This is a genomic window from Micromonospora fulviviridis, from assembly GCF_014648395.1.
Taxonomy (GTDB): Bacteria; Actinomycetota; Actinomycetes; order Mycobacteriales; family Micromonosporaceae; genus Micromonospora; species Micromonospora fulviviridis.
Genome location: NZ_BMRA01000002.1, coordinates 453,451 through 510,642 on the forward strand (window position 1 = coordinate 453,451; position 57,192 = coordinate 510,642).

Sequence of the window (57,192 nt, forward strand, 5' to 3'; positions counted from 1 at the left end):
AGGCCGGTGAGCGGGTCGGTGTGCGCCAGCTCGCGGAAGTGCGCCTCCCGCTCGGCCAGCCGGCCGGCGTAGCCGCGGACGTCGTTGAGGGCCAGGTACTGCCGGGCCACCAGGGCGAAGCCCTCGACGCTGCCCGCCGCGATGCCGAACACGTCGAACCGGCCGCCCTGCAGGAGGTGGTACATGGCGGAGGCGGCCATCGCGAACATCGGCACGAAGGCGTACTCGCCGTCGCGGCGGATCAGGTCGACGTCGACCCGCGGCAGGTCGACCCGGTGCGCGGCCAGGGCGGTGGCCAGCAGGCCGGCGGCGATCACCGCGGCGCCGGCGAACGCCAGCCCCGGACCGGCCTGGCAGAGCCCGGCCGACAGGCCCAGGCCGCCGCAGGTCACCCCGGTCGCGCCGGCGCCCAGCAGGACCAGCCGGCCGCGCGGCGGCGCCGCCCGCAAGACCATGATCACGGTCAGCCCGGCGGTCAGCGCCGCGCTCACCGTGGCCAGCAGGATGGGCAGGCAGGCGACCGGGGTCGCGGCGCCGAGCAGCCGGGTCGGCGGGCTGAACAGCGCCCAGCCGACGAACCAGAGCGCCCCCGCCATGATCAGGCCGTCCAGCAGCAGCCGGGCGGTGGCTGCCCGGGCCGCGGCGGTGCCGGGCAGCCGGAGCAGGGCGACGCCGAGGCCGAGCCCGGCGAGCGTGGTGCCGAACGAGACGAGGGTGGCCCAGCCGGTCCGCTGCCCCTGCCGGTGCGCCCAGTGGTCGCCGGCGGCCAGTGTGCCGGCCAGCCCGAGGAGCAGGCTGAGCAGGGCGACCCCGGCGGCGGCCGCGAGCAGCACGTGGGCCTGCCGGTGCGGTCCGCCCCGGCGGCGCGCCGACGCGGCGAGCAGGGCGGCGGCACCGGCCGCGGCGAGCCCGCTCAGCACCGCGACGGTGACCATGCCCGGGGACGACTGCACGACCTCAACTGTGCCGGATCGGCGCCCCCCGTGGGGCACCGGGTGTGCAACTGTTGGGACACGGCGCGCGTGCCCGGGGGCCGGCGGGACGGCGGTGTCAGACTGGTAGGCATGCCTGAGCTGCGGTCGAGGACCTCCACCCACGGTCGGACGATGGCCGGCGCCCGCGCCCTGTGGCGGGCCACCGGGATGACCGACGACGACTTCGGCAAGCCGATCGTCGCCATCGCGAACAGTTTCACCCAGTTCGTCCCCGGCCACGTACACCTCAAGGACCTCGGCGGCCTGGTCGCCGAGGCGGTGGCCGAGGCCGGCGGGGTGGGTCGGGAGTTCAACACCATCGCGGTGGACGACGGCATCGCCATGGGCCACGGCGGCATGCTCTACTCGCTGCCCAGCCGGGAGCTGATCGCCGACGCGGTCGAATACATGGTCAACGCGCACTGCGCGGACGTCCTGGTCTGCATCTCCAACTGCGACAAGATCACCCCCGGCATGCTGCTCGCCGCGCTGCGGCTCAACATCCCGACCGTCTTCGTCTCCGGCGGCCCCATGGAGGCCGGCAAGACGGTGGCGATCGAGGGCGTCGTCCACTCGAAGATCGACCTGATCGACGCCATGATCGCCTCGTCGAACGAGGCGGTCACCGAGGACCAGCTCGGCGAGATCGAGCGCTCCGCCTGCCCGACCTGCGGATCCTGCTCCGGCATGTTCACGGCCAACTCGATGAACTGCCTCACCGAGGCGATCGGCCTGGCGCTGCCCGGCAACGGCTCGACGCTGGCCACCCACGCCGCGCGCCGGTCGCTCTTCGTCGAGGCCGGCCGCACCGCCGTGGAGATCGCCAAGCGCTGGTACGACGGCGACGACGCGTCCGTGCTGCCCCGGTCGATCGCCAGCCGGGCCGCCTTCGAGAACGCCGTCGCGCTCGACGTGGCCATGGGTGGCTCCACCAACACGGTGCTGCACCTGCTGGCCGCCGCCCGCGAGGCGGAGCTGGACTTCGGGGTGGCCGACATCGACGCCATCTCCCGGCGGGTGCCCTGCCTGGCAAAGGTCGCGCCGAACTCGCCGCAGTACCACATGGAGGACGTGCACCGGGCCGGCGGCATCCCGGCCATCCTCGGCGAACTGGACCGCGCCGGCCTGCTCCACCGGGACGTGCACGCGGTGCACTCGCCGAGCCTGGCGCAGTGGCTCGCCGACTGGGACGTGCGCGGCGGCGCCGCCAGGCCGGAGGCGGTCGAGCTGTTCCACGCCGCCCCGGGCGGGGTGCGCACCACCGAGCCGTTCTCCACCACCAACCGCTGGTCGTCGCTGGACACCGACGCGGCCGGGGGCTGCATCCGGGACCGAAAGCACGCGTACAGCGCGGACGGCGGGCTGGCCATCCTGCACGGCAACCTGGCGCCGGACGGCTGCGTGGTGAAGACCGCCGGGGTGCCCGAGGAGTGCCTGACGTTCCGCGGGCCGGCCAAGGTCTACGAGTCGCAGGACGACGCGGTGGCGGCGATCCTGGCCAAGCAGGTCGTCGCCGGGGACGTGGTGGTGATCCGGTACGAGGGCCCGAAGGGCGGCCCCGGCATGCAGGAGATGCTCTACCCCACCTCGTTCCTCAAGGGTCGCGGGCTGGGCCGCTCCTGCGCGCTGCTCACCGACGGCCGGTTCTCCGGCGGCACCTCCGGCCTGTCCATCGGGCACGTCTCCCCCGAGGCGGCCTCGGGCGGGCTGATCGCGCTGGTGCGGGAGGGCGACGAGATCGTCATCGACATCCCGGCCCGGTCGATCCGGCTCGACGTGCCCGACGACGTGCTCCAGGCGCGGCGGGTGGCCGAGGAGAAGCGCGACCGCCCGTACACCCCGACCGACCGGGTCCGGCCGGTGTCGGCGGCGCTGCGCGCGTACGCCTCGATGGCCACCTCGGCCAGCGACGGCGCGTACCGCCGGGTCCCGGAGTAACCGCCCCCACCGGTCTCCACGCCGCCGGTAGGGTCCGGCGGCGTGGAGACGACGGTGAGCTACGCGCGACTGATCCGACCGGCCATCGACCGGGTGTACGTGGGAGCCCGCTGGGCGGCCCGGGCCCGGATGGAGGAGTTCTACGCCGCGCGTGGCGTCGACCTCGGCTATGAGAACAGCTTCTTCTCCGGCGTGCTGGCCCGGCCGATGCCCGCCGAGGCGCTCGCCGACGGCCTGGCCTACACCGACGGCGACATGAGCCGGGAGCTGGCCCAGGGCGTGACCACGGTGGACGCCGACGGCACCTGGCACCTCACCGAGCTGGGCCGGGAGCTGGCCCTCTACGCGCAGCGGGCCACCGCCGAGGCCGCCGAGGAGCGGTGGTCGGCGATGCCGGGGATGCTGCCCGGCCTGACCATCGTTCCCCGGCTGGCCGACCTCGTGGGCCGGGTGCTGGCGCACGGGCAGGCCACCGGCGGGCCGGCGTTCCGGGCCATGTCCCCGCCGTACGAGCCGGACGACGCCTCGCCGGCGCTGCTGCTGGTCACCCGGCTCGGCTCGCTGCGCCACCACCGCGCGGACGCGCACCGGGCGGCGTGGCGGGCCGCCGGGCTGACCGCCGCCGGGATCCGGGCGCTGCCGGACGGGCCGGAACGCGCGGCCGTCGAGGCGGAGACCGACCGGCGGGACGAGCCCGCGTACGCGGTGCTCAGCGACGCCGAGCGCTGGGAGCTGCTGGCCGGCCTGGCCGCGCTGCCGGGCTAGGCGCCCAACGCGATGGCGCGGGCGTGGCGGATGGCGGCCGGGGTGTCCGGGAAGATCAAGCCCTCCCGGCGCAGCTCCGCCGCCACGCCCAGCGTGCTGAGTACCTGGTCGTGACCCGGCGTGATGCCGGAGAGCAGCACGGCGATCCCCCGCCCGCGCAGCCGGTCGACCGCGTCGCCGAGCACCTGCGCGCCGGTCGCGTCGATCGTGGACACCCGGGACATCCGCAGGATGACCACGCGGACGTCGGCCACCTCGGCCAGTTCCAGCAGGAAGGTGTGCGCGGCGGCGAAGAAGAGCGGCCCGTCCAGCCGGTACGCGACGATGTGCTCGGCCAGCAGCGCGTGCTCCTCGGCGCTGTGCTCGCCCGGGTCGAGGGGCACCTGTTCCAGCCGGGCGCTGCGGGCCACCGCGCGCAGCGCGAGCACGACGGCCACGCCCAGCCCGACCGCCACCGCGGTGACGAGGTCCCACATCACGGTGACCGCGAAGGTGAGAACCAGCACCACGGCGTCGGCCCGGGTGGCCCGGAGCATCGCCCGCAGCGAACCGGCCTCGACCATCCGTACGGTGGTGGCGAGCAGCACCCCGGCCAGCGCGGCGAGCGGGATGCGGCCGACGAGCGGGGCGGCGGCCAGCACGATGGCGGCGAGGGCGACGGCGTGGGTGAGCGCCGCGAGCTTCGACGAGGCGCCGGCCCGCACGTTCACGGCGGTGCGGGCGATGGCGGCGGTGGCCGGGATGCCGCCGAAGACCGGGGCGGCCAGGTTGGCCAGGCCCTGCCCGAAGAGTTCCCGGTCCGGGTCGTGCCGTTCGCCGACGGTCATCCCGTCCGCCACGGTCGCCGAGAGCAGGCTCTCCAGGGCGGCGAGCGCGGCCACCGCGAGCGCGCTGGGCAGCAGCACGCCGAACGCGCTGGGGTCGAGGAAGTCCAGCGAGGGGGCGGGCAGCCCCTGCGGCAGGGCGCCGATGCGGACCAGGTCGACCGGGGCCAGTTCGGCGAGGAGCGTGGCGGCGGCCACCCCGAGCAGGGAGAACGGCAGGCCGGGCCGCCATCGGGCGCCGAGCAGCATGAGCGCGGCCACCCCGAGCGCGACGGCGACGGCCACCGGCCGGGGGTGGGCGGCGAACCGCACGACCGCGTCGGCGGCCACCGCCCAGACCTTCTCGCCGTGGGCGTCGGTGACGCCGAGCGCCGCCGGCACCTGTTGCAGGGCGATGACCACGGCGATGCCGGCGGTGAAGCCCTCGATCACGGGGGTGGGCAGGTAGCGGACGTAGCGGCCGAGGCGGGCCAGGGCGAGGGCGAGCAGGATCAGGCCGGCCAGGGCGCCGACCATGAGCACGCCCCGGGCGCCGAAGCGCTGCACCACCGGCACGAGCACCACGGTCATCGCGCCGGTGGGGCCGGAGACCTGGAGGTTGGAGCCGCCGAAGACCGCGGCGACGGCACCGGCGACCACGGCGGTGACCAGGCCGGCCTGCGCGCCGAGCCCGGAGGTGACGCCGAAGGCGAGCGCCAGGGGCAGCGCCACCACGGCCACGGTGAGCCCGGCGAGCAGGTCGCGGCGGGGCGAGCGGCGGACCGCCGCCCAGTCGGAGCGGCCCGGTAGCAGCCCGGACAGCCGGGTCCGGAGCAGCCGCCCGGTCCGCCGCGGGCCGCCGCCGGGAACGCCGGGGCGGGACGGGCCGTCGAGGGCCGAGGAGGCCGGGGCCGCCGCGTTCACCGCTGGCCTTCCCCGGCGCGCAGCTCGTCGAGGAGGGCGTCGCGGTCGGTGAGGACCGCGCCGAGGATCCGCCGGCCGGCGGCGAGCAGGTCGGCCACGTCGGGGGTGCTGAGCGAGTACACGACCAGCGGGCCGTCCCGGTGCGAGGTGACCATGCCGGCCCGCCGCAGGACGGCGAGCTGCTGCGAGAGGTTGGACGGCTCGACGTCGATGGCGGCGAGCAGGTCGCGGACCGGCTTCGGCCCGTCCTGGAGCAGTTCGAGCACCCGGATCCGGACGGGGTGCCCGAGGGTGCGGAACAGCTCCGCCTTGGCCTGGTACAGCGGCACCGACATGACGACTCCTCCCCGAGAACCCTGAAGACTTTAGCACTTGCGAAAATCTTCAACTCGGTGCGGAGCCGGAACGGCGAGATCTTGGACAGTTGCCGTTCCGGACGAACGACAACTGTCCAAGATCTGCGAGGCGGCGCTACTGCGCGCGGAGGTTGTCCAGCGCGTGGGTGCCGGGGCTCACCCAGATGAGGACTCCGCGGACGTCGGTCAGGGCCGAGGCGTCGCAGGACATCTGGTTGAGCAGATCCACCTCGACCGTGGTGGTGGTGCCCAGCCCGGCCAGGGCCAGCAGCACGCCGGCCAGCCGCCGTCTCACACCGCACCTCCGCACAGGTCGTTGACGCAGCGCAGCACCGGGCGGGCGGTCAGCGCCGCCGGGTCGAGCGGGCCGTCCGCCGTGACGGTGAAGGTGGCCGACTCTCCCGGCAGCAGCGTGACCAGCGCCTCGTCGACCTGCGCCGCCGGATCCAGCCGGTCGGGCTGGAGGGTCAGGTCGCGCAGCACCGTCCGCGCGGTCACCCGGACCCGCTGGCCGCCGCCCGCCGGCTCGACCGTCGCGTCCAGCTCCGCGGCCGGCCACTCGACCTCCCGGTCGGTGGCGAAGAACCACAGCGCCCGCTCCGCGGTCTCGCCGGCCTCCGCGACCAGCAGCTCCCGCCGGGCCTCCTCCGGCCGCGCCAGCTCCGCCGGCAGCGCCAGCACCACCGAGGAGTACGCGGGGACGTCGAGGTCCACCGAGGTCTTCGCCCTCGGCTCCCCGGTGAGGGTGAGCCGGGTGACCGTGGCCGGCGCGCGCCACGCCTCGGCGGTCTCGTTCACCGCCACCAGCGCCAGGCCGCCGTCCCGCGGCTGCACGGTGAGCAGCCGGTCGGCGTACGCCCGGCGCAGCGAGTACCAGAGCGGCTTGCGCCGGCCGTCGCCGTCGACCGCCGCCCACGAGGTCACCGGCCAGCAGTCGTTGAGCTGCCAGACGATGGTGCCCATGCAGACCGGCCGGTGCGAGCGGAAGTGCTCGACGCCGAGCTGGATGGCGCGGGCCTGGTTGAGCTGGGTGAGGTAGTGCCAGTCGTCGAAGTCGGCGGGCGCCGGCAGGTGGGCGTCGAGGCCGCGCTGGAGCTTGCGGTCCCCGTCGATCGCCTTCTGGTGGTGCGCCATCCCGGGCGAGTCGTGGGCGAGCGGCTCGTCGGAGAGGGCCCGGCGCAGGGTCGCGTACGCCGGGGGCGCCTGGTAGCCGAACTCGGCGACGAAGCGGGGCACGTACTCCCGGTACTTCGTGTAGTCGTCGGTGTTCCACACGTCCCAGATGTGCGTGGTGCCGTGGGCCGGGTCGTTCGGGTGAACGTCCTCGCTGCCCGACCAGGGGCTGCCCGGCCAGTACGGCCGGGTCGGGTCCAGCTCGGCGACGATCGCGGGCAGCAGGTCCAGGTAGTAGCCGCGCCCCCAGGTGCGGCCGGCCAGGGGCTCCTGCCAGTCCCAGTCGTGCCAGCCCCAGATGTTCTCGTTGTTGCCGGTCCAGAGCACCAGCGAGGGATGGCTCGCGAGCCGGACGACCTGCTCCCGCGCCTCCGCCTCGACCTCGGTGCGGAAGGGCTCCTCCTCCGGGTACGCGGCGCAGGCGAAGAGGAAGTCCTGCTGCACCAGCAGCCCGAGTTCGTCGGCCAGCTCGTAGAAGTCCTCCGACTCGTACCGGCCGCCGCCCCAGATCCGCAGCAGGTTGACGTTCGCGCCGACCGCCTGCGCGAAGCGGCCGGCCAGGCGGGCCCGGGTGACCCGGTTCGGGAAGGCGTCGTCGGGGATCCAGTTGACCCCCTTGACGAAGACCGGCACCCCGTTGACGTGCAGGGTGAACGCGGAGCCGTGCGCGTCGGGGGCGGTGTCCAGGCGTACCGAGCGGAAGCCGATGCGGCGGGACCAGGCGTCCAGCGTCCGGCCGTCCGCGGCGCGCAGGGTCACGTCGAGGTCGTGCAGGGGCTGGTCGCCGTACCCGACGGGCCACCAGAGCGCCGGGTCGCGGACGGTGAGGGTCGCCACGGCGCGGCGCTCCCCCGCCGGGACGGCGACCTCGACGGCGGCGCCCGCGACGGTGGCGTGCACGGTGAGCGGCTCGTCGCCCGCCCGCTCGACCTCGACGTGCAGCTCCACCCGGCCGGTGCCGTCCTCGACGGTGACCAGCGGCCGGACGGTCGCGAGCCGGGCCGTGGACCAGGCGTGCAGCCCGATTTCCTGCCAGATGCCGGCGGTGACCACGGTCGGTCCCCAGTCCCAGCCGAAGTTGCAGGCGGTCTTGCGGATGAAGTTGAACGGCTCCGGGTACGCGTTCGGCCGGTCGCCGAGCCGGTCCCGGTGCGCCTCGGCGTAGCGGTACGGCGAGTCGAAGCGCACGGTCAGGGTGTTGGCGCCCGGCCGGAGCAGCGGGCCGGCGGCGAAGCGGTAGCCGCGGTGCTGGTTCTCGGTGCGGCCGACCTCGGCGCCGTTGAGGGTGACCGTGGCGACCGTGTCCAGGCCGGCGCAGACCAGGTCGACCCGCTCGTCGCCGCTCGGGCGCCAGTCGAAGGTGGTCTCGTAGACCCAGTCCGTGCGGCCGATCCAGCCGAGGCCGTTCTCGTTGTCGTCGAGGTACGGGTCGGGAATGAGGCCGGCCGCCAGCAGGTCGGTGTGCACGCAGCCGGGGACGGTCGCCGGCACCGCCCGACCGGCGACCTCCGGCGGCACCTGCGGACCGGGCACGGCCCGCAGCAGCCAACCCTCGTGCAGCGTCTGACGGCTCACGACTTCACCGCGCCTTCCATGATTCCGCGGACGATCTGACGTCCACCGATGAACAGCATGACCAGCAGGGGGACGGTCGCGATGAACGCGCCGGCCAGCACCCGCCGGTAGATCACGTAGTTGCCGCTGGCCAGGTCGGAGATCGCGACCATCGAGGTCGGGAAGTCGGTGCCGCTCAGCGTGATGAGCGGCCACTGGAAGTCGTTCCAGGTGGCCACGAAGGTGAGCAGCCCGAGCACGGCCAGGGCCGGGCGGATCGCCGGCAGCACGATGTTGGCGTACACCCGCATGGTGGTGGCGCCGTCCATCCGGGCCGACTCGACCAGCTCGTCGGGGACGGTGTTGACGATGAACTGCCGCATGTAGAACACGCCGAACGCGGTGACCAGCCCGGGGGCGATGACCGCGAGCAGGGTGCCGTTCCAGCCGAGCTTGCCCATCACGATGTAGAGCGCCACGATGCCGAGCTGGTTGGGCACGGTCAGCGTGAGCACCACGAAGAGCATCAGCGCGTTGCTGCCCTTGAACCGCAGCTTGGCGAAGGCGAACCCGGCCAGCGAGCAGAAGAACAGCACCGAGGCGGTCACCACGGTGGCCACGATGACGCTGTTGACCAGCGAGGCGGCGAAGTAGACGTCCTGGAGGGAGAAGACCTCGTCGACGTTGGTCATGAACCGGTCGCCGGGAACGATCGCCGGGGGCAGCTTCGCGAGGGCCTCGTCGTCGCTGGTCGCGATGACGAACATCCAGTAGAGCGGGAACGCGGCGAACAGCATGGTCAGCGCGAGGAACAGGTAGGTCCAGAGCCCGGCCTGGGTCTCCTGCGGGGCCCGGCCCATCAGCCGCGGCCGGCGGCGCGCCGGAGCGGGGCGCGGGGGCGCGACGGCGCTCATTTGCGACCTCCGGACAGTCGGTTCGTCACCAGGTAGTTGACGCCGGCGACGATCAGGATGATCAGGAAGAGGGCCCAGGACATGGCCGCGGCGTAGCCGAGGTTGAGGTCCTTCCAGCCGACCTTGTAGATGAGCTGGGCGATGGTCTGCCACTCGCCGTTCGGCCCGCCGGTGGCGGCCTGGGCGTTCGGGTCGAAGAGCATCGGCTCGGTGAAGAGCTGGAGGCCGCCGATGGTGGAGAGGATGACGGTGAAGAGCACCACCGGCTGGATCATCGGCACGGTGATCCGCCAGAGCTGCTTCCACGGCCCGGCGCCGTCGATCGCCGCCGCCTCGTAGACGTCGCGCGGGATGGACTGCATCGCGGCCAGATAGAGCAGCGCGTTGTAGCCGATCCACTTCCAGTTGACCATCGTGGCGATGGCGATCCACGAGTGCAGCTTGTCGGCCCGCCAGTCGATCGGGTCGTCCGCGCCGCCGAGGCCGAACAGGCCGAGCACCCAGTTGGCCATGCCGAAGTCGCGGGAGAAGAAGACGCTGAACACCATCGTCGAGGCGACGATCGGGGTCACGTACGGCAGCAGCACACCGACCCGCCACCAGGTCTGCGCCCGCAGCTTGCGGTTGAGCAGCGAGGCGACCACGAGCGCGAGCAGCAGCTGGGGCACCGAGGAGAGCAGGAAGATGCCGAAGGTGTTGTAGAGGGCGTTCCAGAAGTCCTCGTCGCCGAAGAGCCGGCTGAAGTTCTCGACGCCCGCCCAGTAGGGCAGCGTCGGGTCGTCGAGCCGGTAGTTGCGCAGCGACACCACGGCGTTGAAGAGCAGCGGGAAGAGCCCGAACACGACGAAGAGCAGGAAGAACGGCGCGATCATGAGGTACGGCATGTAGCGCATGTCGAAGCGGTACAGCCGGTTGCGCCAGGTCAGCCGCCGGTCGTCGCCACCGGAGCGACCGCGCTCCGGCGCGGCTCGGCGGCTCGACGACGCGGGCGCGGCACGGGTGGTGGACATCGGATCACTCCAGGGCCGAGGTGGGTGAGGAGGTGCGGCGGTGACGGGGCCGGCCGTGGCCCGCCCCGTCACCGGTGTCCGGTCAGGACTTGGCGGCCTTGTCGGCCTCCTTGACCGCCTCGCCCCAGGCGGCGTCCGGCTTCAGGCTCTTGTTCTCGACCCGCCGGATCACGTTCTCCACGGCGACCCGGGTGGGGCCGTTCTTCTTGCCCAGGTACTGCGGGGTGAGGCCCTGCGCCATCTTGGGGAAGATCTGGCCGACCGGGGCGTTGTTGAAGAACGGGTTCTTGAAGTCGGCGATGGCCGAGTCGGCGTAGAGCGCCGGCTGCGAGGGCAGGTTGCCGACCTTCTTGAAGATCTCGATCTGCTGCTCCGGCGCGACCAGCCACTCCAGCAGCTTGTACGCCTCGTCGACGTGCTTGCCCTGCTTGGGGATGGTCAGGAACGAGCCGCCCCAGTTGCCGCCGCCACCGGGCACCGCGGCGATGTCCCACTTGCCCTGGGTGCCGGGGGCGGTGTCCTTGATGTGGCCGAGCATCCACGCCGGGCAGGCCAGCACGGCGAAGGCACCGCTCGTGAAGCCCTTGTCCCAGTCGGCCTGGAAGCTGACCAGGTTGGCCGAGAGCCCGGCCTGGACGGCCTTGACGGTGTAGTCGAAGGCGACCTTCGGGCCGCCGTCCATCTGGAGCTGCTCCTGGTCGTTGTAGAAGCCGACCTGCTGCTGACCGAGGATCGGGTTGAACAGGTTGGTGCCGGCGTCGATGAACTTCTTGTTGGTCTTGGCGGTGTACTGCTGGCCGACCTCGATGAACTTGTCCCAGTCGGGCCAGAGCGCGGAGACCTGGTCCCGCTCGGTGGGCAGGCCGGCGGCCTTGAACAGGTCGGTCCGGTAGCACATGGCCAGGCCGCCGACGTCGGTGCCGAGGCCGATCTGGGTCTTGCCGTCGGCGGAGAGCGACTGCTTCCACTTCCAGGGCAGGTACTTGCTCTCGTAGGAGCCGGCGCCCTTGTCCAGCAGGTTGACGAACTTGTCGGACTGGCTGCGGAACTGGACCATGAAGCCCTCGTCGATCGCCGCGATGTCCGGCGCCCCGTTGCCGGCGACGAGCTTCTTCTGCAGGTCCTCGTGCTGGGCGTTGTACTCGCCCGAGTTCAGCTGGATCTTGATGTTCGGGTGGTCGGCCTCGTACCGGGCCTTGAGGTCCTGGAGGCCGAAGTCGCCCCAGAAATTGATCTTCAGAGTGATCTGACCGTCGGCCGCGTCGGAGCCGCCGGTGGTGCTCTTGCCGCTGCAGGCGGCGACCATGACCAGGCTGACGGCACCCACGGCGACCGCCCGGGCCCAGTGCGTCCAGGACCGTTTCATGTCATCCTCCGCGCCAAATGGGAACGCTCCCGACATCGAGAGACGTTGACTGAACCGGATAAGTGAGCACACCGTACGAGGGACACCCTGGACTGTCAACGGCCGGTTAACAGCGAGCCCGTCCCGTAACTCTCCCGATGCCTTGGGAGCGCGCTCATGCGTGGTTGAGCGCTCTCCGGAGCACGAATGTGAGGCAGGGGCTGGCGGCGAGGGGTGGGTCGGGTCGTACGCTTAACCGCGCAAGTGACCGGCCGCCCGGTTCCGTCCCGGGCCGCGCCGCGCCGACCGCGCGGCAGCTCCCTTGCAGTAGCGTGACAGCCGCCGGCCACCCCCCGGTTGTCGAAGGTGGCCCCGCGCGGGCCGGACGAGTGGAGGAGCGCGCCCGTGAAGCGGCCGACCATCGCCGACGTCGCCCGGCGGGCCGGGGTCTCCAAGGGCGCGGTGTCGTACGCGCTGAACGGGCAGCCCGGCGTGTCCGAGGCGACCCGCCAGCGGATCCTGGCGATCGCCGCCGAGATCGGGTTCAGCCCGAGCAGCGCCGCCCGGGCGCTCTCCGGCGCCACCGCCAAGGCGGTCGGCCTGGCCCTGTGCCGGCCCGCCCGGATACTGGGCATCGAGCCCTTCTTCATGGAGCTGATCAGCGGCGTGGAGGCCGAGCTGTCGGCCCGCTCGTACGCGCTGACCCTCCAGGTGGTGGCCGACCAGGAGGCGGAGATCGCGGTCTACCGCCGCTGGTGGGCCGAGCGCCGGGTGGACGGCGTGTTCGTCTGCGACCTGCGCACCGACGACCGGCGGGTGCCGGCGCTGGAGGAGCTGCAACTGCCGGCCGTGGTGATCGGCGGCCCCGGCCACACCGGCAGCCTGGCCAGCGTCTGGTCGGACGACGCGGCGGCCCTGGTCGAAACCGTGGAGTACCTGGTCGCCCTGGGGCACCGGCGGATCGCCCGGGTCGGCGGGCTGCCCTCGCTGCTGCACACCGAGATCCGCACCGACGCGTTCACCGAGGTGTGCCGCCGGCTCGGGCTGGACGAGGCCACCACGGTCTGGTCCGACTACACCGGCGAGGAGGGGGCGCGGGCCACCCGCCGGCTGCTCAGCTCCGCCGGCCGGCCCACCGCGGTGATCTACGACAACGACGTGATGGCGATCGCCGGGCTCTCCGTGGCCCAGGAGATGGGGCTGGCCGTGCCCGGCGACCTGTCCATCGTGGCCTGGGACGACTCCCCCCTCTGCCAGCTCGTGCACCCGCCGCTGACCGCGCTGGGCCGGGACATCCCCGCGTACGGGGCGCACGCCGCGCGGCAGCTCCTCGCCATGATCGCGGGCGAGCCGGTCACCAACCTCCAGGACGAGACCGCCCACCTCACCCCGCGCGGCAGCACGGCTCCCCCGCGCACTCGGTGAACCGGTTCAGCAATCTCGCTGAACGACCAGGTCAACGCGGTGTCGAGGGGAACTCCTCGAACCACGCCTCCACCCGCTCCGCGGGGGCCGGGCGGGCCAGCGCGAAGCCCTGCCCGTAGTGGCAGCCGGCCCGGCGCGCCCCGGCCACCTGGGCGTCGGACTCCAGCCCCTCGACCACCACCTCCAGGCCGAGCCGGTCACCCAGGTTGGCCACCACGTCGATGAGCGGACGCTGCCCGTCGGCGCCCGGCCCGACCAGGTGCGGGCCCACCTTGAGCAGGTCGATCGGGAGCCGGCGGAGCTGGGCCAGCGAGGCGTGCTCGGCGCGGAAGTCGTCCAGCGCGGTGCGGACGCCCAGCGAGCGGAGCCCGGCGAGCCGGGCCACCACGGTGGACAGCTCGGCCGCCACCGCCGGCTCGGCCACCTCCACGACCAGGCGCTCCGGCGGCACGTCGTACGCGGCCAGCGCGGTCGCGGTGCGGGCCACGAAGTCCGGCGCGGCCAGCTCCCGGGGCGTCACGTTGACCGCCATCCACAGCTCCCGGCCCCCCTCCGACCAGTCCGCGAGCTGCCGGCAGGCCCGGTCCAGCACCCACCGCCCGAGCTCGCAGAGCAGGTCGAGGTCGGCCGCGACGGGCAGCAGCTCCTCCGGCAGCACCGTGCCCAGCACGGGGCTGCGCCAGCGCAGCAGCGCCTCGGTGCCCACCGGCACCCGGTCGGCCAGCTCCAGCACCGGCTGGTAGACCAGGTCCAGCTCGCCCCGCGCCACCGCGCCCGGCAGCTCCCGCTCCAGGTCCAGCCGGCGGACCAGCTGCTCCTCCAGGTAGGCGTCGTACCACTCGACCCGGTCCCGGCCGAGCTGCACGGCGCGCCGCCGGGCCAGGTCGGCCTGGCGCAGCACGTCCTCCGGCTCGCCGCCGGTGGTCTCGGCGAGCCCGACGCTGGCCCGGATCCGGCTCGCCCTGCCGGGCCGCGGGTACGGCTCGGCGAGCGCGGCCAGCAGCCGGGTGCCCAGCGCGTACGCGAGCACCGGCCCGAGGTCGGTGAGCACAGCGAACTCGGTGTCGGTGAGCCGGGCCACCAGATCGTGCGGGCCGGAGCCGGACCGGAGCCGGAGGGCGACCTCGGCCAGCACCGGCGCGTCCAGCACCGCCGCCTCGTCGGCGCCGTGCAGGTCGACCACGAGCAGCGCGCCGCCGGCGCGCCGGTCGAGGGCGCGGACCAGCCCGGCCCGGTCGACCGGCGCGGCGCCGGCGGGCGGGCGGTCGTCGCCGACCAGGTGACGCAGCCGCGCCTCGCTGGCGGCCAGCCGCTCGGCCCGGCGCCGCTGGTCGGCGGCGGCGAGCACCTCCCGGACCACCATCGGCGGGATGACGGACAGCCCCAGGGCGATCGCCGGGGCGCTGAACTCCCCCACCGTCCACAGGTGCTGACCGGCGGCCAGCGCCGCGATGCCGGCCGGCGCGGTGAGCCCGGGCCAGGCGGCCGGGGCCGCACCGGTGCGGGGTCGCTCCCCGGCAGCGGTACGCCGGGCGCCGGCCGCGGTGACCAGCGCGCCGGCCAGCAGCGGCGGCGCGACGGCCAGCACGGCCCGGTCCGGAGCGGCGTAGGCGAGCAGCACCACGAGCAGGGCCAGGCCGCCCAGCGTGGCCGCCGCGCCGGCGTGGCAGCGGGCCGCCCCCGGCCGCCGGCGCCGCTCGGCGAGCGCGGCCACCAGAAGCACGGCCAGCGCCACGGCGCCGCCGACGGTGGCGGCCCGCGCGGTCGGCGGCACGGGCCCGGGCGGCAGCAGCACCCAGCCGGCGAAGACCAGGCTGACGCCGAGGCCGGCCACGTCCGCGCCACGGCGCAGCCGTTCCCGGGCGGAGAGCCGGGAGCGGCCGGGCAGCCGGAGCAGGGCGACGGCGTACAGCGGGGCGGTGACCGCCAGGCCGGCCAGCGCGACCGGCAGCCGGTCCGCGGGCTCGCTCAGCGGCAGCACCGCGACGGTGAGCCCGGCGATCAGCACGGCGGCGTCGAGGATCCCGGCGACCCGGCGGGACAGCGCCACCCGGCGGGCCCGCCGCCCGGTCGGCGTGGCGGCGGACGGCGTGGCGGCGGACGGTGCCGGCGGGTCGGGCAACGCGGGCGGGTCGGACGGCGCGGGCGGCGCGGGCGGCGCGGGCGGCAAGGGCTGCGCCGACGGCGCGGGGGCGGGCGGAGCGGCGGTGGGCGGTGCGGCGGTGGGCGGCACGGGCGGGGCGCCGGCCAGCCAGGCGAGCCGGACGCAGGCGAGGGCGCAACCACCGGCGACGGCGAGCGCCACGGCGGCCGGGCCGGGAACGAGGCCGGCGGCGCCGGCCAGGACGAACAGCGCGCCGGCGAGCGACACGACGAGGTCGGGCAGCGGTGGCCGGCTGCGGGGGCCGGCGGCAGGGTGGGTGACGGGCACGGCGGTCGCCTTCGTGAGGGGGCACGGGGCGGTGCGGTTGCGGTACGACGTGCGGGGTCAGCGGGGCGGGTCGGGGTGTCGGGCGGGTCGGGTGTCGGGCACGACCGGCGCCGGACGGGGACCGGCGCGGCCACGCCCATAAACGATCCCGGACACCCAGGGTTACGCGACACAGCACGTGACGCCCGTCACACCGGAGCGCCGGCCCACGCCCTGCGGCCCGCCCCGATCGCGGCCGGTGCCGGGTGGGATCATCGTGGGGTGAGCCGCGCCGACACCGTCCGTTTCCGTTACAACCAGGCGATCCTGGTCGCCGCGATCGTCGCGTTCATCGGCGCGCTGCCGCTGGCCACCGCGCGCTGGTGGCTGCTCTGGGTGCTGCTGATCCCGCTCGCGCTCGGCGTCTGGGTCTGGCGGGCCGGCACCGACGCGGACCCCCGCGAGCTGCGGCTGCGGGCCCTCCTCGGGCAGCGGCGGGTGCCCTGGACGCGGGTCGCCGAGCTCAGCGCCGACGCGCGCGGCCGGGCGGTCGCCCGGCTCGACGACGGCGAGACGCTGGTGCTTCCCGCCGTGCGCGCCGCCGACCTGCCCCGGCTGGTCTCCGCCACCGGGCAGGAGCTGCCGGAGTCCGCCGGCTGAGCGGTCAGTAGCCGTCCACCACCCGGTTCACCAGCGGCTCCCCGGCCGCGAACCGGCGCACCTGCTCGCCCACCAGCCGGTACGCCCGCGGCAGCAGGCCGCGGACCGAGCCCGCGACGTGCGGGGTGAGCAGGACGTTCGGCAGCTCCCACAGGGGATGGTCGGCGGGCAGCGGCTCCGGATCGGTCACGTCCAGCGCGGCCCGCAGCCGCCCCGACGTCAGCTCGGCGACCAGCGCCGAGGTCCGGGCCACCGGGCCGCGGGCGGCGTTGACCAGCAGCGCGCCGTCCGGCATCGCGGCGAGGAACTTCTCGTCGACCAGGCCCCGGGTCTGCTCGGTCAACGGCACCAGCAGCACCACCACGTCCGCCTCGGGCAGCAGGGCGGGCAGCTCGTCCACCCCGTGCACCTCCTCGGCCGGGCGCGGCGTCCGGGCGACCAGGGTGAAGCTCACCTCGAACGGGGCCAGCCGGGCCCGGACGGCCGCGCCGATCGAGCCGGCGCCGACGATCAGGACCCGCTTGCCGGCCAGCTCGTCGGTCGGGGCCACCTCGTCGTACGCCCACTCCCGGCGGGCCTGGGCACGGGCCAGCGGGCCGAAGCCGCGCAGCGCGGAGAGGATCGCGGCGACCACCCACTCGGCGGTGGCCGAGTCGTGCACGCCCCGGGCGTCGCAGAGCGTCACGCCGTCGGGGACCCGCCCCACCCAGGCGTCCGCCCCGGCGGAGAGGAGCTGCACCACCGCCAGGTCCGGCAGCTCGGCCAGCAGCGCGCCGGCGTCCGGGCCGGCCAGGAAGGGCGGCACCCAGAACCGCACGCCGGACGGGGACGACGGCAACCGGGCCGGGTCCGTCAGCAGTTCCACGGTGACGCCCGCGGGCAGCTCGCCGAGGAGGCCCCGGCCGGCCGGGTGCGGGATCCATACCTTCACGACCGCCGACGATAGTCGTCCCCGGCGGCGCGGGAGGCCGGGCCGTGACGACCGCCGCTCGCCGGGATTGGCGATCGCCCCCGCGAGGTATAACCGAGGGCGGTGCGCCGGCCGGCGCTCCGCATGTCGACGACGGGTGGCCATGAGCGAGGACAGCGCCGGACGCGTGGTCGTGCCGATCCCGGCGCTGACCGACCCCGAACGGCTGCGGTCCCTCGCCGAGACCCACCTCGGCGCGGCGCCCGACGAGGCGTTCGACCGGTTCGCGCGGCTGGTCGGTGACCTGCTCGACGTGCCGGTCGCGCTGGTCTCCCTGGTCACCGCCGACCGCCAGTTCTTCCCCGGCGCGACCGGGCTGCCCGAGCCGTGGGCCGGCCGGCGGGAGACCCCGCTGAGCCACTCGTTCTGCCAGCACGTGGTCGACGTCGAGGTGCCGATGGTGCTGCCCGACGCCCGCCTCCATCCCCGGGTGCGCGGGAACCTCGCCTTCGAGGACCTCGGGGTGGTCGCGTACGCCGGGATGCCGCTGACCGACCTGGACGGCCGGGTGCTCGGCTCGCTCTGCGCCATCGACAGCAAGCCCCGGGCCTGGACCGCCGAGCAGCTGCGTACCCTCGCCGACCTGGCCGCCGCCTGCTCCTCCGAGCTGCGGCTGCGGATCGCCGTGGCGGGGGCCGAGCAGGCCCGCCGCCGCGCCGAGGAGGCGCACGACCGGCTCGCCATGCTGGCCGGGCTGAGCGAGCTGCTCGGCGGCACGCTCGACATGGGCGCGGCGCTGGACCGGCTCGGGCGGGCCATGGTCCCGCTGCTCGCCGACTGGTGCCTGATCACCCTGGTCGACCCGGCGGGCCGCCCGCGGACGATCTCGGGAATGCACCGGAACCCGGACCGGGCGGCCGACCTGGACCGCTTCACCGAGCTGCTGACCACCGGCCTCGGCCCGGACTCGATCATCCGGTCGGTGCTGCGGAGCGGGCGGCCGGTCATGCGGGGCACCGCCACGCTGGCCGACGTGGAGCGGGGCACCACCAGCCCGGAACTGGCGCCGCTGGCCGACCGGCTGGGCTTCGGCTCACACCTCACCGTGCCGATCACCGCGGCCGCGGACCGGATCGTCGGCGCCGTCACGCTGGTCAACGGGCCGTCCCGGCGCGGCTTCGACGAGAGCGACCTCCGCACGGCGCGGGACATCGGCCGCCGCGCGGGCCAGGCCGTGGGCAACAGCCGGCTCTACAGCGAGCAGCGGCACGTCGCCGAGGTGCTCCAGCAGAGCATGCTGCCCACCCTGCCCGTGGTGCCCGGCATCGAGCTGGCCGCGCGCTACCTGCCGGCGGCCGACCGGGTGGAGGTGGGCGGCGACTGGTACGACGCCTTCGTCCAGCCCGACGGCGAGCTGGTCGCGGCGATCGGCGACGTCGCCGGGCACGACATCGAGGCCGCGGCGACCATGGGCCAGCTGCGCAACCTGGTCCGCGGCGACGCGTACGGGCGGGACGACCCGGTGGACGAGCTGATGACCCACCTCGACCGGGCGATCCAGGGCCTGCCCGTGCCGACCGTGGCCTCCGCCGTGCTGGCCCGGGTCCGGCCGGCCGGGCCCGGATTCCGGCTCTCCTGGTGCAACGCGGGGCACCCGCCGCCGCTGCTGCTTCCCGCCGGGGGGCCGGTGCAGGTGCTGGACGGGACGCGGGGGCCGCTGCTCGGCCTGGCCCGCCCGCCCCGGCGCACCCGCCGGGAGCTGGCCCTCGCCCCGGGCGACACCCTGCTGCTGCACACCGACGGGCTGATCGAGCGCCGGGACCGGCCGATCGACGAGGGGCAGGCCGCGCTGGTCGAGCAGCTCGCCGACGGCGCGTCGCTGCCCCTCGCGACCCTGTGCGACCGGCTGGTCGCCGCCGCCCACCGGCGGGAGGACGACGTCGCCCTGCTCGCCCTGCGCGCCCGCTGAACCGCGAGACGGTTCGTCGGGCCCGGTCCGCCACCCGGCCCGGCTAGGCTGGCCAGGTGAGGTCGCGTCCCCCGTACCCCCGCACCGGCCGCCTCCGGGCGGCGCTGGCGGCGTCCTGCGCGACGCTGCTGCTGGGCACCGCCGGCTGCGCCTTCGGCGACCCGGATCCCGACCCGGCCGGTGAGCCGCCCAACCTCCCGTCGCCGTCCAACTCGGCCAGCCCCGGTGGCGCCGGCCAGCAGGTGGTCGCCACGGTGCTGGCGAAGGGGCTCGCGGTGCCCTGGGGCATCGCCTTCCTCCCCGACGGCGGCGCGCTGGTCACCGAGCGGGACAGCGGACGGATCCTCCAGGTCGGCCCGGAGTCCGGCCCGGAGGGGATGACCGTCCGGGTGGTGCAGACCGTGCCGGACGTCGCCGCCGCCGGCGAGGGGGGCCTGCTCGGCATCGCGGTCTCCCCGGCGTACGCCCGGGACCGCACGGTCTTCGTCTACTACACGAGCGCCGCGGACAACCGCATCGCGAAACTGGAGCTGGGCCGGCCGCCGACCCCGATCCTCACCGGCATCCCCAAGGCCGGCAACCACAACGGCGGCGGGCTGGGCTTCGGCCCGGACGGCTTCCTCTACGCCAGCACGGGCGACGCCGGGCGCACCGCGAACGCGCAGGACCCGAAGAGCCTCGGCGGCAAGATCCTGCGGCTCACCCGGGACGGCAAACCGGCCCCGGGCAACCCGACCGCCGGCTCGCCGGCGTGGTCCAGGGGGCACCGCAACGTGCAGGGCTTCGCCTGGACGCCGGACAAGCGGATGTACGCCGTGGAGTTCGGCCAGAACACCTGGGACGAGATCAACCAGATCAACAAGGGCGGCAACTACGGCTGGCCGCAGGTCGAGGGGCGCGGCGACGACAAGCGCTACGTCAACCCGATCGTGCAGTGGCGCACCGGCGAGGCCTCCTGCTCCGGGCTGGCGGCCGTGGAGCGGCTGCTGGTCACCGCCTGCCTGCGTGGGCAGCGGCTCTGGCTGGTAGGGCTGGCCGGCAACGGCACCGTCCTCGGCCAGCCGCGCGAACTGTTCACCGGCAGGTACGGCCGGCTGCGGGCCGCCGCCGTGGCGCCGGACGGGTCGGTCTGGGTGAGCACCTCCAACCGGGACGGGCGGGGCAAGCCGGCCGGCGACGACGACCGCATCCTGCGGCTGGTCTTCGCCGACGGCGGCGCCGGACGCAGCTGATCCGCTTTCCCCCGGGTTTGCCAAGATCCTTCAACGGGCAGGTCAGAATCTCAGCATGGACGGCCAGGAGAACGAGCAGCACGGCACCGGGGACGAGACGGCCCCGGAGGACCGGCGTGCCCACCGCCGGTGGCGGCCCGGCACCGTGCTGCGCCGGCTCGGCGTCGTGCTGGCCCTGCTCGTGGTCACGCTGGCCGGCGTGGTGGCCGGCACCTACGCCGGCGGGCACGTGGGCACCGACATCGGGCCCTTCCGCGCGCAGCTCAACCTCAGCCCGTCGCTGAGCGGCGGCACCACCGTCGACATCCCGCCGCTGGGCGCGCTGCTGCTGGACAGCCACGACGGGCCGGCGTACCTGACCGTCGAGCTGGGCGCGCTGGACCAGCGGCGCACCGAGGCGCTGATCGACGACCCGGCGAGCATCAGCCGGGCCAGCCAGTCGGCGGTCGAGGACGTCCGGACCGGCGTGATGCGGCTCGGCCTGAAGACCCTCGCCTCGGCGGTGCTGGCCACCCTGCTGCTGGCCGGGCTCGTCTTCCGCGACGCGCGCCGGACGGCCTGGGCGGGCGGGCTGGCGCTGGTGGTCACCGCGGGCAGCCTCGGCCTGGCCGCCGCCACCATCCGGCCGCAGGCGATCGAGGAGCCACGCTACGAGGGGCTGCTGGTCAACGCGCCGGCCATCGTCGGCGACGCGCGACGGATCGCCAACGACTACACCAAGTACGCCGAGCAGCTGCAGCGGCTGGTCGGCAACGTCAGCAAGCTCTACACCACGGTGTCCGCGCTGCCCGTGGTCCAGCCGTCGCCCGGCACCACCCGGGTGCTGCACGTCTCCGACATGCACCTCAACCCGACCGGCTGGCAGCTCATCCGCACGGTGGTGGAGCAGTTCAACATCGACGTGGTGATCGACACCGGCGACATCACCGACTGGGGCAGCGAGCCGGAGGCGTCCTTCGTCGGCTCGATCGGCCTGCTCAAGAAGCCGTACGTCTACATCCGCGGCAACCACGACTCGGGGAAGACGGCCGCCGCGGTGGCCGCGCAGCCGAACGCCGTCGTGCTGGACAACTCCACGACCACGGTCGCCGGGCTGACCATCGCCGGCATCGGCGACCCCCGGTTCACCCCGGACAAGGAGACCTCGCCGGCCGGCAGCGGCCTCACCAAGGTCGTCGCCGACCAGGTGATCGGGGCCGGCGAGCAGCTCGCCGCCACGGTCAAGGCCTCACCGAAGCCGGTGAACATCGCGCTGGTGCACGACCCGGCCTCGGCCGGCCCGCTCTCCGGCACCTGCCCGCTCGTGCTGGCCGGGCACACCCACGCCCGGCAGGTGTCGAAGCTGCCGCAGGTCCCGGACAAGCAGCCCACCCAGCTCTTCGTCGAGGGCTCCACCGGCGGCGCCGGGCTGCGCGGCCTGGAGGGCGAGAAGCCCACCCCGCTGTCGATGTCGGTGCTCTACTTCGACCAGCAGAAGCTGCTCCAGGCGTACGACGACATCACCGTGGGCGGGACCGGGCAGTCGCAGGTCAACCTGGAACGGCACATCATCCAGGACCCGAAGAAGGGCGACCGGGTGCCGGTCACCCCGACCCCGACCCGGGGCGGGCCCGTGTCGCCCGCCCCGAACGGCAGCCCGACGACCGCGACGCCGAGCCCCACCGGCTGAGGCTCAGCGCAGCGAGAGGGCGGCCAGCGCGGCGTTGACGATGCTGCCGGGCAGCAGGTCGTGCAGCTCGTACAGCTCGCCGACGCTGCCGGACTGGCCGAACTCGTCCACCCCGAGCGGGACGGCCGGGGCGCCGAGCGCCGAGCCGAGCCAGGCCATCGCGTGCGAGGCGGCGTCGTGCACGGTGACCACCGGCACCCGGTCGGCGAAGGCGGACCGCAGCGCGCCGGGAACGCTGGGCACGGTCGCCGTCCGCACGCCCTGGCGCAGCGTCCGCTGCCAGGCCCGGTAGAGCCGGTCCAGGCTCGTCACGTCGACCACGTGCGCGGCGACGCCCTCCTCCGCCAGCTCCGCGGCGGCCGCGAGGACCTCCGGCAGCACCGCGCCGGAGGCGGCGAGCTGCACGACCGGGGCGTCCGCGAGGTGGGGGTACGCCTCGTGCGCGTCGACGAGCCGGTAGGCGCCCGCCACCACCTGCCGGCGCAGCACCGCGTCGCCGATCCGGGCCCGGGCCGCCTCGAACGGCGCCTGGTCGATCGGCCGGGTGCTGAGCCGGAAGTAGTACGCCCCGTCCTCGGCCGGCGCGGCGGTGGCGGCCGGCGCCGCTCCCCCGGCGATCTGGCCGAGCGCGTCGCAGAGCAGCCAGTCGAGGCTGCCGGCGTACGCGGGTTCGCAGAAGGTGACCCCGGGCAGCTCCAGGCCGACGGAGGCCGTGATGGTCGACTGGTGCGCGCCGCCCTCGGGGGCGAGGGTGATGCCGGACGGGGTGCCGGCGACCACGAACCGGGAACCGGAGTAGGTGCCGTAGAGGAAGGCGTCCAGGCCGCGCAGCACGAACGGGTCGTAGACCGTGCCGACCGGGAGCAGCGGCTGCCCGGACAGGTCCCACGACAGGCCGAGCTGGCCGAGCAGCAGGAACAGGTTCATCTCGGAGATGCCCAGCTCGATGTGCTGCCCGGCGGGGCTCTCCGTCCAGCGCAGCATCCGGTCCTCGGTCCAGGAGCGCTGCTCGGTCGGTGCGAACACGCCGGTCTTGTTGATGAACCCGGCCAGGTTGGTGGAGGTGGCCACGTCCGGCGCGGTGGTGACCAGGTAGGGCGCCACCTTCGGGTCGCGGGCCAGGTCGACCAGCACCCGGCCGAAGACCTCCTGGGTGGAGACGGGCTTGTTCACCCGTACCTTGGTGGTCTCCGGGACGGTGACCCCCAGCGCCCGCTCGCGCGGCGCGCGGGACAGCGCCTCCCGGCGCTCGCCGGCCCGGATACCGGCCGGGGACGCCGGGTCGAGGCGGTCCCACTCGGTGTCGCGGGTCAGGCCGTGCGCGGCGCGCAGCGCGTCGACCTGCTCGGTGGTGAGCAGCGCCGAGTGGTTGCGCGGGTTGCCGGCGATCGGCAGCCCCCAGCCCTTGACCGTGTAGGCGAAGACCACGCTGGGCCGGTCGGTGACCGCGTCGCACTGGGCGTACGCGTCGAGCATCGCCTGGAGGTCGTGCCCGCCCAGGTCGGTGACGAGCGGGCCCAGCTCGTCGTCGGGGATGTCGGCCACGAAGGCGGCCACCTCGGCGGGGGCGCCGTCCAGGAACTGCTTGCGCAGGGCCGGCCCGGCCAGCCCGAACAGCGACTGGTACTGCTCGTTGGGCATCAGGTCGATCCAGTCGCGCAGCGCCGCCCCGCCCGGCCGCTCGTACGCCTCGGCGAGCTTGCGGCCGTACTTGACCTCGACCACGTGCCAGCCGGCGGCCTCGAACTGGCCGCGCCACTGGTTGATCCGCACCCCGGGGACGACCCGGTCCAGCGACTGGCGGTTGAAGTCGACCAGCCACATCACGTTGCCCAGCCCGGTGGTGGCCGGGTCGGCGACGGCCTCCCAGATGTTGCCCTCGTCCAGCTCGGCGTCGCCGATGAGGGCGATGAACCGGGAGCGCGGCCGCTCGCCGAAGTGCGCGTCGACGTAGCGGCGGGTGACTGCGGCGAACAGCGGCGCGGCGGCGCCCAGGCCGACCGAGCCGGTGGAGAAGTCCACGCCGTCCGGGTCCTTGGTCCGGGACGGGTACGACTGGAGCCCGCCGCGTGCCCGCAGCTTCGGCAGGTAGGACCGGTCCAGGTTGCCGAGCAGGTACTGGACGGCGTGGAAGACCGGCGAGGCGTGCGGCTTGACGGCGACCCGGTCCTCGGCGTCCAGGTGGGCGAACCAGAGCGCGGTCATCGCGGTGACCAGCGAGGCGCTGGACGCCTGGTGGCCGCCGACCTTCACCCCGTCACCGGTGTCCCGGTCGTGGTTGGCCGCGTCCACGATGCGGGTGGCGAGCCAGAGCACCCGGCGCTGGATCTCGTCGAGGACGTCGAGGTCGTGCTGGTTCACGGTGACTCCATCCGGGCGTCGCCGTTGACGCCCACGCGCGGGGGTGCGGGGTGGCCGCGTACTCGGAAGAGGCCGGGGGCCGCCGCCGGGTCACGACGGCGGCCCTCGGGACGGAACTCAGCCCTGGGCGCCGAGGCGCGCCAGGATCAGCTCGCGGACGGTCTTGGCGTCCGCCTGGCCGCGGGTGGTCTTCATGACCGCGCCGACCAGCGCGCCGGCCGCCGCGACCTTGCCGCTGCGGACCTTGTCGGCGACGTCCGGGTTGGCGGCGATGGCCTCGTCCACGGCGGCGGTCAGCGCCCCGGTGTCGGAGACGACCTCCAGGCCACGGTTGGCCATGATCTCGGCCGGCGAGCCCTCGCCGCCGATCACGCCCTCCAGCACGATCCGGGCCAGCTTGTCGTTGAGCTTGCCGGCGTCGACCAGCCCCTGCAGCTGGGCGACCTGCTTCGGGCTGACGCCGACGTCGGCCAGTTCCACGCCGGTCTCGTTGGCCCGGCGGGACAGCTCGCCCAGCCACCACTTGCGGGCTGCGGCCGGGGTGGCCCCGGCGGCCACGGTCGCCTCGATCAGCTCGACGGCGCCGGCGTTGACCACCGACTGCATGTCCAGGTCGGACAGGCCCCACTCCTGCTGGATGCGCTTGCGGCGCAGCCGCGGCAGCTCCGGCAGGGCGGCCTTCAGCTCGGCCACCCACGCGGTGTCCGGCGCGAGCGGGACGAGGTCCGGCTCCGGGAAGTACCGGTAGTCGGTGGCGGTCTCCTTGGACCGGCCGGGGGTGGTGTCCCCGGTGTCCTCGTGGAAGTGCCGGGTCTCCTGGGTGATGGTGCCGCCGGCGTCGAGCACCGACGCCTGGCGCAGCATCTCCGAGCGGACCGCCCGCTCGACCGAGCGCAGCGAGTTGACGTTCTTGGTCTCGGTGCGGGTGCCCCACTCCTCGCCCGGCAGGTTCAGCGAGGTGTTGACGTCGCAGCGCAGCGAGCCCTCCTCCATCCGGACGTCGGAGACGCCCAGCGAGCGGATCACGTCGCGCAGTTCGGTGACGTACGCCCGGGCCACCTCGGGGGCGAGCGCGCCGGTGCCGGGGATCGGCTTGGTGACGATCTCGACGAGCGGGATGCCGGCCCGGTTGTAGTCGACAAGCGACTCGGTGGCGCCGTGGATCCGGCCGGTGGCGCCGCCGACGTGCAGCGTCTTGCCGGTGTCCTCCTCCAGGTGCACCCGCTCGATGCCGATCCGCACGGTCTCGCCGTTGACCTCGACGTCCAGGTAGCCGTCGACGCAGAGCGGCTCGTCGTACTGGCTGATCTGGAAGTTCTTCGGCATGTCCGGGTAGAAGTAGTTCTTCCGGGCGAACCGGCACCACTCGGCGATGGAGCAGTTCAGCGCGAGGCCGATCCGGATGGTCGCCTCGATGGCCGCCTTGTTGGCCACCGGCAGCGAGCCGGGCAGGCCCAGGCAGACCGGGCAGACCCGGGTGTTCGGCTCGCCGCCGAAGTCGGTCGGGCAGCCGCACCACATCTTGGTGTTCGTGCCCAGCTCGACGTGGGTCTCCAGGCCGATCACCGGTTCGTAGCGCGCCACGACCTCGTCGTACGCGGGCAGTGTCGTCGTCATCTGAGCTCCAGGCGCGATCCGGACGGAACCGCACCAGCCTAATGGGGCTGGCTGCGGTCACCTCCCCCGGGTTTCCATCCACGCCGGTACGCGCCCCCACCCGCCCGGGGAAGCCGTCCCCGGGCGGGCCCGGAGGTCAGCGCTCCTCGACCAGGCCGAGGTACATCACGCGGGGGTCGGCCGGGTTGAAGGCGACCCCGGCGATGCCGTCGTGGGAGTTGTGCTGTGAGGTCAGCCGGCCGGTCGACGCGTCGTACCGGTAGAGATCGGTTCCGTAACCGCCGAACCACGTGCCGTACGGGAAATAGAGCACGTCCGGGTCGACCGGGCTCGGCCACAGCGAGGTGCCGTTGACCAGCGTGGGCCCCGCGCCGTCGAGCACCGACGCGAAGCTGCGCCCCCCGTCCGTCGAGCGCCAGATGTGCCGGGCGGAGTTGTCGGTCTGGCTGAGGTCGTAGCCCTCCAGCCAGACCGTCCGCGGATCCACCGGGGAGAAGGCCACGGAGAAGCCGTTCGACTGCGGGGTGGCGCCGACCCCGGACGACCGGGTCCAGCTGTGGCCGCCGTCGAACGTCACGTAGCTGCCGTTGCCCATGGTGCCGACGATGACGTGGGCTCGGTCGACGGGATCCACGGCCGCCTTGTAGACGTACTGGTCCGGGCCGGCCGGCGACCCCACGGCGGCCCAGGTGGCGCCACCGTCGCCGGAGTCGTAGATCTGCCCGGCCTTGCTGACCGCCCGCAGCGCCCGCGCGTCGGTCGGGTCCACCGCCAGCGCGGCCACGCCGTCGGCCGGGACCGGGCCGTCGGCCTCGCTCACCTGCTCGCCCTGAACCCGGTAGACCGGCTGGTCGTTGATGCCGTACGCGTACGCGGTGCCGTCCGGCCCGGCGGCCAGGTCGTACGTCGCCAGGTCCAGCTCGGTGGCAGCGATCCGCTGCCAGGTGCAGCCGGCGTCGACGGACCGCTGGATCGACCTCTTCGAGATCGCCACCAGGGTGTTCGGCGTGGTCAGCGCGACGAGCCGGGGGTACGCCACCGCGCTGACCGGGGTCGTGGTCGGGGCCAGGAACGCCCCGTCGTTACGGGTGAAGGTCACCGAGCCGTCGCCCTGCACCGTGCCGCACTGTGGGCGGTGCCAGGCGTCAGCAGCGGCGGCGGGGGACGCGGAGGCGAGGTTGACGGCGCCGGCGGCCGTGACGGCCAGCACGATCACGCCGCTCAAACGGGAGAGGATCATGACGCATGTCTAGCCGTCGACATGCGCCGATCGCCACAGTTTCGGGTGTCCGAGCCCGGTCATGGCCTGGATCGGACAGCCGCGGAAGGAGGCCCGGGTGTTCGAGTCGTTGGGTCTGACCCCGGTGGAGGAGTCGGTCTACCTGGCCCTGCTGCGCCGGCGACAGTCGACCGTGCCGGAGCTCGCCCAACAGGTCGGCGAAGGCCTGCGGGTGGTCCGCGCGGCGACCGACCGCCTGGAGGATCTCGGCTTCGTCAGCCGCCTCGTCGGCTCCGGTACCCGCCTGCTGGCGACCCGCCCCGACGTCGCCGTGAACGCCCTCGTGGTCCGCCGCACCGAGGAGTTCGCGGCGGCCCGGCAAGCCGCGGAACGGATCGCGGAGGAGTTCCCCCAGGCCCTGCTGACCAGCCCCGACGAGCTACTCGAGATCGTCACCGGCCGGGCCGCGGTGGAGGCTCAGTTCGTCCAGCTCACCCACAGAGTCACGAGCGAACTGCTGGTCCTCGACCGCCCGCCGTACGCGCAGGAGGTGGCCGCCGCGAACGCGCCCGAGAACGAGCTGCTCGGCCGGGCGGCCCGCGTACGCGGGATCTACGCGCCGGAGGCGTTCGAGATGCCGGGCGCCTTCGAGCAGGCGATGGCGGCGGTGGCGGCCGGGGAAGAGGCCCGGGTGCACACGGACGTGCCGCTGAAACTGGCGATTGGCGACCGCTCGGTGGCATTGCTGCCGCTGGCCAGCGAACGGGCCGTGGACGCGGCGCTGGTGATCCGCGCGCCGATGGTGGTGTCGGCGCTGGTGAAGCTCTTCGAGATGCTGTGGGGGCAGGCCACGCCGCTGCCGGTCTGGGACCCGGGGCAGTCCACGACCGGGGCCGACGAGTTGGATCTGCGCCTGCTGGGACTGCTCACCACCGGCCTCAAGGACGAAGCCATCGCCCGCGAACTCGGGGTGAGCGTACGCACCCTGGGCCGTCGCTCGTCCGCCCTCCTGGCCGCCCTCGGCGCCCGTACCCGCTTCCAGGCCGGGTTGCAGGCCGGGCGCCGGGGCCTCGCCTGATCCCCGCTGTGCCCGTCCGTCGCGCCCCGGGTACGCCACCGGCGCCGGCGGAGGCCCGCCGGCGCCGGTTGACCACGTCGTGCGTCAGAGTGCCGGTGGGGTGAACGTGCCGACCGCGGACTCCAGCGCGGCGGCGACCCGGTACATCCGGTCGTCGGCCATGGTCGGGGCCATGATCTGGAAGCCGACCGGGAGCCCCTCGGAGAGGCCGCACGGGACCGAGATGGCCGGCCCGCCGTACAGGTTGGTCGGGATGGTGAACAGGTCCGCCAGGTACATCTGGTACGGGTCGGCGGTGCGCGACCCGATCGGGAAGGCCACGAACGGGGTGGTCGGCGAGATGAGCGCGTCCACCCGCTCGAAGGCGGCGGTGAAGTCCCGGGTGATGAGGGTGCGGACCTTCTGCGCCTGCCCGTAGTAGGCGTCGTAGTAGCCCGAGGAGAGCGCGTAGGTGCCGATCATGATGCGCCGCTTCACCTCGGGGCCGAAGCCGGCCTCCCGGGTCAGCGACATGACCTCCTCCAGGGACCGGTTGCCGTCGTCGCCGACCCGCAGGCCGAACCGGACGCCGTCGAACCGGGCCAGGTTGGAGGAGCACTCGCTCGGCGCGATCAGGTAGTAGGCCGGCAGCGCGTACTTGAAGTGCGGGCAGGAGATCTCGACGATCTCGGCGCCCAGCTTCGCGAGAGCCTCCACCGACTCGCGGAACGCGGCCATGACGCCCGGCTCCGCGCCCTCGCCGGTGAACTCGGTGACCACGCCGAGCTTCACCCCGGTCAGGTCGCCGGTCGCGCCGAGCTTCGCCGCGCCGACCACGTCCGGCACCGGGGCCGGGATGGACGTGGAGTCGCGCGGGTCGTGCCCGCCGATCACCTGGTGCAGCAGCGCGGCGTCCAGCACGTTGCGCGCGCAGGGGCCGGGGGTGTCCAGCGAGGAGGAGAACGCCACCAGGCCGTAGCGGGAGGTGCCGCCGTAGGTGGGCTTCGCCCCGACGGTGCCGGTGACCGCGCCGGGCTGGCGGATCGATCCGCCGGTGTCCGAGCCGATCGACAGCGGCGCCTCGTACGCGGCGAGCGCCGCAGCGCTGCCGCCGCCCGAGCCGCCCGGGATGCGGTCCAGGTCCCACGGGTTGCGGGTCGGGCCGTACGCCGAGTACTCGGTGGAGGAGCCCATGGCGAACTCGTCCATGTTGGTCTTGCCGAGCATCACCGTGCCGGCCTCGCGCAGCCGCTGCACGACCGTCGAGTCGTACGGCGGGCGCCAGCCCTCCAGGATCTTCGAGCCGACGGTGGTCGGCACGCCCTTGGTGGTGAGCACGTCCTTCACGGCGACCGGCACCCCGGCCAGGGGGCCCAGGTCGTCGCCGGCGGCAAGGCGCTCGTCCACGCTCCGGGCGGCGGCCAGCGCGCCCTCGGTGTCGACGTGCAGGAAGGCGTGCACCCGCTCGTCGACGGCGGCGATCCGGTCCAGGTGGGCCTGCGTGACCTCCACGGCGGAGGTCTCGCCGGTCGCCACCAGGCCGGCGATCTCGGCGGCGGTGAGCTTGGTCAGGTCGCTCATGAAGCCACATCCTCGTCCAGGATCCGCGGGACGCGGAACCGCTGCTCCTCGGCGTCGGGCGCACCCGACAGCGCCTCCTGCGGGGTCAGGCACGGCGTCACCACGTCCTCGCGGAGGACGTTGGTCAGCGGCACCGAGTGGGACGTCGGCGGGATGTCCGCCGCGGCGACCTCGCCGACCTGGGCGACCGACTGGAGGATCACGTCCAGCTGGCCGGCGAAGGTGTCCAACTCCTCCTCGGTGACGGCGAGCCGCGACAGTCGCGCGAGGTGCGCGACCTCCTCGCGGGAGATGGCGGCCATCGGGTGCCCCCTTCGTGGCTGTCCTGCTGCGTCTGCGGTGTGCCGGCCGCGCGCTCGCCGGTGACGATGACGCGCGGTGACCGGAGCGAGTCTATTGCCCTCCGGTCGGGTCGACGCCTCCGACTCCCGGTGCCCGCCCGCCGGACACCGGTCAGCGGGGCGGGCGGCGCGGCCCCTCGCCCTCCGCGGCCACGGCGGGGCGGACCGGGCGGTACCGGGACAGCCAGGTGACCAGCTCCTCGGCCGGCATGGGCCGGGCGTGGAACCAGCCCTGCGCCACGTCGCAGCCGGCGGCGTGCAGCAGCCGCCAGGTGCGCTCGTCCTCCACGCCCTCGGCCACCACCCGCAGCCCGAGCGCCCCGGCCAGCTCGATCATCGACCGGACGATCGCCGCGTCGTCGGGGTCGTCGGCCATCCCGAGTACGAACGACCGGTCCACCTTCACCTCTGACAGCGGCAACCGGCGCAGGTGCTGCAACGACGAGTAGCCGGTGCCGAAGTCGTCCAGCGCGATGCCGACCCCGATCCGGTGCAGCTGGGTGATGCTGGCCAGCACCCGCCGCGGGTCGGCCATCAGCGCGCCCTCGGTGATCTCCACCTGGAGCCGGTCCGGGGGGAGGCCGTACCGCGCCAGCCGGTCGGCGATCTGCTCGGCGATCTCGCCGGTGTGCAGGTCCCGGACGCTGACGTTGAGCGCGGCGCGCAGCGTGAGGCCGGCCGCCGACCACTTGGCGAGCTGCTCCACCACGTCGTCCACCACCCGGCGGGTGAGCAGCCGCATCACCGCGCTCTGCTCGGCGACCTGGATCAGCTCCCCCGGGTCGACCATGCCCCGGCGCGGGTGCCGCCAGCGCAGCAGCGCCTCGACCCCGACCACCTCGCCCGTCGCGATGGCGATCTGCGGCTGGTAGTACATGGTGATCTCGCCGGGATCCCCTGCCGGGTCGTCGAGCCCCGTGGATCCGCTTCCGCTGCCGCGGCGGGCCCCGCCCTGGCCGCGCCGATCCGCCGTCCGGGTCGGGGCCGGCGCGGCGTCACCGGCGGCGGCCGCCCGGCGACCGCCGTCCGGCAGGTCCGGACCGCCGCGCTCCAGGTCGTCGGCGGGCACGGTCCCGGCCGGGCCGCCGGGCACCACCGCGGACCGGCCGTGGGGTGCCGCCTCGGGCTGCTCCACGGGCACGCCCGCGGCCCCACCGCCGAGGGCCGGGGTGAGCCGGTCGCCGTCGCCGGGCGCGGCGGCCGGGTTCTCGGGGGTGGCCGGACGCGCGGCCCGGCGGCGGATCGGGTCGGCGCCCGTGACGATCCGGTTGATCAGCTCGTCGTCGTGCCGCACCTCGACCCGCTCGCGCCGCCGCAGCCCCCACCGCCCCGACCGCTCCAGGGCGCGGCGCGGCGCCGGACGCGCGGCGCCGGAACCGTCCGCGGCCCCGTCCCCGGGTCGCGCCCCGCCGGCCCGGCCGCCGTTGCGGGGCAGGGCGTCGCCGCGGGCCGGTCGCGCCGGGGCGGGCAGGCCGGGCGCCGGGGCGAGGGCCGCGCCGTCGCCGCCGCGTACGCCGGCCGGCTCCCCGGCCGGGCCGGGCGGCCCGGCCTCCAGCACGCGGCGCAGGTCGGCGAGGAGGCTCAGCCGCTCGGCGGAGTTGTGGTCGGACTCGGGTGCGTAGACGGCGACCGTGTCGTTGCGGTGCTTCGCGTCGTACATGGCAACGTCGGCGTGGCGCATCAGGGTGGCGAAGTCCTCGCCGTGCTCCGGGAAGAGGGCGATGCCGATGGAGCCCCCCACGTCCAGCGGCAGGCCGTCCAGCGGCACCGGCTCGGCGAGCGCGGCCACCACCCGGTCGGCCCGCTCGCGGGCCTGGTCGGTGCCGGTGAGCCGGGGTACGACGATGGCGAACTCGTCGCCGCCGAGCCGCGCCACCAGGTCCTCCTCGCCGACCACCTCGATCAGCCGGGCGCTCACCTCGACCAGCAGCCGGTCCCCCACCGCGTGCCCGAGCGCGTCGTTGACATGCTTGAACCGGTCGAGGTCGAGCAGCAGCAGGGCCAGGTGGGCGTCCGGCTCGCCGCGGGCCGCCCGCTCGGCGTGCAGGTGCACCTGCTCGGCCACCTCGGTGAGCAGGGCCTTGCGGTTGGGCAGCCCGGTCAGCGGGTCGAGGTCGGCGAGCTGTTCCCGCTCGGCGGAGAGCCGGGCCATCCGGTAGACCGCGAACAGCGGCACCAGCACCAGCGGGATCAGCGCGGCGCTGGCCCGGGCGGCGGCCACCAGCACCGGGGCGAGCAGCAGCAGCGAGCCGGTGGAGAGCAGCTCGTAGGCCAGGCCGAGCCGGATGCTGGGCCACCAGCGGTCACCGAACCGCAGCCGGATCGCGGAGCTGACCAGGCCGTAGTTGACCACGAACCAGGCGGCCGTGGCGCCGCCCACCGCCGCCACGTCGGTCCAGTGCAGCCGGCCCCCGTCGAAGAGTTCGCCCGGGCCGAGCCGGGTGACCACGTACGCGGCGGCCAGCGCGCACGCGTACTGGGCCCCGTTGAAGGCGGTGCGCCAGCCGGCGTAGCCGAGCCGCCAGCCGGAGACGGCCACCGCCACGGCCTGCACCGCGACGGCCGGGCCGAGCCCCCAGCCGAGCAGGATGGCGAAGGTGAAGCAGGTCGACGGGAAGACCGCCGAGGTCTGGCGCCGACCGGGCGGCACGAACGGGCGGGCGTCGCAGGCGACGGCGAGCGCCGCCATGGTCCAGAAGGCGGCCGGCAGGTGGGGCAGCTCGTCGGGGAGCGCGGCCAGCGGCCCGGCCGAGACGAGCAGGGCCAGGACGCCGACCACGCTGACGAAGCCGAAGAACGGCCCGGCCCGCCCGGGCGGGACGGAGTTTCGGGGGTCGCCGTTCTCCATCGCACCTCCCGGGATCGGCCCTGGCGCGCGCCGTCACGCGCCGTACGCCAATGAAACGCCCTCGGTGCCGATTTCCCCGACACGACAGTCACGAATCGGTCGTAGTCGTAATTAAGTTGGAATACGCGGCAGGCGCCGCCGGGAGGACCGCTCAGTCCTCGATGCGCGCCACCTTCCGGGCCGCGTCCGGGCCGGACTCCAGCAGCACCCGGAAACCGTCCTCGTCGAGGATCGGCAGCTTCAGGCTGGCCGCCTTGTCGGCCTTGGATCCGGGGTTGTCGCCGACCACCACGAAGCCGGTCTTCTTGGAGACCGAGCCGGTGACCTTGCCGCCCCGGCTCTGGATCGCCTCGGACGCCTGGTCGCGGCTGAACCCGGCCAGCGTGCCGGTGACCACCACGGTCACCCCTTCGAGCGGGCGCGGCCCCTCCTCGCCGGCCTCCTCGGCCATCCGTACGCCGGCCTCGGCCCACTTGCGCACCACCTCGCGGTGCCAGTCGACGGCGAACCACTCCTTGATGCTGGCCGCGATGGTCGGGCCGACCCCGTCCACCGAGGACAGCTCCTCCTCGCTCGCCGCGTCGATCGCCTCGACCGAGCGGAAGTGCCGGGCGAGCGCCTGTGCCGCGGTCGGGCCGACGTGCCGGATGGAGAGCGCGACGAGCACCCGCCACAGCTCCCGCTCCTTGGCCACGGCCAGGTTGTCGAGCAGCTTGGTGGCGTTGCTGCCCAGGGTGCCGTCCTTGTTGACGAAGAATGGCGAGCGGGAGAGCTGCTCGGCGTCGAGGGCGAACAGGTCGCCCTCGTCGTGGATGATCCCGGCGTCGAGCAGCGCGGCGGCGCCCTTGTAGCCGAGCACCTCGATGTCGAAGGCGCCCCGGCCGGCCAGGTGGAAGACCCGCTCCCGGAGCTGCGCCGGGCAGCTGCGCGAGTTGGGGCAGCGGATGTCGACGTCGCCCTCCTTGGCCGGTGCGAGCGGGGTGCCGCAGGCCGGGCAGGCGGTGGGCATGACGAACGGGCGGGCGTCGGCGGGGCGCAGGTCGACCACCGGGCCGAGCACCTCGGGGATGACGTCGCCGGCCTTGCGCAGCACCACCGTGTCGCCGATGAGCACGCCCTTGCGCTCGACCTCGCGGGCGTTGTGCAGGGTGGCCAGGGCGACCGTGGAGCCGGCCACCCGGACCGGTTCGAGGACGGCGAACGGGGTGACCCGGCCGGTGCGCCCGACGTTGACGTCGATGTCGAGCAGCTTCGTGGTCACCTCCTCGGGCGGGTATTTGAAGGCGATGGCCCAGCGTGGCGCGCGGCTGGTCGAGCCGAGCCGCCCCTGGATGGAGACCGGGTCGACCTTGACCACCACGCCGTCGATCTCGTGCTCGACGTCGTGCCGGTGCTCGGCGTAGTAGGAGATGTATTCCGCCACCCCGGCCAGGTCGGGCACCACCCGCCAGCGGTCGCTGGTCGGCAGCCCCCACGCCTTGAGCGCCGCGTAGGACTCGGACTGCGCGGCCGGCTGGAAGCCCCGGCGGGCGCCGATGCCGTGCACCACGAGGCGCAGCGGCCGGGAGGCGGTGATCCGCGGGTCCTTCTGGCGCAGGCTGCCGGCGGCCGCGTTGCGCGGGTTGGCGAACGGCGCCTTGCCCTGCTCGACGAGGCCGGCGTTGAGGTCGGCGAAGCCGGCCACCGGGAAGTAGATCTCACCGCGCACCTCGAGGAACTCCGGTACGTCGGGGAAGTCGTCGGAGGGGGTCAGCCGGGCCGGCACGTCGCGGATGCTGCGGACGTTGGCGGTGACGTCCTCACCGGTGCGCCCGTCGCCCCGGGTGGCGGCCCGGACCAGCCGCCCCTTCTCGTAGGTCAGGTTGATGGCCAGGCCGTCGACCTTCAGCTCGCAGAGGTAGGGCACCGGGCCGCCGGCGTCCCGCTCGACCCGCTCGGCCCAGGCGGCCAGTTCCTCGTCGGCGAAGGCGTTGTCGAGCGAGAGCATCCGCTCGGCGTGGGTGACCGGGGTGAAGTCGGTGGAGAAGGTGCCGCCGACGCGCTGGGTCGGCGAGTCGGGGGTGCGCAGGGCCGGGTACTCCGCCTCCAGGGCCTCCAGCTCGCGCAGCTGCTTGTCGAACTCGGCGTCGGAGACGGTCGGCGCGTCCAGCACGTAGTAGCGGTACTGGTGCTCGGTGAGCTCCTGGCTCAGCGTGGCGTGCCGCTCCCGCGCCTCGGGGGTGGGTTCGGCGCCCGCCGCCGCCTCCTGCGCGGCGCTGACCGCCTGGGGAATCGCTTCTTCGGACACCCTGCCGCCTTCCCGTGATCGTGCTACTCCCGCACGGTAGCGGGCGGGCCTGACAACCGCCCCCGCCCCGTCGTTCCGTTCCCCGTCGATCATGAAGTTGGCGGCCTCGAAGCGGACATTCCACCCCGCCAACTTCATGATCAACTAGACGGCCGGGGGGTTGTGGTGCCGGGCGGCGGGGTGGTTGGCGTGCGAGGATCGCCGGGCGGTGGTGGGTCGGCACGGGCGGGAAGGGCGGGGTACGCATGCGGGACGGGCTGCTCTGGGCGGCGGTGATCGTGGGCTGTGTCGCGGCCGGCTGGCTGTGGGGCGAGTGGCGGCGCCGGGCCGCGAACCGGTCGGCGGAGGCGGGGCGCCGGGCCGGGGGGCCGGGCGCGGTGGACGGCAGGTCCCGTCGTGGCTCCCGCTCCGGAACAGGCGCGCGCAGCGGGGCACGTCCGGGGCGCGGCGGCACCCGTCCCGGCGGTGGGCCGGACGGCGGCCGCCCGGGCGGCGAACCGGGGCGCGGGCGTACCGGCGCGGCGCCGCGGCCGCGGGACGCCGGGCGGGGTCCGGCGACGGCGCCCCGGCCCGGGGAGATCTGGTGGGCCGACGTGCCCTACGCCGACGGGACCGGCTCGAAGGTGCGCCCCTGCCTCGTGCTGCGGGCCGGCGGCCGGGACGCCGACGTCCTGAAGATCACCAGTCAGGACAAGTCGGACCGGGACGACCACGTGCCGATCCCGACCCGGAGCTGGGACCCGAACGCCGACCACGACAGCTTCCTGGACATCAGCGACCCCATCCCGCTCCCCGTCGCCGCCTTCGAGGACCGTGCCGGCCCCTGCGACCCCGACCTCTGGCAGGCCGTCCGCCGCCTCCCCCACCTGACGGCCTGACCCCACCCGACCCTCGCCCCCACCCCCCGCCCGACCGGATCGATCATGATGTTGTCGGCCCGCTCTCCGGCGTGTCGCGACGGCAACTTCATGATCAACCGGGGGGCCGCGGGCGGTTAGTCCAGCGGGGCGGTCAGGGTGTGCAGCTGGTCGGCGTATTCGATGCGGGTGGACCAGGCGGGCGGCCAGGCCGACATGCCGTGGGCGGCGCCGACGAAGGCGCCGGCCAGGGCGGCGATCGAGTCCGAGTCGCCGGCCGTGGTGGCGCCCCGGGCCAGCGCGCCGACCGGGTCGTCGGCGTGCCGCAGGGCGCAGAGCAGCGCGGTGGCCAGCGCCTCCTCCGCGATCCAGCCCTCGCCGGTGAGCCGGCACGGGTCGCCGCCGTCGTCGGGGCGGGCCAGCGCCGCGTCGAGCCGGCCGAGTACGCGCAGGCACTCGTCCCAGCCCCGGGCGATGAACTCCTCCGGCGTGCGCTCGCCCGCGCGCTGCCACAGGTCGCCGAGCCAGTCGCCCCGGTAGACCGTGCGCTGGGCGTGGGCCCGGTCGGTGAGCAGCCCGGGCAGCTCGGGCAGCGCGGCGCCGTCGCGCAGCAGCCGGACCGCGTACGCGGTCAGCTCGCTGGCCGCCAGACCGGTCGGGTGGCCGTGGGTCAGGCCGGCCTGGAGCTGGGCCAACCCGGCGAGGGTGTCGAGGTCGACGTCGAGCAGCCCGACCGGGGTGACCCGCATGTTCGCCCCGCAGCCCTTCGAGCCGACCACCGTCGCGTCCTGCCAGCGGGTGCCCCGGTCCAGCTCGGCACAGGCACGCAGGCAGGTCATCCCGGGCGCGCGGTTGTTGTCCGGGCTGACCGACCAGTCGATGAACCGCCGCCGCAGCAACGGCTCCACCGCCTCCGCCGTCCAGGCCGGCGCGTCGTGCAGCGCCCAGGCCACCGCGAGCGCCATCTGGGTGTCGTCGGTGACCAGCGCGGGGTCGCCGGTCAGCTCGCGCGGGCCGGCCGGACCGTAGCGGCGGACGATCTCGGCGACCGTGAGGAACTCGGTGGGCTTGCCCAGGGCGTCGCCGTAGGCGAGGCCGAAGAAGGAACCGGAGGCGCGGCGCGGGGCGGAGTCGATCACGGTGGCGATCATGCCCCGCCCGCGCAAGCCGCGCCCGGGGCGGATCAGTCCCAGCAGAGGCAGAACGGGTGCCCGGCCGGGTCGGCGTAGACCCGGAAGCCCTCGCCCTCGCCGGGCAGCCGCCGCGCGCCGAGGGCCAGCGCCGCCTTCTCCGCGGCCTCGATGTCGTCGACCGTCACGTCGAGGTGGAACTGCTGCGGCCGCTCCGGGTCGGGCCAGGCCGGGGCGCGCAGGTCGAGCGCCTTCTGGAAGGCGACACGCGGCTGGTGGCCCGGCGGGCCGCCGAGCACCACCCAGTCGTCACCGTCGGAGTTGTCCTCGATCAGCGGGAGGCCGAGCAGCTCCGCGTAGAAGCCGGCCAGCGCGCGCGGATCGGGGCAGTCGATCACCACGGAACGCAGCTGTCCAATCATGCCGGTCATCCTGCCCCCGGTGTACGACGGGAAACCTCACTCCTCGGCGAGCCGGCGGCCGGCGTCCCGGCAGGCGGCGAGGACCGTCCGCACGTACGCCGGGGTGGCCCCGGCCAGGCCGCAGGCGGGGGTGACCACCACCTGCTCTGCGAGCTGGCGGCGGGGGAAGCCGAGCTGGTCCCAGACGCGGCGTACCCGGTCGGCGACCTGGGCCGAGGTCGGCGCGCGACCGGCCGGCGGCAGCGCGGGCGCGGCGCCGGCCAGCAGCCCGAGCCCGGCGTCGATCGCCTCGCCGAGCGGGTCCAGCTCGGTGACCAGGTCGAGGTCGAGCGCGACGCCGGTGGCCCCGGCGGTGCGGATCAGCTCCAGCGGCACGTCCGGCGCGCAGCAGTGCACCACGGTGGGTACGCCGGCCGCCTCGATCACGCCGCGCAGCAGCGCGCGGGCCACCTCGGACCCGACCGCCCGGTGGGTGCCGAAGCCGCTCTCGGTGGGCACCCGGCCGGCCAGCACCGTGGGCAGCGACGGCTCGTCGAGCTGGAGCAGCACGGTGGCGCGGGGCAGCCGCCGGGCGACCGCCGCCACGTGCCCGCGCAGCCCCTCGCCGAGGGACCCGGCCAGGTCCCGGACCGCGCCGGGATCGCGCAGCAGCCGGCCGCCGATCGGCAGCTCCAGCGAGGCGGCCAGGGTGAACGGACCGGCGGCCTGGACCTTGACCGGGCCGGCGTACCCCTCGGCCTGCTCGGCGAGCTGGTCGAGGTCGCGTTCCATCAGGTCGCGGGCGCGGCGCAGGTCCTTGCCGGGGCGCGGGGCGATCCGCCAGCGGGCCGCGTACAGCTCGACGGGCAGCTCGACGAGCAGGCCGCCGGTACGGCCGATCAGGTCCGCGCCAGGGCCCCGGGCGGGCAGTTCGGGCAGGTGCGGCAGGTTGGGCAGCTCACCGAGCACGATGCGCTGCGCTTCGGCGATGTCGGTGCCGGGCAACGACCCGATCCCCGTCGCCGTGCCCACTCCCCACGGCCAGGTCGTCTCAGTCACCGCCGCAGCCTATCCACCGGCCAGCGCGCGCCGGGGCTCAGCCGGTGATCGTGGCCGAACCGAGCACGACGTCGCCGGCCGGGTCCGGGCGGTAGGCCACGATCGCCTGGCCGGCGGCCACCCCGCGGACCGGGCGGCGCAGCTCGGCGTGCAGCCCGTCGGCGTCCAGCGACACGGTCGCCGGCACCACGTCGCCGTGCGCCCGCAGCTGCACCTCGCACTCGATCGGCCCGTCGGGACGCGCGCCGCCGGTCCAGACCGGACGGGCGGCCCGCACCTCGGCGACCTCGAGGGCCTCGGCCGGGCCGACCGTGACCGTGTTGGTCTTCGGGGTGATGGAGAGCACGTAGCGGGGCCGGCCGTCGGCGGCGGGCCGGTCCAGGTGCAGGCCGCGCCGCTGACCGACGGTGTACTGGTAGGCGCCGGTGTGGCTGCCGACCACCGCGCCGGTGAGCGCGTCCACCACCTCGCCGGGGGCCTCGCCGAGCCGCTGGGACAGGAAGCCCCGGGTGTCGCCGTCGGCGATGAAGCAGATGTCGTGCGAGTCCGGCTTGTCGGCCACGGCGAGGCCGCGCCGGGCGGCCTCCGCGCGCACCTCGGCCTTGGTCGAGTCGCCGAGCGGGAAGATCGACCGGTCGAGCTGCGCCCGGGTGAGCACCGCGAGGACGTACGACTGGTCCTTGGCCGCGTCGACGCTGCGGCGCAGCAGGCCGTCCGCGCCGAGCCGCGCGTGGTGGCCGGTGACCACCGCGTCGAAGCCCAGGGCCACGGCCCGGTCCAGCACCGCGGCGAACTTGATCTTCTCGTTGCAGCGCAGGCACGGGTTCGGGGTACGGCCCGCCGCGTACTCCGCCACGAAGTCGTCCACCACGTCCTCGTGGAACCGGTCGGCCATGTCCCAGACGTAGAACGGGATGCCGAGCACGTCGGCGGCGCGGCGGGCATCCCGGGAGTCCTCCAGGGTGCAGCAGCCCCGGGCGCCGGTGCGATACGTCTGCGGGTTGCGGGCCAGCGCCAGGTGCACCCCGGTCACGTCGTGCCCGGCCTCCACCGCGCGCGCCGCCGCCACGGCGGAGTCCACCCCGCCCGACATCGCCGCCAGAACCCTCACCAGCCCACTCCCCTCGTCATCACCGAGGGTATCCGGGTCAGCGGGGCGTGCGGAGGGCGGCCGCGCGGCGGGCCCGCTCCACGGCGCCCGGCAGCGCCGCGATGAGGGCGTCGACCTCCGCCTTGGTGCTGGTGTGACCGAGGGTGAAGCGCAGCGACGAGCGGGCCCGGTCGTCGTCGGCGCCCATGGCCAGCAGCACGTGCGAGGGCTGGGCCACCCCGGCCGAGCAGGCCGAGCCGGTCGAGCAGGCGATGCCCTGGGCGTCGAGGAGCAGCAGCAGCGCGTCCCCCTCGCAGCCCGGGAAGGAGAAGTGCGCGTTGCCGGGGAGCCGGTCGGTCGGGTCACCGTTGAAGATCACCTCGGGGACCGCCTGCCGGACCCGCTCGACCAGGTCGTCGCGGAGCGCGGCGACCCGGGCCGCGTACTCCTGCTGGCCCTTCACCGCGGCCTCCACGGCGACCGCGAAGGCCACGATGCCGGCGGTGTCGAGGGTGCCCGAGCGGACGTCGCGCTCCTGGCCGCCGCCGTGCAGCAGCGGGGTGGCGGCGACGTCGCGGGCCAGCAGCAGCGCGCCGACCCCGGTCGGACCGCCGAGCTTGTGGCCGGTGACGGTGAGCGCGGCGACGCCGCTCGCGGCGAAGTCGACCGGCACCTGGCCGACCGCCTGGATCGCGTCGGTGTGGAAGGGCACCCCGTGCTCGGCCGCGACCGCGGCCAGCTCGGCCACCGGCTGCACGGTGCCCACCTCGTTGTTGGCCCACATGGCCGTGACCAGGGCCACCCGGTCACCGTGCGCGGCCAGTTCGGCGCGGAGCCGCTCCGGGTCGAGCCGGCCGGCGGCGTCGACCGGCAACCAGCCGACCTCGGCGCCCTCGTGCCCGGCCAGCCAGTCCACCGCGTCCAGCACGGCGTGGTGCTCGACGGCGCTGGAGACCACCCGGATCCGCTCGGCGCGAGCGGCGCGGCCGGCCCAGAAGATGCCCTTGACGGCGAGGTTGTCGCTCTCCGTGCCACCCCCGGTGAAGATCACCTCGGACGGGCGGGCGCCGAGCACGGCGGCCACCCGCTCGCGGGACTCCTCCACCCGCCGCCGGGCGCGCCGGCCCGCCGCGTGCAGCGACGACGCGTTGCCCACCTCGCGGGCCGTGGCGACGTACGCCTCGAGTGCCTCGTCGAGCATCGGGGTCGTCGCCGCGTGATCCAGGTATGCCATCACCGTTCAGCCTAACGGCCGACGGGCGTGCCGCCGGATGCCGGACCGCCCGTCCCGTACGGGGGTAGGGACGGACGGTCCGGACACTTCACGCGGAGCCGTCCTTCGTTCGCGACTGCGGGGCTCGCAAACCCGGCTCACTCCTCGCGCTCACGCAGAGCCGTCCTTCGTTCGCGACTGCGGGGCTCGCAAACCCGGCTCACTCCTCGCGCTCACGCGGGAACCGCGGTGACGACGATGTTGTCCCGGTAGTGCCGGGTCTTCGCGTCGAACGGGCCGCCGCAGGTGATCAGGGTGAGCCGGGGGCTGCCGTCCCGGGCGAAGTACCGGTCGAGCGGGATCCCCGTCTTCGCGTACTCCTCCCGGGCCACCACCCGGTAGGGGCGCTCCCGGCCGTCGGAGCCGGTGACGGTGAGGGTGTCCCCCCGGTCCAGCTCGCGCAGCCGGAAGAACGCCCCCTTGCCCTGGTCGGCGCTGTCGACGTGGCCGGCGATCACGACCGAGCCGGTCCCGGCCTCCAGGCCCGGGCCGTAGCGGTACCAGCCGACCTGGTCGACGCTGGGCGGCACCTCGAACTCGTCGGTGCGCTGGTTGATGCCGACCGGGTTGACCGTGGCGGCGACCCCGATCGGCGGGATGCGCAGCCGCACCGGCGGGACCGTCGCCCCGGCCGCCGGCAGGGTGCCCGCGTTCACCGGCACCGACGGGTCACCCGAGGCCGTGGTCGTGGGCGTCGGGGCGGGCGTGGTGCTGGCCAGGGCCGCCGCCTCGTCGGCGCCGACGTCCTCGGCGGGTCGGGACCCGCACGCCACCACCCCCGCGACGGTGAGCGCGGCGGCGCCGGCGGCCATCGCCGCCAGCGCCCCGCGGTTGCGCACCGTCACCGGCGACCGGCCCGGGCGGTGGCCACCCGCGCCCCGCCGCCGACCAGGAGCAGCACGCCGGCGCCGGCCAGCACGTACCACCAGGTGTCCACGCCGGTGCCGGCCTGGCCGCCGGTGCCGCTGGGCACGCCGCCCGGAGCCGAGTGCAGCCCGCTGATCGTCTGGGCGACCAGGTCCAGGTTCTTGGCGTCGGCGGAGCCGATCGCGTAGACGATCGTGGCGGTGCCCTCCTTGAGGTTCAGGTCGGCCGGGCCGATGGCCACGGTGTCGGTGCCGGCGAGCACCACGTCGGCCTTGACCGTGCCGGCGGCCACGTCGGCCTTCGCCTCCTTCGGGTTGGTGAGGCCCTCGAAGGCCGGCTTGCCACCGGCCCGCACGTCGACGGCCGGCGCGGCGGCGGTGTGCCGCACGATCAGCCGGGCCTTGCCCGCGTCCACCTTGGACACGTCGTTGGCGAACGGGGTGATCTGCGGCTTGCCGTCGGCGCTCAGGTGGGCGGCGAGGCTGATGTTCGCCCCGCCCGGCACCGCGGCGTCGTCCACCTTGAGGATCGCCTTGTCGACCGCCTCACCGGGCTTGGTCAGGGCGATGTCGTACTTCCCCTCGGGGAGGGTGAGCGGGCCGGCCACGTCGCCGGGCTTGAAGTTGTCCAGCGTCTTCTTGCCGTTGACGTACACGTCGACCGGGGTGTCCGGGATGCCGTGGACCACGGAGACCTTGGACGAGGCGGCGTAGGCCGGGCTCATGGTGGCGGCGCCGACGCCGGCGAACGTCAGGGCGGACACCGCGCCGATCGCGGCGACCCGACGGAACATGGCGAACTGCATTGTCTGCCTCCTGGTGGTTGGTGCTCATTCGTCAGGCCTGGCTTGCAGAACGGGTTACGCCGGCTCCGTCGCGCCCGGATGCGCCCCGGATCCGATTTCTTTTTCCCGCCGGCGGTGCATCCGGACCGGCCCCCGCCGACGAATGGGGAGGTGACGGGGGACCGACGGACACACCGGGAGAGTGGGGCGAGGGCTGTGGGAGTTACAGTTCGGCATGCCCCAAGGAAGGCGAGCCGCCCCGTGACGGTGCCATCGCAGGGCCCCGAGCCGCCGGGCGACGACGACCTCGCGACACGGTTCCGCGACGGCGACGAGGCGGCCCTGCGGGAGGCGTACGACCGGTACGGCCGCGCGGTGCTGCACCTGGCCACCACGACGCTGGTCAACCGGAGCGACGCCGAGGACGTGACCCAGGCGACCTTCGTGGCCGCCTGGCTCGGCCGGGAGACGTTCGACCCGGTGAAGGGTTCACTGGTCGGCTGGCTGCTCGGCATCGGGCGACGCAAGGTGGTCGACCGGATCCGGGCCACGGCCCGGGAGACCCGGGTGGTCGAGACGGTGCGACAGCTGCCCGAGCCGGTGTCGACCGGTCCGGATCCGGACACGGTGGTCGACCGGCTGGTGGTCGCCGACGAGTTGGCCCGGCTCCCCGACGACCAGCGCCGGATGCTGGAGCTGGCGTTCTACGACGACCTGACCCACCAGCAGATCGCGACCGTGACCGGAGTGCCGCTCGGTACGGTCAAGAGCCATATCCGGCGCGGCATGCAGAGCCTGAAACGCAGATGGGAGGTGGACGGTGCAGCACCTGGACCACGACCGGCTGGTCTTTCTGGCGCTCGGTGAGAGCGAGGCGGCGGACCGTGAGGCCACCCATCTCGACACCTGCGGGCACTGCCGCGGCGAGCTGGAGACGCTCCAGCACGTCGCCGGGCTGGGCGCCGGCACCCAGGGGCTGACCGACCTGCCCGATCCGCCGGAGCACGTCTGGCAGGGCATCGTCGCCGAGATCGGCGCCGCCGAGGAGCTGCCCGCGCTGAGCGACCGGCGCCCGCCGCACTCGGGTGAGCCGGCCGGACCGGCCGCCGCGCCGCGCCCGCGCCGCAGCCGCCGCTGGCCCCGCTGGGCCACCACGGCGGTCACCGCCACCGCCGCCGCCGTGATCGGCGTGGTGGGCACCGCCGTGGTGCTGGGCGGGGGTGACGAGCCGGCGCCGCAGCCGACGGTGCTGGCCAGCGCGCCGCTGGCCGCGTTCGGGGCGACGCCGAAGGACGCCTCGGGTGACGCCCGGGTGCTCGGCGGCAACCAGCTCCACCTGCACGTGGCGAATCTCCCGAGCGTTCCGGGGTACTACGAGGTCTGGCTGATCGATCCCAAGACGATGGAGATGTTCTCCTTGGGTACGCTGAGCAAGGCGTCGGGAGACGAGTTGCTGCCGATGCCCCCGAACGTGGACCTCCGGACCTACTCGGTGGTCGACGTCTCCGCCGAACAGTTCGACAACAAGCCCGCCCACTCCGGCGACAGCCTGCTGAGGGGCACCCTGACGGGCTGATCGGCGGGCCGGCTCAGCTCCCCGGCCCGCCGATCAGCTCCCTTCCACCGCACGGAAGGGCCCGCGACACACGCGAGCCGCCGCCCGGATCACCGGACGGCGGCTCGTGTCATGACGGGGTCACTTGCGCTTGCGGATCTCCTCGGCGGCCTGCGGGACGACCTTGAACAGGTCGCCGACCACGCCGAAGTCGGCCAGCTCGAAGATCGGCGCCTCGGCGTCCTTGTTCACCGCGACGATGGTCTTCGAGGTCTGCATGCCGGCCCGGTGCTGGATCGCGCCGGAGATGCCCAGCGCGACGTAGAGCTGCGGGGAGACGGTCTTGCCGGTCTGGCCCACCTGGAACTGGTGCGGGTAGAAGCCGGAGTCGACCGCCGCGCGGGACGCGCCGACCGCGCCGCCGAGCAGGTCGGCCAGCTCCTCGACCAGCTTGAAGTTGTCGGCGTTGCCGACGCCACGACCGCCGGAGACGACGACCGACGCCTCGGTGAGCTCGGGGCGGGAGCCCTTCTGCTCGGCGACCCGCTCGACGACCTTGGCCAGCTTGTCGGCGTCGGAGACCGACACGGTGAGCTGCTCGACGGCCGGGGTGGCCGCGGCCTGGGTCGGGTTGAGCGAGTTGGGCCGGACGGTGACCAGCGGCAGGCCCTTGGTGACCTTGGACTTGACGATGGTGGAGCCGGCGAAGGCGACCTGGGTGGCGGTGCCGTCGGCGGCGAGGGCCACCACGTCGGTCAGGATGCCGTTGTCCAGCTTGACGGCCAGGCGGGCGGCGATCTCCTTGCCCTCCTGGGAGGAGGCGAGCAGCACGGCGGCCGGCTGCACCCGCCGGACCAGCTCGGCCAGCACGGTGGCCTTCGGGGCCACCAGGTAGCCGTCGATCTCCTCGCCCTCGGCGGCGTAGACCTTCTCCGCGCCGTACTCGCCCAGCTTGGCGCTCAGCGCCTCGGCGGCTCCGGCGCCACCGAGCACGACCGCGCTCGGGGTGCCCAGCTCGCGGGCGAGGGTGAGCATCTCCAGGGTGACCTTCTTGACGCCGAATTCCTTGGTGGCTTCGACGACGACGAGAACCTCAGACATGTCCAGACCTCTCACACGAACTTCTCGGTGGCGAGGAACTCGACCAGCTTCACGCCGCCCTCGCCCTCGTCGGTGATCTTCTCGCCGCCGGAGCGCGGCGGGCGCTTGGAGTGCTCGAGCACGGCGCTGGTGGCGCCGTCGAAGCCCACCTCGGCGGGGGCGACGCCCAGGTCACCCAGGGAGAGCGTCTGCACCGGCTTCTTCTTGGCGGCCATGATGCCCTTGAAGGAGGGGTAGCGCGGCTCGTTGATGGTGTCCCAGACGGAGACGACGGCCGGGGTCGAGGCGGTGACCACCTCGTAGCCCTCCTCGGTCTGCCGCTCGACGGTCAGGGTGGCGCCGTCGACGGTGAGCTTGCGCGCGCCGGTCAGGGCGGCCACGCCCAGCCGCTCGGCGATCATGTGCGGCATGACCTGGACCCGGCCGTCGGTCGACTCCGCGCCGCAGATGACCAGGTCGGCGTTGAGCTGCCCCAGGGCGGCGGCGAGCACCTTCGAGGTGGCCACGGCGCAGGACCCGTGCAGCGCGTCGTCCACCACGTGCACGGCCTTGTCCGGCCCCATGGAGAGCGCCTTGCGGATCGACTCGGTCGCCCGGTCCGGACCCATGGTCAGGACGGTGACCTCGCCGCCGTGCGCCTCCTTGATCTTCAGCGCCTCCTCGATGGCGTACTCGTCCATCTCGTTGATGACGTTGTTCGCCGAACCGCGGTCGACGGTGTTGTCGTCAGGACGCAGGTTGCGGTCCGCGCCCGAATCGGGCACCTGCTTGACGAGTACGACGATGTTCATCGCGCTTCGACGACCCTCCTGTTTGGTGTAGCGATCACTCGCCCGGTCACGGGCGCAGCCTCGCGCGTGACTTAACGTTCGGTCAACCGCGCGGGGCTGTGCAGTTGCCCACGGGGCAATGTTACCCGCAAGTAGCATCCGCTCCCCGGAGCCTCAGAGTGACACAGCTCACCGGAGCCCGTCGCGCCGGGTAAGCTCCCGAAACAGGGAGGTGACGGACATGTCGGAAAAGCACGTTTCAACTGAGGCGGCGGGCGGCCCGCGTACCGCCCCCCGGGGCTGCCGCCGGATGCTCGCGGACACCTACCGGTGCGCCTGCGGCCGGGCCCGTGACCGCTGCGTCCGCGCCAGCGTGCGGGCGCTCTGGTCGGCCGAGCCGGTCAGGCGGGCTCGGCCAGCGCCTGCCTGATCCTGTCGATCACCGCCGCCTCCGCGGGCGCGATCCCCCGATGGGCCTGCGCCACCCGGTCGGCGGCGGCCAGCACCACCGACCGGTACGACTGGACGTCCCCCGGCGACTTGGCCCGCAGGATCTCCACGGCCCGGCCCAGCGCCGGCAGCACGATCGCCTCGATCTCCAGCGCCGAGTCCCGCGGCAGCTGCGGCAGCGGGCCGGTGGTGAGGGCCTCCTTGACCACCCCGCTGGCGTCGCCCAGCGCCCCGGACGCGGCGATGCTCTCCCGCACCATGGCCAGCATCCCGGGCACGGCGTTGGAGACCAGGAACACGGCCCCGAACGCTCCGGTCTTGAGGGTGAGCTGCTCGTCCGCCGTCAACCGCTCCATGATCACGGAGTGTAGACGTACGGGGTGGTGGTGGTGACCGCAACGAGCCCGAGCCGCTCCAGGATCGGCCGGCTGTCCGGCGAGCAGTCCACCTGCACCAGCGTCTTGCCGCGCTGCTCGGCCAGCCGCGCCCGGTACGCCACCAGCGCCCGGTAGACGCCCCTGCGCCGCCACTCCGGCAGGGTCGAGCCGCCCCAGAGCGTGGCAAAACCGGTGTTGCGCAGGTAGCGCACCCAACCGGCGCTGACCACGGTGTCGCCCGCCTCGGCCACCACGACCGTGATCGACTGCGGGTCGGCCTCGATCTCCCGGGCCAGCCCGGTCACCAGGTGGCTCCGGTCCTCATCCCAGACCGCCTCCTCCATGGCGGCGATCCGTTCCAGGTCCTCCCGGCTGGTGACCTCGCGCAGGCGTACCCCCTCGGGCGGCATCGGGACGGCGGCGGCCAGGGCCGCGACCGGGCCGACCACGACGGTCTCCAGGTCCTCCGGCACGAAACCGGCGGCGCGCAGCCGATCACCCAGATCGGCCGGTTCGTCGTGCCCGTTGAGCTTCCACTCGACCCCCTCGCCCCGGGCGCGGAAGAACTCGACCTGCCGGGCGATCAGGGCGTCCAGCTCGGCGCCGGACAACCCGTCCAGGGTCCGGTACGTGATGAATCCGCGCTGGTCCAGGCCGAGGATCCGGACCAGTGGGCCGTCCCGGTCGACGGTCACCCCGGCCGGCAGCGGGTCCGGGATCTCCGGGCGGATCTGGGTGTCGTAGGCGTCGCGCAGGCTCCGCGCATCAAGATCGGTCATCCCTTCAGGCTAGGCACCGGGCAAAGCGGATAATCGGCGACGTGTGGGAGACGATCAGGCGCTGGTTCGACCCGCGCGAGCTGCGGTCCGTGGGCAGCACTCCGGACTACCGCTTCTCGCTGGCCAACGAGCGGACCTTCCTGGCCTGGCTGCGCACCGGGCTGGCGCTGATCGCCGGCGGGCTGGCCGCCGCGCAGTTCCTCCCCCCGCTCCCCGTCGCCCACCTGCGGGAGGTGATCGCCGTCGCGTTGCTGCTGCTCGGCGCCACGGTGGCGGTCCGGGCAGTGGACCACTGGGCCCGCACCGAACGGGCCATCCGGCTGGGCGAGGAACTGCCCGCGTCCCGCTTCCCGGCCGTCCTGGCCTTGGTCGTCGCGGTGGGCGCGCTGCTGCTGGTGGTCGCCGTGCTGGCCCGGGGCCGCCGGTGAGCCGGGACCCGGGACTGCAACCGGAACGCACCCGGCTGGCCTGGCGGCGGACCCTGCTCGCGGTCACCGCGATCCTGGTGCTGGAGCTGCGGCTGGCGTTCACCGGCCGCGCGTTCGACGCGCTGCTGGCCGGGCTGGCGGTGATCACCTGGCTGGGCGTCCTCGTGGTCGACTGGCGCCGGGCCACCGGCGCCGGGCCGCGGGGCGCGCAGCGCTGGTCGATCCCGCTGACCGCGCTGGCCGCGGCCGGGCTGGCGCTGCTCGGCGTCCTGCACGTGCTGCGCGGGCTGCGCGGGCTGCGCTGACCGTCCCCGGTGGGCCATGATGTCCCGCATGGTTCGCCTCTACGGGCTGCTCTTCCTGGCCCAGATCGTGCTCGCCGTCTGCGCGCTGATCAGCTGCCTCTCCGCCGAGGAGGGAGAGATCCGGGCGCTGCCCCGGATCGCCTGGGTGCTGATCATCCTGTTCTTTCCGCTGGTCGGCTCGATCGCCTGGTTCGTCGCCGGCCGGGAGGCGGGCGCCCGGTCGCCCCGCACCGCCTGGCCGATGGGGAACGGCTTCTCCGAGCAGCACCGCCGGCCGCCGGTCGCGCCGGACGACGACCCCGAGTTCCTCTCCTCGCTCGCCGAGCGCTCCCGCACCGAGGACCAGGAGCGCCTCCGGCGCTGGGAGGAGGACCTGCGCCGGCGTGAGGAGGAGCTGCGCCGCGGGCAGGACGACCGGGACCGGCCGGAGGTCTGAGCGCCGCCGGCGGGCGCCGGCCGGGCACAATCGACGCCGTGCGGATCAGCCTGCTCGGCCCCCTGGAACTGCGCGCCGACACCGGTACGCCGGTGGAGGTGGGCGGCGCCCGGCTGCGCCGGCTGCTGATCCTGCTGGCCCTGGAGCCGGGCCGGACGGTCACCGTCGGCCGGCTCACCGACGCGCTCTGGGCGGGCGAGCCACCGGCGGGGGCCGCCAACGCGCTCCAGGCCCTGGTCTCGCGGCTGCGCCGGGCCGGGCTGCCCGTCGAGGCGCAGCCCGGCGGCTACCGGCTCGCCGTCGCCCCGGACGACGTGGACGTGCACCGGTTCGAGGCCGCCGTCCGGGCCGCCCGGGCCCGGCTCGCCGACGATCCGGCCGAGGGCTGCCGCCGGCTGGACGAGGCGCTGGCCCTCTGGCGCGGCCCGGCCCTGGCCGACGTGGCCGACGCCGGCTTCGCCCGGGCGCCGGTGGCCCGGCTCACCGAGCTGCGGCTCGCCGCCACCGAGGACCTGGTGCAGACGCGGCTGGACCGGGCGGCGCCGGAAGCCCTGCTGCCCGAGCTGCGCGAGCTGGTCGCCGCCCATCCGCTGCGGGAGCGGCTGACCGGGCTGCTGATCCGGGCGCTGCACCGGGCCGGCCGCGCGGCCGAGGCCCTGGCCGAGTACGAGCGGCTGCGCGCCACCCTCGCCGACACCCTCGGCACCGACCCGGGCCCCGAGCTGGCCGCCCTGCACCTGGAGATCCTGCGCGGCGAGCCGGCGGCCGTCCCCGACCGCGCCGACGGCCGCGGCCCGGCGGACCCGGCCCGGGGCCCGGCGCAGGCCGGCACGGGTCACGACCCGGCCGCCGATCCGGGTCGCCCCGCCCGGGGGAACCTGCCCGCCACGCTGACCAGCTTCGTCGGGCGCGAGGAGGAGGTGGCCCGGGTCGCCGGGCTGCTCGACCGGTTCCGGCTGGCCACCCTCACCGGCCCGGGCGGGGCCGGCAAGACCCGGCTGGCGGTCGAGTCGGGCCGGGCGGTGGCTGGTCGCTTCCCGGACGGGGTGTGGCTGGTGCCGCTCGCCCCGGTCACCGATCCCGCCGAGGTGCCGCAGGCGGCCCTCGCGGCGCTCGGCCTGCGCGAGCAGGCGTTGCTGGCCCGGGCCGGCCGTGGCGCCCCCGAGCCGGCCGACCCGGTCGGGCGGCTGGTCGACGCGCTCGCCGGGCGTGCCGTCCTGCTGCTGCTGGACAACTGCGAGCACCTGCTCGACGCGGCGGCGGGCCTCACCGAGCGGCTGCTCACCGCCTGCCCCGGGCTGCGGGTGCTGGCCACCAGCCGGGAGCCCCTGGGCATCACCGGGGAGGCTCTGCGGCCGGTGGAGTCGCTGGCCCTGCCCCCGGCCGGCGCGGACCCGGCGACGGCGCTCGCGTACCCGGCGGTGCGGCTCTTCGCCGACCGGGCCGGCGCGGTCCGCCCGGACTTCGCGGTGGACGCGGCCACGGTCGGGCCGGTGGTGCGCATCTGCCGGGCGCTGGACGGCATGCCGCTCGCCATCGAGCTGGCCGCCGCGCGGCTGCGCACGATGACCGCGGCGCAGGTGGACACCCGGCTGGACGACCGGTTCCGGCTTCTCACCGGCGGCAGCCGGACCGCGCTGCCCCGGCACCAGACGCTACGGGCCGTGGTCGACTGGAGCTGGGACCTGCTCGACGACGGGGAACGCGCGCTCTGGCGGCGGCTGGCCGTCTTCGCGGGCGGCGCCACCCTGGAGGCGGCCGAGCGGGTGTGCGGCGTCGTACGACCACTCCAGCTCGCCGCGTCCGCCGCCGCGCCACGACCTGGAGCGGTCGCGGACGTGCTCGACGGGCTCTCCACGCTGGTGGACAAGTCGCTGGTGGTGGTGGGCGGCACGGGTGAGCCGCGCTACCGGATGCTGGAGACCATCCGGGAGTACGGCCTGGACCGGCTGGCCGAGGCCGGCGAGGCGGACCGGGTCCGGCGGGCGCACGCCGCCGAGTTCCTGGCCCTGGCCGAGGCGGCCGAGCCGGAGCTGCGCGGCGCGGCGCAACTGGACTGGCTGCGCCGGCTCTCGGCCGACCACGACAACCTGCACTCCGGGCTGCGCTACGCGATCGCCGTGGGCGACGCCCCCACCGCCGTGCGGTACGCCGCCGCGCTCGGCTGGTACTGGTGGCTCACCGGCCAGCGTGCCGAGGGCGCCGACCTGGCCGGCCAGGTGCTCGCGCTGCCCGGGCTGGCCGACGCGCCGCCCTCCACCACCGCGATCGCCCTCGCCACCGGCGCGCTGAACCTGACCGCCACCCACGCCGGCAACCTGCCGGTCAGCAGCGAGTGGCTGGGCCGGGCGGTGGAGCTGTCCGTCGGGCACGAGCACGAACACCCTCTGCTCCGCCTCGCCGCGCCGATCGCGGCGGCGTTCGACACGAACTTCCAGCCGCCGGCCATGGCGGCCATGGTGGCCCTGTTCGACGATCCGGATCCGTGGGTGGCCGGGATCGTCCGGCTGATCCGTGCGCACGCCCTGCTCAACGGGGGCCTGCCGGACTCCGACGCGGAGGCGGACCTGCGGGCCGGGCTGGCGCACTACCGCACCGTCGGCGACCGGTGGGGCATGTCGTTCAGCCTCACCTCGCTGGCCGACCTCCTCGACCGGCGCGGCGAGGCCGCCGCGGCCACGCCGTACCACGAGGAGGCCATGACCTACTTCGAGGAGCTGGGCGTCCGCGAGGACGTGCCGGAGATGCGGCTGCGGCTGGCGCACAACCTGTGGCGGCGCGGCGACCGGGACCGGGCGTGGGCGGAACTGGACCGGGCGGTGCGCGAGGCCGAGATCTCCGGCTCCGACGAGACGCGGGCGGCCCTCGCGTACGGGAAGGCGGAGCTGCTGCGCGCGGAGGGCGACCGGGCCGGGGCGCGGGCCTGCCTCGCCGAGTGCGCCCGGCTGGTGGGCGACCGCTCGATCGCCCCGCAGTGGCGGGCGCTCAACGCCTCCACCCTGGCCGTGCTCGACGCCGCCGACGGCGACCTGGTCTCCGCCCGGACCCGGCACGACCAGGCCCTGAAGCTGGCCGTCGGCTCGCAGGACGCCCCCGTGGTCGCGGCGGTGCTGGTCGGCTACGCCGACCTGGCGCTGCGGCTCGACCGCCCGGCCGCCGCCGCCGCGCTGCTCGGGGCGGCGACCGGGATCCGGGGCGGCCCGGACCACGCGGTGCTGGACCGCCCCCGGGTGGAGGCGGCCGCCCGCGACGCGCTCGGCGAGGTGGGCTTCGCTGAGGCGTACGCGGGCGGGCTGGGCTACCGCTGGGAGACCGCCGCTGAGGCGGTGGCCGTCACACTCGACGCCTGAGCGCCCGCACGGCGGGCGGGGCGAAGACGGCGAGCAGCACGCCGGCCCAGATCAGTGACCGGGCGACCGGACCGGCCACCGGACCGGAGACCAGCAGGCCGCGCAGCGCGTCGGCCAGGATGGTGGCCGGGTTGATCTCCACCCAGTGCTGGAGCCAGGACGGCATCTTGTCGGTCGGCACGAACGCGTTGCTGGTGAAGGTGAGCGGGAAGATCACCATGAAGCCGAAGATCTGCACCTTGTCCGGCTCGCTGACCAGCACACCGACCAGCACCGAGATCCACGAGGCGGCCAGTGAGAAGACCAGCAGCAGGAGGAACGCGGCCAGCAGCCCGGCGAACCCGTGGTTCACCCGGAAACCGAGGATCATCCCGACGCCGATCAGCAGCGCCACCGACCACGCCTGCTTGACGGTGTCGGCGAGGATCCGGCCGGCCAGCGGCGCCCACCGGGCCACGGGCAGCGCCCGCAACCGGTCGAAGACACCCTTGGTGAGGTCGGTGTTGAGCCCGAAGCCGGTGGTCATGGTGGCGAAGAACGCGTTCTGCACGATGATCCCGGGCAGCGCGAACTTCAGGTAGTCGCCCGGCGAGCCGGCGATCGCGGTGCCGAAGACGTACGTGAACAGCAGCACGAACATCACCGGTTGGATGCTCAGGTCGAGCAGTTCCATCGGGTTGTGCTTGATCTGCACGAGGCTGCGCCAGGCCAGGGTGAAGGTGTGCCGCATTCCGGCGACCAGGCCCGGCCGGCGGGCCGGGGCGAGCGGGGCGGCGAGGGTGGCGGCGGTCATGCCGGGATCCTTTCCAGGTCGGTGCCGGCGGGGGCGTCCTGCTCGGCCCGATGACCGGTCAGGGAGAGGAAGACCTCGTCCAGGCTGGCGCCGCGCAGCGCCAGCTCGGCCACCGCGACCTCGGCGGCGTCGAGCCGGCGCACCATGGCCGGCAGCACGTCCGGGTCGTTCACCGGCACGGTGACGGTGGTCTGGGCGACCTCCGGGGCGGTCCCGGTGACCTCGGTGGCGACGGCCACCACGGTCGGCAGGTCGGTGGGGTCGGTCGGGCGGACGGCGAGCACCTGGCCGCCGGTGCGCGCCTTCAGCTCCTCCGGGGTGCCCTGGGCGATCACCCGGCCGTGGTCGACCACCGCGATCTCGCCGGCGAGCTGGTCGGCCTCCTCCAGGTACTGGGTGGTGAGCAGCACGGTCACGCCGTCGGCGACCAGGTCGCGGACGATGTCCCACAGCTCGTTGCGGCTGCGGGGGTCGAGCCCGGTGGTCGGCTCGTCGAGGAAGAGCACCTGCGGGCGGCCGACCAGGCTGGCGGCCAGGTCGAGCCGGCGGCGCATGCCGCCGGAATAGGTCTTGGCGGCCCGCTCGGCCGCGTCGGTGAGCTGGAAGTCGGCCAGCAACGCCCGGGCCCGGGCCCGGGCGTCGGACCGGGACAGCCCGAGCAGCCGGCCGATGAGCAGCAGGTTCTCGGTGCCGGTCAGGTTCTCGTCGACCGAGGCGTACTGACCGGTGAGGCCGATCAGCTGGCGCACCCGGTGGGCGTCGCGGCGGACGTCGTAGCCGCCGACGGTGGCGTGCCCCTCGTCGGCGGCGAGGAGGGTGGCCAGCACCCGGACCGCGGTGGTCTTGCCCGCCCCGTTCGGCCCGAGCAGCCCGAACACCGTCCCGGTGGGGACGGCCAGGTCGACCCCGGCCAGCGCGGTGGTGGCGCCGAAGCGGCGCACCAGACCTTCCGCGCGGATCGCGTACGTCATCGGAACTCCCGTCGTTATCGCTGGTCACCCCACCTTGAGCGACGGCGCTGACGTTACGGCGACAGGCGCTGACAGACCGCTGATTCAACCTCCGGGCAGAACGACGCGACCGCCGTCGCCGGTCACCCGGGCGACGGCGGTCGCGGTGTCGAGGTCAGGCCAGGTTCGACGAGCGGGGGTACGCGTCGGCCGGGTCGGTCAGCACGTTGACCAGGTACGGCACGCCGGCGTCGAACGCGCGGGACAGGGCCGGGCCGAGGTCGGCGGCCTTCTCCACCGTCTCGCCCGCGCCGCCGAGCGCCTCGACCACCCGGTCGTAGCGCAGCCCGGGCTGGAGGTCGGCGGCCACGTCGTAGCCGTACATGGCCCGCATGGGGTGCTTCTCCAGGCCCCAGATGCCGTTGTTGCCGACCACGATCACCACGGGGAGCCGCTGGCGGGCCAGGGACTCCACGTCCATCAGCGAGAAGCCGGCCGCGCCGTCGCCCATGAGCACGCAGATCTGCCGGTCGGGGTGGCTGACCCGGGCCCCCATGGCGTAGCCCATCCCGGTGCCCAGGCAGCCGTACGGGCCGGGGTCGAGCCACGTGCCGGGCTGGGCGGGCTCCAGGTACTTCCCGGCGTACGAGACGAAGTCGCCGCCGTCGCCGATCGTGATGGCGTCCGGGGCGAGCACCTTGCGCAGCTCGCCGTAGACCCTTGCCGGGCGGATCGGGTCGGTCTCGGCGGCCATCTCGGCCGCGTCGCGGGCCTTCGCGGCGTCCTCGGCCGTGCGCAGCTGGGCGATCCAGTCGGCGTGGTCGGCCCGGTCGCCGGGGTGCTCGGCGAACGCGGTGAGGATCAGCCGCAGGTCACCGGCGGGGGCGGCGGCCGGCTGGACGTGCCCGGCGCGCTGGCTGGGCGCGTCCACCACGTGCACCACCTGCGCGTCGCCGAAGTCGCCGAAGGCGAGCCGGAAGTCGAGCGGGGTGCCGACCACCACGACCACGTCGGCGCCCTTGAGCGCGACCCGGCGGGCCTTGGCGAAGGCGAGCGGGTGCTCCGGCGGCAGCGCGCCCCGGCCCATGCCGTTGGTGAAGACCGGCACCTGGAGGGACTCGGCGGCGGCCCGCAGCGCCTCGATCGCGTCGCCCGCGTACACGTCGGAGCCGGCGATGATCACCGGCCGGGACGCGCCGGCGATCAGGGCGGCGGCCTTCGCGACCTCCTCAGGGTCGGCCTCGATCGCCGTCGGCGGGGTGACCGTGGGCAGGTCGGCCTCGCCGACCGAGAACACCGCCTCCAGGGGGAAGTCGAGGAAGGCCGGCCCGCGGTGCGGGGTGAGCGCGGCGGTGAGCGCCGCGGTGACCGCGCGCGGGATGTCGTCGGCGCCGAACACCGTCTCGGCGTGCTTGGTGACCGGGGCGACCAGCGGCAGGTGGTCCATCTCCTGGAGGCTGCCGGAGCCCCAGCGGAACTGCGGGGCCCGCCCGCCGAGCACCAGCACCGGCGAGGCGTTGAAGAACGCGCTGGTCAGGCCGGAGACGCCGTTCGTGACGCCGGGACCGGCGGTGAGCACGGCCAGGCCGGGGCGGCGCTGGAGCTTCGCCACCGCCTCGGCGGCGAAGACGGCGGACTGCTCGTGCCGGACGTCGTAGATCGGGAAGCCGGTCCGGTGCGCGGCGTCGTAGAGCGGGAAGACGTGCCCGCCGGAGAGGGTGAACATCTCCCGTACGCCGTGCGCGCGCAGCGCCGCGAGGGCCAGCTCGCCGCCGTGCCCCTCGACCCGTTCCGTCATCGCCACTTCCCTTCGTCATGACCGGAGTCACACGCTACTGGCCGGTAGGCGGGATGTGAACCGTTCTCGGGTCGGCGGCGGGTGGGCCGCCGACCCGGAGCGGCGGGTTCAGCGGCCGGTGAAGCCCGGCTTGCGCTTCTCCACGAACGCGGCCATGCCCTCGCGCCGGTCGTCGGTGGCGAACAGCGCCGCGAAGAGCTGGCTCTCCCAGGCCAGGCCGGAGTTGAGGTCCATGTCCAGGCCGCCGTCGACGGCCAGCTTGGCCGCCCGCAGCGCCTGCACCGGGCCGGTCAGGTACGGCTTCACGTAGGCGACGGCGGCCTCGTAGACCTCGGCGGCCGGGACCACCCGGTCGGCCAGGCCGATCCGCAGCGCCTCCTCGGCGTCGACCATCCGGCCCGTCATGATCAGGTCCTTGGCGCGGGCCGGGCCGACCAGGCGGGCCAGCCGCTGGGTGCCGCCGGCGCCCGGGATGATGCCGAGCTTGATCTCCGGCTGGCCGAGCTTGGCGTCCTCGGCAACGATCCGCCAGTCGCAGGCCAGGGCCAGCTCGCAGCCGCCACCGAGGGCGTACCCGGTGATCGCGGCGACCACCGGCTTGGGGATCCGGGCGATCGCGCCCAGCGCGCTGGACAGGTCGGCGGCGCGGTCGGCCATGTCCACGTAGGACATGTCGGCCATCTCCTTGATGTCCGCGCCGGCGGCGAAGACCTTCTCCCCGCCGTACACGATGACCGCGCGGACCTCCGCGTCGGCGGTGGCCGCCGTGGCGGCGGCGCGCAACTCCTCCTGCACCTGGGTGTTCAGCGCGTTCATCGGCGGCCGCTCCAGCCGGATGGTGCCGATGCCGTCCTTCACTTCCAGCCTGACGAACTCGCCCACGCTGCCCTCACTTCCTCGTCGAAGTCGCGTGCCAACCTTACGACCAGGGTCGTTGGGGTAGACAGTGTGGTGTCGACGGCTCCAGGTCGCTGTGCGGCCTCAGACGCGCCGAGCTGGAGTTGCCGCAGCCCCGCCACCGGGAGTGAGGCCATGATCACCTACTACGACGACCGCTCGGTCCGGGTCACCTCCAGCGCCGTCCGGGTCGACGGGCGCACCTATCCCCTCGCCGAACTGGGCATGGTGTGGCACCGCCGGGGCAACCGCTCCTGGCGGGTGCTCGCCGGCCGGGGCGCGATCGGCGCGGCCCTCGCCGGCCCGCTGGTGGCCGCCGTGCTCGGCATCGGGCTGGCGGTCTGGCTGCACCGCTCCGCCGTGGTCACGATCGCCATCGTCGGGGCGTCCGTGCTGGTCG

General features: G+C 74.6%; 48 protein-coding genes (2 of these 48 cut by a window edge). 16 read left to right on the top strand and 32 right to left on the bottom strand.

Going from position 1 to position 57,192, the window contains the following annotated elements:
* On the bottom strand, positions 1–953 hold the beginning of the coding sequence (locus IEY96_RS07080) for a putative bifunctional diguanylate cyclase/phosphodiesterase (protein ID WP_189193975.1). Its footprint begins 1,498 nt before the window's first position; 953 of the gene's 2,451 nt are visible here — the first part of the coding sequence; the start codon lies at positions 951–953; its stop codon lies off the left edge, out of view.
* Between the two features lie 111 nt (positions 954–1,064).
* Between IEY96_RS07080 and ilvD the strand changes: the two genes are divergently transcribed.
* A complete protein-coding gene (ilvD, locus tag IEY96_RS07085) occupies positions 1,065–2,912 on the top strand; it encodes a dihydroxy-acid dehydratase (RefSeq protein ID WP_189193976.1) in 1,848 nt (615 codons plus the stop codon).
* 42 nt (positions 2,913–2,954) lie between these two features.
* Positions 2,955–3,677 (top strand): hypothetical protein, encoded by a 723-nt coding sequence (locus tag IEY96_RS07090; RefSeq protein WP_229791424.1) that lies wholly within the window; start codon positions 2,955–2,957, stop codon positions 3,675–3,677.
* On the opposite strand, the gene IEY96_RS07095 is transcribed toward IEY96_RS07090, so the two are convergent.
* From IEY96_RS07095 to IEY96_RS07125, 7 genes are all read right to left on the bottom strand, one after another.
* The gene (locus tag IEY96_RS07095; RefSeq protein WP_189194265.1) at positions 3,674–5,317 is read right to left on the bottom strand and encodes a SulP family inorganic anion transporter; all 1,644 of its coding nucleotides are present in this window, start codon (positions 5,315–5,317) and stop codon (positions 3,674–3,676) included. The genes IEY96_RS07090 and IEY96_RS07095 overlap by 4 nt on opposite strands.
* Positions 5,318–5,400: 83 nt before the next feature.
* Positions 5,401–5,739 (bottom strand): ArsR/SmtB family transcription factor, encoded by a 339-nt coding sequence (locus IEY96_RS07100; protein ID WP_189193977.1) that lies wholly within the window; start codon positions 5,737–5,739, stop codon positions 5,401–5,403.
* 136 nt (positions 5,740–5,875) lie between these two features.
* Positions 5,876–6,055 carry a hypothetical protein gene (locus tag IEY96_RS07105; RefSeq protein WP_189193978.1) on the bottom strand — a complete coding sequence of 60 codons (180 nt, stop codon included), beginning with the start codon at positions 6,053–6,055 and terminating at the stop codon, positions 5,876–5,878.
* Positions 6,052–8,508, bottom strand: coding sequence for a glycoside hydrolase family 2 protein (locus IEY96_RS07110; protein WP_189193979.1), 2,457 nt, complete (start codon positions 8,506–8,508; stop codon positions 6,052–6,054). Before IEY96_RS07110 ends, IEY96_RS07105 begins: the two co-directional genes overlap by 4 nt.
* Complete coding sequence (locus IEY96_RS07115) at positions 8,505–9,347, bottom strand: carbohydrate ABC transporter permease (protein WP_373293527.1); 843 nt, start codon at positions 9,345–9,347, stop codon at positions 8,505–8,507. The genes IEY96_RS07110 and IEY96_RS07115 overlap by 4 nt, the downstream gene beginning before the upstream one ends.
* Before the next feature lie 50 nt (positions 9,348–9,397).
* Positions 9,398–10,411, bottom strand: coding sequence for a carbohydrate ABC transporter permease (locus IEY96_RS07120; protein ID WP_189193981.1), 1,014 nt, complete (start codon positions 10,409–10,411; stop codon positions 9,398–9,400).
* Positions 10,412–10,493: 82 nt separating this feature from the next.
* Positions 10,494–11,777, bottom strand: coding sequence for an ABC transporter substrate-binding protein (locus IEY96_RS07125; protein ID WP_189193982.1), 1,284 nt, complete (start codon positions 11,775–11,777; stop codon positions 10,494–10,496).
* Between the two features lie 384 nt (positions 11,778–12,161).
* Between IEY96_RS07125 and IEY96_RS07130 the strand changes: the two genes are divergently transcribed.
* Positions 12,162–13,181 (top strand): LacI family DNA-binding transcriptional regulator, encoded by a 1,020-nt coding sequence (locus IEY96_RS07130; RefSeq protein ID WP_189193983.1) that lies wholly within the window; start codon positions 12,162–12,164, stop codon positions 13,179–13,181.
* Between the two features lie 31 nt (positions 13,182–13,212).
* On the opposite strand, the gene IEY96_RS07135 is transcribed toward IEY96_RS07130, so the two are convergent.
* Positions 13,213–15,612, bottom strand: coding sequence for a putative bifunctional diguanylate cyclase/phosphodiesterase (locus IEY96_RS07135; RefSeq protein WP_229791425.1), 2,400 nt, complete (start codon positions 15,610–15,612; stop codon positions 13,213–13,215).
* Positions 15,613–15,873: 261 nt separating this feature from the next.
* Between IEY96_RS07135 and IEY96_RS07140 the strand changes: the two genes are divergently transcribed.
* Entirely contained in the window at positions 15,874–16,251 is a 378-nt protein-coding gene (locus IEY96_RS07140) for a PH domain-containing protein (protein ID WP_189193984.1), read from the top strand.
* Positions 16,252–16,255: 4 nt separating this feature from the next.
* Here the strand turns inward: IEY96_RS07140 and IEY96_RS07145 are convergent, their stop codons facing one another.
* Positions 16,256–17,182 (bottom strand): 2-hydroxyacid dehydrogenase, encoded by a 927-nt coding sequence (locus IEY96_RS07145; protein ID WP_189193985.1) that lies wholly within the window; start codon positions 17,180–17,182, stop codon positions 16,256–16,258.
* Between the two features lie 142 nt (positions 17,183–17,324).
* Here IEY96_RS07145 and IEY96_RS07150 point away from each other — a divergent pair, with 142 nt between their 5' ends.
* From IEY96_RS07150 to IEY96_RS07160, 3 genes are read left to right on the top strand one after another with little or no spacing between them, the layout of a single operon-like run.
* Positions 17,325–19,130 carry a SpoIIE family protein phosphatase gene (locus IEY96_RS07150; RefSeq protein ID WP_189193986.1) on the top strand — a complete coding sequence of 602 codons (1,806 nt, stop codon included), beginning with the start codon at positions 17,325–17,327 and terminating at the stop codon, positions 19,128–19,130.
* 56 nt (positions 19,131–19,186) lie between these two features.
* A complete protein-coding gene (locus IEY96_RS07155; RefSeq protein ID WP_189193987.1) occupies positions 19,187–20,362 on the top strand; it encodes a PQQ-dependent sugar dehydrogenase in 1,176 nt (391 codons plus the stop codon).
* 55 nt (positions 20,363–20,417) lie between these two features.
* A complete protein-coding gene (locus IEY96_RS07160) occupies positions 20,418–22,031 on the top strand; it encodes a metallophosphoesterase (protein ID WP_189193988.1) in 1,614 nt (537 codons plus the stop codon).
* A gap of 3 nt (positions 22,032–22,034) precedes the next feature.
* Here IEY96_RS07160 and IEY96_RS07165 read toward each other — a convergent pair whose 3' ends face one another.
* The 3 genes from IEY96_RS07165 to IEY96_RS07175 all read right to left on the bottom strand — a co-directional run bounded on the left by IEY96_RS07165 (position 22,035) and on the right by IEY96_RS07175 (position 27,249).
* The gene (locus tag IEY96_RS07165) at positions 22,035–24,392 is read right to left on the bottom strand and encodes a thiamine pyrophosphate-binding protein (RefSeq protein ID WP_189193989.1); all 2,358 of its coding nucleotides are present in this window, start codon (positions 24,390–24,392) and stop codon (positions 22,035–22,037) included.
* Positions 24,393–24,509: 117 nt separating this feature from the next.
* Positions 24,510–26,009, bottom strand: a complete 1,500-nt coding sequence (gene gatB / locus IEY96_RS07170) for an Asp-tRNA(Asn)/Glu-tRNA(Gln) amidotransferase subunit GatB (RefSeq protein WP_189193990.1) — start codon at positions 26,007–26,009, stop codon at positions 24,510–24,512.
* 136 nt (positions 26,010–26,145) lie between these two features.
* Positions 26,146–27,249, bottom strand: coding sequence for a sialidase family protein (locus IEY96_RS07175; protein WP_189193991.1), 1,104 nt, complete (start codon positions 27,247–27,249; stop codon positions 26,146–26,148).
* Between the two features lie 97 nt (positions 27,250–27,346).
* Here IEY96_RS07175 and IEY96_RS07180 point away from each other — a divergent pair, with 97 nt between their 5' ends.
* Positions 27,347–28,306, top strand: a complete 960-nt coding sequence (locus IEY96_RS07180) for a helix-turn-helix domain-containing protein (protein ID WP_189193992.1) — start codon at positions 27,347–27,349, stop codon at positions 28,304–28,306.
* Positions 28,307–28,390: 84 nt separating this feature from the next.
* On the opposite strand, the gene gatA is transcribed toward IEY96_RS07180, so the two are convergent.
* From gatA to ligA, 4 genes are all read right to left on the bottom strand, one after another.
* Positions 28,391–29,866 carry an Asp-tRNA(Asn)/Glu-tRNA(Gln) amidotransferase subunit GatA gene (gene gatA, locus IEY96_RS07185; RefSeq protein ID WP_189193993.1) on the bottom strand — a complete coding sequence of 492 codons (1,476 nt, stop codon included), beginning with the start codon at positions 29,864–29,866 and terminating at the stop codon, positions 28,391–28,393.
* Positions 29,863–30,168 carry an Asp-tRNA(Asn)/Glu-tRNA(Gln) amidotransferase subunit GatC gene (gene gatC / locus IEY96_RS07190; protein ID WP_091268917.1) on the bottom strand — a complete coding sequence of 102 codons (306 nt, stop codon included), beginning with the start codon at positions 30,166–30,168 and terminating at the stop codon, positions 29,863–29,865. The genes gatA and gatC overlap by 4 nt, the downstream gene beginning before the upstream one ends.
* A gap of 151 nt (positions 30,169–30,319) precedes the next feature.
* Positions 30,320–33,055 (bottom strand): bifunctional diguanylate cyclase/phosphodiesterase, encoded by a 2,736-nt coding sequence (locus IEY96_RS07195; RefSeq protein WP_189193994.1) that lies wholly within the window; start codon positions 33,053–33,055, stop codon positions 30,320–30,322.
* A gap of 151 nt (positions 33,056–33,206) precedes the next feature.
* The gene (ligA, locus tag IEY96_RS07200; RefSeq protein WP_189193995.1) at positions 33,207–35,342 is read right to left on the bottom strand and encodes an NAD-dependent DNA ligase LigA; all 2,136 of its coding nucleotides are present in this window, start codon (positions 35,340–35,342) and stop codon (positions 33,207–33,209) included.
* Positions 35,343–35,587: 245 nt separating this feature from the next.
* On the opposite strand from ligA, the gene IEY96_RS07205 reads away from it, so the two are divergent.
* Positions 35,588–36,220: a type II toxin-antitoxin system PemK/MazF family toxin gene (locus IEY96_RS07205; RefSeq protein WP_189193996.1), complete on the top strand. Its 633-nt coding sequence runs from the start codon at positions 35,588–35,590 to the stop codon at positions 36,218–36,220.
* Between the two features lie 116 nt (positions 36,221–36,336).
* Here IEY96_RS07205 and IEY96_RS07210 read toward each other — a convergent pair whose 3' ends face one another.
* The 7 genes from IEY96_RS07210 to IEY96_RS07240 form a co-directional block, all read right to left on the bottom strand.
* Positions 36,337–37,350, bottom strand: coding sequence for an ADP-ribosylglycohydrolase family protein (locus tag IEY96_RS07210; protein WP_189193997.1), 1,014 nt, complete (start codon positions 37,348–37,350; stop codon positions 36,337–36,339).
* A gap of 32 nt (positions 37,351–37,382) precedes the next feature.
* Positions 37,383–37,751 carry a VOC family protein gene (locus tag IEY96_RS07215; RefSeq protein ID WP_189193998.1) on the bottom strand — a complete coding sequence of 123 codons (369 nt, stop codon included), beginning with the start codon at positions 37,749–37,751 and terminating at the stop codon, positions 37,383–37,385.
* A 36-nt stretch (positions 37,752–37,787) separates the two neighbouring features.
* The gene (locus IEY96_RS07220; RefSeq protein WP_189193999.1) at positions 37,788–38,789 is read right to left on the bottom strand and encodes a methionine synthase; all 1,002 of its coding nucleotides are present in this window, start codon (positions 38,787–38,789) and stop codon (positions 37,788–37,790) included.
* A 37-nt stretch (positions 38,790–38,826) separates the two neighbouring features.
* Positions 38,827–39,900, bottom strand: a complete 1,074-nt coding sequence (gene mnmA, locus IEY96_RS07225) for a tRNA 2-thiouridine(34) synthase MnmA (RefSeq protein ID WP_189194000.1) — start codon at positions 39,898–39,900, stop codon at positions 38,827–38,829.
* A 37-nt stretch (positions 39,901–39,937) separates the two neighbouring features.
* Positions 39,938–41,113 (bottom strand): cysteine desulfurase family protein, encoded by a 1,176-nt coding sequence (locus tag IEY96_RS07230; RefSeq protein ID WP_189194001.1) that lies wholly within the window; start codon positions 41,111–41,113, stop codon positions 39,938–39,940.
* Between the two features lie 212 nt (positions 41,114–41,325).
* Positions 41,326–41,997: a class F sortase gene (locus tag IEY96_RS07235; protein WP_189194002.1), complete on the bottom strand. Its 672-nt coding sequence runs from the start codon at positions 41,995–41,997 to the stop codon at positions 41,326–41,328.
* Positions 41,994–42,824 carry a DUF4397 domain-containing protein gene (locus tag IEY96_RS07240; RefSeq protein ID WP_189194003.1) on the bottom strand — a complete coding sequence of 277 codons (831 nt, stop codon included), beginning with the start codon at positions 42,822–42,824 and terminating at the stop codon, positions 41,994–41,996. Before IEY96_RS07240 ends, IEY96_RS07235 begins: the two co-directional genes overlap by 4 nt.
* 240 nt (positions 42,825–43,064) lie before the next feature.
* On the opposite strand from IEY96_RS07240, the gene IEY96_RS07245 reads away from it, so the two are divergent.
* Together IEY96_RS07245 and IEY96_RS07250 are read left to right on the top strand one after the other, a co-directional pair.
* Positions 43,065–43,670 carry an RNA polymerase sigma factor gene (locus IEY96_RS07245; protein ID WP_189194004.1) on the top strand — a complete coding sequence of 202 codons (606 nt, stop codon included), beginning with the start codon at positions 43,065–43,067 and terminating at the stop codon, positions 43,668–43,670.
* Complete coding sequence (locus IEY96_RS07250; protein ID WP_189194005.1) at positions 43,624–44,379, top strand: anti-sigma factor; 756 nt, start codon at positions 43,624–43,626, stop codon at positions 44,377–44,379. Before IEY96_RS07245 ends, IEY96_RS07250 begins: the two co-directional genes overlap by 47 nt.
* A 120-nt stretch (positions 44,380–44,499) precedes the next feature.
* On the opposite strand, the gene IEY96_RS07255 is transcribed toward IEY96_RS07250, so the two are convergent.
* The 4 genes from IEY96_RS07255 to IEY96_RS07270 all read right to left on the bottom strand — a co-directional run bounded on the left by IEY96_RS07255 (position 44,500) and on the right by IEY96_RS07270 (position 47,835).
* Positions 44,500–45,459 (bottom strand): electron transfer flavoprotein subunit alpha/FixB family protein, encoded by a 960-nt coding sequence (locus IEY96_RS07255; RefSeq protein WP_189194006.1) that lies wholly within the window; start codon positions 45,457–45,459, stop codon positions 44,500–44,502.
* A gap of 11 nt (positions 45,460–45,470) precedes the next feature.
* Entirely contained in the window at positions 45,471–46,250 is a 780-nt protein-coding gene (locus IEY96_RS07260) for an electron transfer flavoprotein subunit beta/FixA family protein (RefSeq protein ID WP_189194007.1), read from the bottom strand.
* 380 nt (positions 46,251–46,630) lie between these two features.
* The gene (locus IEY96_RS07265; RefSeq protein ID WP_189194008.1) at positions 46,631–47,035 is read right to left on the bottom strand and encodes a hypothetical protein; all 405 of its coding nucleotides are present in this window, start codon (positions 47,033–47,035) and stop codon (positions 46,631–46,633) included.
* A gap of 2 nt (positions 47,036–47,037) precedes the next feature.
* Positions 47,038–47,835: a GNAT family N-acetyltransferase gene (locus tag IEY96_RS07270; protein ID WP_189194009.1), complete on the bottom strand. Its 798-nt coding sequence runs from the start codon at positions 47,833–47,835 to the stop codon at positions 47,038–47,040.
* A 41-nt stretch (positions 47,836–47,876) separates the two neighbouring features.
* Here IEY96_RS07270 and IEY96_RS07275 point away from each other — a divergent pair, with 41 nt between their 5' ends.
* From IEY96_RS07275 to IEY96_RS07290, 4 genes are read left to right on the top strand one after another with little or no spacing between them, the layout of a single operon-like run.
* Positions 47,877–48,263, top strand: a complete 387-nt coding sequence (locus IEY96_RS07275) for a YidH family protein (RefSeq protein ID WP_189194010.1) — start codon at positions 47,877–47,879, stop codon at positions 48,261–48,263.
* Complete coding sequence (locus IEY96_RS07280) at positions 48,260–48,568, top strand: DUF202 domain-containing protein (RefSeq protein ID WP_189194011.1); 309 nt, start codon at positions 48,260–48,262, stop codon at positions 48,566–48,568. Before IEY96_RS07275 ends, IEY96_RS07280 begins: the two co-directional genes overlap by 4 nt.
* 28 nt (positions 48,569–48,596) lie before the next feature.
* Positions 48,597–49,004, top strand: a complete 408-nt coding sequence (locus IEY96_RS07285; RefSeq protein ID WP_189194012.1) for a PLD nuclease N-terminal domain-containing protein — start codon at positions 48,597–48,599, stop codon at positions 49,002–49,004.
* A 38-nt stretch (positions 49,005–49,042) separates the two neighbouring features.
* Positions 49,043–52,354, top strand: coding sequence for an AfsR/SARP family transcriptional regulator (locus IEY96_RS07290; RefSeq protein WP_189194013.1), 3,312 nt, complete (start codon positions 49,043–49,045; stop codon positions 52,352–52,354).
* Here IEY96_RS07290 and IEY96_RS07295 read toward each other — a convergent pair.
* The 4 genes from IEY96_RS07295 to IEY96_RS07310 form a co-directional block, all read right to left on the bottom strand.
* A complete protein-coding gene (locus IEY96_RS07295) occupies positions 52,338–53,147 on the bottom strand; it encodes an ABC transporter permease (protein ID WP_189194014.1) in 810 nt (269 codons plus the stop codon). The genes IEY96_RS07290 and IEY96_RS07295 overlap by 17 nt on opposite strands.
* Positions 53,144–54,118: an ATP-binding cassette domain-containing protein gene (locus tag IEY96_RS07300; protein ID WP_189194015.1), complete on the bottom strand. Its 975-nt coding sequence runs from the start codon at positions 54,116–54,118 to the stop codon at positions 53,144–53,146. Before IEY96_RS07300 ends, IEY96_RS07295 begins: the two co-directional genes overlap by 4 nt.
* 154 nt (positions 54,119–54,272) lie before the next feature.
* On the bottom strand, positions 54,273–55,895 hold the full coding sequence (locus tag IEY96_RS07305; RefSeq protein WP_189194016.1) for an acetolactate synthase: 1,623 nt from the start codon (positions 55,893–55,895) through the stop codon (positions 54,273–54,275).
* 108 nt (positions 55,896–56,003) lie between these two features.
* Complete coding sequence (locus tag IEY96_RS07310; protein ID WP_189194017.1) at positions 56,004–56,777, bottom strand: enoyl-CoA hydratase-related protein; 774 nt, start codon at positions 56,775–56,777, stop codon at positions 56,004–56,006.
* 150 nt (positions 56,778–56,927) lie between these two features.
* On the opposite strand from IEY96_RS07310, the gene IEY96_RS07315 reads away from it, so the two are divergent.
* Positions 56,928–57,192, top strand: partial view of a DUF6232 family protein gene (locus IEY96_RS07315; protein WP_189194018.1) — the 5' portion only. It continues 248 nt past the right edge of the window; the window shows 265 of its 513 coding nt (coding positions 1–265); the start codon lies at positions 56,928–56,930; its stop codon lies off the right edge, out of view.

Excerpts from the sequence above, each read along its gene's own strand:
- ilvD (WP_189193976.1), top strand. The coding sequence starts at position 1,065 with ATGCCTGAGCTGCGGTCGAGGACCTCCACCCACGGTCGGACGATGGCC.
- IEY96_RS07100 (WP_189193977.1), bottom strand. The coding sequence starts at position 5,739 with ATGTCGGTGCCGCTGTACCAGGCCAAGGCGGAGCTGTTCCGCACCCTC.
- IEY96_RS07115 (WP_373293527.1), bottom strand. The coding sequence starts at position 9,347 with ATGGGCCGGGCCCCGCAGGAGACCCAGGCCGGGCTCTGGACCTACCTG.
- IEY96_RS07120 (WP_189193981.1), bottom strand. The coding sequence starts at position 10,411 with ATGTCCACCACCCGTGCCGCGCCCGCGTCGTCGAGCCGCCGAGCCGCG.
- IEY96_RS07125 (WP_189193982.1), bottom strand. The coding sequence starts at position 11,777 with ATGAAACGGTCCTGGACGCACTGGGCCCGGGCGGTCGCCGTGGGTGCC.
- IEY96_RS07150 (WP_189193986.1), top strand. The coding sequence starts at position 17,325 with ATGAGCGAGGACAGCGCCGGACGCGTGGTCGTGCCGATCCCGGCGCTG.
- IEY96_RS07160 (WP_189193988.1), top strand. The coding sequence starts at position 20,418 with ATGGACGGCCAGGAGAACGAGCAGCACGGCACCGGGGACGAGACGGCC.
- gatB (WP_189193990.1), bottom strand. The coding sequence starts at position 26,009 with ATGACGACGACACTGCCCGCGTACGACGAGGTCGTGGCGCGCTACGAA.
- IEY96_RS07175 (WP_189193991.1), bottom strand. The coding sequence starts at position 27,249 with ATGATCCTCTCCCGTTTGAGCGGCGTGATCGTGCTGGCCGTCACGGCC.
- gatA (WP_189193993.1), bottom strand. The coding sequence starts at position 29,866 with ATGAGCGACCTGACCAAGCTCACCGCCGCCGAGATCGCCGGCCTGGTG.
- gatC (WP_091268917.1), bottom strand. The coding sequence starts at position 30,168 with ATGGCCGCCATCTCCCGCGAGGAGGTCGCGCACCTCGCGCGACTGTCG.
- IEY96_RS07195 (WP_189193994.1), bottom strand. The coding sequence starts at position 33,055 with ATGGAGAACGGCGACCCCCGAAACTCCGTCCCGCCCGGGCGGGCCGGG.
- IEY96_RS07205 (WP_189193996.1), top strand. The coding sequence starts at position 35,588 with ATGCGGGACGGGCTGCTCTGGGCGGCGGTGATCGTGGGCTGTGTCGCG.
- IEY96_RS07210 (WP_189193997.1), bottom strand. The coding sequence starts at position 37,350 with ATGATCGCCACCGTGATCGACTCCGCCCCGCGCCGCGCCTCCGGTTCC.
- IEY96_RS07215 (WP_189193998.1), bottom strand. The coding sequence starts at position 37,751 with ATGATTGGACAGCTGCGTTCCGTGGTGATCGACTGCCCCGATCCGCGC.
- IEY96_RS07230 (WP_189194001.1), bottom strand. The coding sequence starts at position 41,113 with ATGGCATACCTGGATCACGCGGCGACGACCCCGATGCTCGACGAGGCA.
- IEY96_RS07240 (WP_189194003.1), bottom strand. The coding sequence starts at position 42,824 with ATGCAGTTCGCCATGTTCCGTCGGGTCGCCGCGATCGGCGCGGTGTCC.
- IEY96_RS07255 (WP_189194006.1), bottom strand. The coding sequence starts at position 45,459 with ATGTCTGAGGTTCTCGTCGTCGTCGAAGCCACCAAGGAATTCGGCGTC.
- IEY96_RS07260 (WP_189194007.1), bottom strand. The coding sequence starts at position 46,250 with ATGAACATCGTCGTACTCGTCAAGCAGGTGCCCGATTCGGGCGCGGAC.
- IEY96_RS07265 (WP_189194008.1), bottom strand. The coding sequence starts at position 47,035 with ATGGAGCGGTTGACGGCGGACGAGCAGCTCACCCTCAAGACCGGAGCG.
- IEY96_RS07270 (WP_189194009.1), bottom strand. The coding sequence starts at position 47,835 with ATGACCGATCTTGATGCGCGGAGCCTGCGCGACGCCTACGACACCCAG.
- IEY96_RS07285 (WP_189194012.1), top strand. The coding sequence starts at position 48,597 with ATGGTTCGCCTCTACGGGCTGCTCTTCCTGGCCCAGATCGTGCTCGCC.
- IEY96_RS07295 (WP_189194014.1), bottom strand. The coding sequence starts at position 53,147 with ATGACCGCCGCCACCCTCGCCGCCCCGCTCGCCCCGGCCCGCCGGCCG.
- IEY96_RS07300 (WP_189194015.1), bottom strand. The coding sequence starts at position 54,118 with ATGACGTACGCGATCCGCGCGGAAGGTCTGGTGCGCCGCTTCGGCGCC.
- IEY96_RS07305 (WP_189194016.1), bottom strand. The coding sequence starts at position 55,895 with ATGACGGAACGGGTCGAGGGGCACGGCGGCGAGCTGGCCCTCGCGGCG.